Below are 57,102 nucleotides of genomic sequence, written 5' to 3' on the forward strand. Positions count from 1 at the left end.
GTCGTCGTCTCCCACGACCGGTGGTTCCTCGACCGGGTGGCGACCCACATCCTCGCCTACGAGGGCGACTCCAAGTGGTTCTGGTTCGAGGGCAACTTCGAGTCCTACGAGAAGAACAAGATCGAGCGGCTCGGACCGGACGCCGCGCGTCCGCACCGCGCCACCTACAAGAAGCTGACCCGGGGCTGATCGATCTTGCGGCACCTCTACCGCTGTCCGCTGCGCTGGTCGGACATGGACGCGTACGGTCATGTCAACAACGCGGTCTTCGTCCGCTACCTGGAAGAAGCCCGTATCGACTTCCTCTTCCGCCCGGAGAAGGACTTCCAGCAGGGGTCCGTGGTGGCGCGCCACGAGATCGACTACAAGCGCCAGCTCGTCCACCGGCACTCGCCCGTGGACATCGAGCTGTGGGTCACCGAGATCAGGGCGGCGTCCTTCACCATCACCTACGAGGTGAAGGACGGCGACCACGTCTACGTCACGGCGTCGACGGTCATCGTGCCGTTCGACTTCGAGGCACAGCGACCGCGCCGGATCACGGCTGAGGAACGCGAGTTCCTCAACGAGTACCGCGACGACGCCGAGGAGGCCGTCGCCGCATGACGGTGCTCCACCTCGCCGACGAGGGGGAGGCGGCGGACCTCGCGGCCTTCCTCTCCCGGCTGCTCCACTACGACCGTGGAGCCGCGGTGCGCCTCCAGGCGGCCGGGACGGCACTCGCCGTGTTCGGCCGGCCGCCCTCCTTCGAGGTGCTCGCGATCCGTGCCGTACGCCTCGCCAAGCCGTACGAGGACGGCCTCGACGTCACGCTGGACGCCACCGTGTCCGCGGGGCAGATGCTGGAGACGGTGGCGGAGAGCGCGGCCACGGCCGCGGTGCCGCCCGCCGTCACCGGGCCGCCGTGGGCCGGGGTCCTGCCGCCGCGCGGCGGCTGGCGGTCCGAGGCGGGTCTGCCGGCGCCCGACGCGCTGCGCTCACTGGTCGGCGCGGCCGTCGCCGAGTTCCGGGGCCGTACGGAGGAACTCGCCCCCGAGGGCCGTACCCGCGCCGCACTCGACCGGATCGGACGGGACATCTGGTCCCGCACGGTCGGCGACACGGGGCTTCCGGTACGGGCCGTGCACGCGGCCCAGTCCCTCGGGTTCCTGCGTCCCTCGGCCGGGGCGCGGGACCTGGCGCTGCTCTCGCTCGGCTCCTGGCTGCGCCTGCGCACGCCGTACGGCTCGGTCGCGGTACGGCGGGCGGGGCTCGGGCCCCTGGACGTCACCGTCCGCTGACCCCTGCCGCCTGACCCCGCCCCCTCACCTCAGATCCCTGACCTCAGATCCCTGACCGTCAGCCGGCCGCGTTCACCATGGACGCGGCGGCGTACGTCAGGTACTTCCACAACGTCTCCTCGTGCTCCTCGGAGAGCCCGAGCTCGTCGACCGCGTCCCGCATGTGCTTCAGCCAGGCGTCGTGCGCCGCCCGGTCGACCACGAACGGGGCGTGCCGCATCCGCAGCCGCGGGTGGCCGCGGTTCTCGCTGTACGTCGTGGGGCCGCCCCAGTACTGCATCAGGAACAGGGCGAGGCGTTCCTCCGCCGGGCCCAGGTCCTCCTCCGGGTACATGGGCTTGAGCAGGGGGTCCTCGGCCACGCCCTGGTAGAAACGGTGGACCAGTCGGCGGAAGGTCTCCTCCCCGCCGACCTGCTCGTAGAAGGTCTGCTCCTGAAGCGTGCCGCGCCGAATCTCTTTCACCTCCCCATGGTCTCAGACGGGGGGACCGAGGACGGAGGGCTTAGGACCGCGGACCCGCGGCTGCTCGCGCCCCCCGGCCGCTCGCCCCGGCCGCTCGCCTCCGCGTACGTTCCGCCGCACAGTGGAGGCATGGGTGGGCACACAGGCGGTCGCCTGGGTGGTCGCACGGGTGGGCCCGGGCTCGACCGCCGTCTCGACGACCTCGCCGCCTCGGCGCGGGCCGCGATGGTGCGCGCCGTCGACGCGAGCGGGGCCTTCGCCGCCGATCCGGGCTGGCGGGAAGCGTTCGGGACGGTCCCGCGCCACCTCTTCGTGCCGTACTACTACGCCGGTTCCGGCGCCGGAGGGTTCGAGCGGTGCTGGGGCGAGAGCCCCGACCCGCGCGTCCGCGAGCGCTGGGTGCGCGGCGTCTACGAGGACACCCCGCTGGCCACCCGGCTGCGCGACGGCGAGCTGCTCACCTCCAGCAGCCAGCCCTCGCTGATGGCGCTGATGCTGGCCGAGCTGCGGGTCGAGCCCGGCGACCGGGTGCTGGAGATCGGGGCGGGCACGGGCTACAACGCGGCGCTGCTGTCGTACCGGCTCGGCGACGACCACGTCACCACCGTCGACCTGGACCCGGAGATCACCGAGTCCGCGCGCCGCCATCTCGCCGCCGCCGGCTACCACCCGACCGTCGTCACCGGGGACGGCGCGCGCGGGGTGCCGGAGCGCGCCCCCTTCGACCGGATCGTGGCGACCTGCCGACTCGCGTCCGTGCCGCGCGCCTGGATCGCCCAGTGCCGGCCGGGTGCGCTGATCCTGACCCCGCTGGCCACCGGTCTGGTCGCGCTGACGGTACGGGACGCCGGGCACGCGGAGGGCCGCTTCCTGCACACCCCCGCCTACTTCGTGCCCCTGCGCGGCGCGAGCCGCCCCGCGCCCGAGCCGGCCGTGCCGAGGGGGGTGCCGCGCCGGGCCGGGGAGAGCGACCTGTTCCGTTTCCTGCTGTCGCTCACCCGGGGCAGCCTCGAACCTCAGGAGGCGTACGCCCTCTGGGAACGCGAGGGCATGCCGGACCGGCGGCGTTACGGCGTCACGGTCGGCGTACGGCGCGCCTGGGCCTGGCTGGACGATCCGGAGGGGCCGTACGCCTGGCCCCTGCCCGGCTCGGCGGGGGCACGGCTCGTCGAACCGTAGCCCCCGACGAGCGGGCCGTTCTCAGCCCCGGCGGACCGTGATCGTGGTCCAGGCGCCCACGTGCACCCGGTCGCCGTCCTGGAGCGGTACCGGGACGAACGGCTGGATCGGCTCCTCGCCGCCGTTGACCGTCGTACCGTTCGTCGAGTTCTGGTCGACGACCGCCCAGGTGCCGTCCGGCTGCTGGACCAGGACCGCGTGCTGGTGCGAGACGCCCGGGTCCTCCGGCGGCACCGACAGGTCTATGTCGGGGGTCTCGCCGGTGGAGTGCCGGCGGCGGCCGATGGTGACCTGGTTGCCGGTGAGCGTGCGCTGCTGCTCGGGCGAGTACGCGGGCAGGTTGAGCCCCGCGGCCTCCGGGCCGGAGCGGTGCATCATCGCCATGAAGTAGGCGCGGTCCGGGCCGATGGTCGCCGTCCAGGTCGCCGGCTGCTGCGGGTACGCCGGGCCGGGCGGGGGCGGTGCCTGGGTGGACCCGGGCTGCGGGTAGCCGTAGCCGCCGCCCCCCTGGCCGCCGGGGCCCTGGCCCTGGCCGGGAGGGGAGATCACCCAGTCGTCGTCGGCGCCGCCGAAACCCTGGCCGCCGGGCTGCGGCCGGCCGGTCTCCGGGGGGAATCCGGGCGGGGCCGTCCGGCCTCCCGGGCTCGGAGGCTGGAAGGCCTGCGGTATCCCCGGACCGCCGGGGCCACCCGGACCGCCCTGACCGGGCGGCGGCGGGGCACCGAACACGCCGGGGCCGCCACCGGGACCACCGGGACCACCCGGGCCCGAGGGGTCACGTCGGAAGGGATCCGCGTACGGACCCGAAGGCTCACGCCCGAAGGGGTCGGCGGAGGGCTGGCCACCGGGACCGGAGGGATCGCGCCCGAACGCGCCGGGCCCACCGGAGCCACCGGACGTGCCGCCGGGACCGGACGGTTCACGTCCGAACGCACCGGGGCCACCGGGGCCACCCGGTCCGCCCGGACCACCGGGCTCGTTCCCGAACGCTCCCGGCCCGGGGGACGTGACCCCGGGCTCACGCCCGAACGCCCCAGCACCACCGGGACCACCAGGACCACCGGGCTCACGCCCGAACGCAGCGGGCCCACCCGCATGACCCGGACCACCGGGCTCGCGTCCGAACGCCCCGCGACCGCCCGGGTCGTTCCCGAACGCGCCGGGACCACCGGTGACCCCGGGTTCACGCCCGTAGGGACCCGGACCGCCCGGCCCACCAGGCGCACCGGGACTCCCCGGGCCCGACGGCTCTCGCCCGAACGCGCCCGGGCCGCCGGCCGTCACCCCGGGACCCGAGGGCCGGGACGGCTCGCCGCCGAAGGGCGGGATCGGCTCCGCGGGCCGGTTCACCTGCGAGGGCCGTGAGCTCTGGTAGTCGAAGGAGTCGCTGCCGCCGAAGGACGGCGGCGGCCCCTGGAAACGCCCACCCGGACCACCAGGCCCACCCGGACCACCCGGGCCGCCGGCCGGCGGGCGCGGGGCGGCCGGGGTGTACGAGGTCGCCGTGTTGGTGAGGAAGTTCCACCGGCACTCCTCGCAGAACGGCGCACCGCCCTCACGGGGCGTCCGGCACTGCGGGCAGAGCTCCGCCTCGTGGCCGGGAGGGGCGGACGGATGCCGCCCGCCGCCGGGCTGGGTGTTCTGCGGGGGCGGGAAGCCGTAGCCGCCCGTGGGGGGCGGGGGCGGGGGCGGCGGGGGCGGGGGTACGGCACCGGCCATGCGGTGACCGCAGACCTCGCACCAGTCGTCGGAACCCGACTGGTGTCCGTTCGGGCAGGTCGGCATGTCGGCGCGTCCCCCTCTCTCCTTCGGTGACCTCTTCGGTGACCTCGTGGTCGTCTGACGTCACTTCTTTACACGAACAGTCTTGGTGGACCGGGTCTCGAGAGTCATCTCGTCTGCCTCCGCGACCTTCGCCTTCAGTCGCACAGTACCTGTCGTCGCGTCGACCACGTCCACCACCTTCGCAAGCAGTTTCGCAGTATCGGCGTTCCCCGAGACGCTCGCGAGCTGGACAGCACGGCCCAGTTTGGCGGTCGCTCCATCCATGTCACCCGATTTGCGCAGGTCCAGGCCCTGCTGGATGACCTGTGCCAGTTCGGCCTGACCCGTGTAGTGCGCGACCTGAGGGTTGATCGACGTCGAGGCCGCCATGTCGTCGGTCCACACGGCCCGTACGAGCCCCTGCGCACCCAGGTTCTGGACCGAACCTCCCCCACTCTCGGCTCCGCTCGAGCGGGAGGTGCCCCCAGGCTGCGGGACGACCAGCGAGACCCGTGCGGCCAGCATCTCCTGGCCCAGGTGGGCGGCCGGGACCTCGACGCACACGTGGTAGTCGCGGGACTCGTCGCCCCAGGAACCGGTGGGGTAGTCGCCGGCGCGCGGCCCCGCCTCGGTGCGGCGGTCGGTGAGCTGCTCGACGGTCGGCGCGACCTGCTTGACGAACTTGATCGTGGTGCCGACCGGGGTCCACAGGCGCAGCGCGACGTCCGCGACCTCCTTGCCCATCGCCGTCTCCATCATCTGGGTGAAGTCGGCGGCCAGCCCGGCCGGGTCGGCGACGATGTCCGCGGTGCCGAGCAGGGCGGAGGCGACCCCTGTGACTTCTTTCACTTCCCAGTCGGTGCCCACGCCGCGGGCGTCACAGGTGAACCGGCCCGCGCACTCGTCGAGGGCGGCTCTGAGGTCCTGCGGCGACTCGTGTTCGTTGCGGCCGTCGGTGAGCAGGATGCCGTGCCGGATGCCGGCCTCGGTCGAGGACAGCAGCCGGTCGGCCAGCCGCAGCCAGGTGCCGATCGCGGTGCCGCCGCCCGCGCTGAGCCGGCGCAGCGCCTGCTTGGCCTGCGCCCGGGTGGTGGCGTCGGCGACCGCGAGCCGCCCGCCGCCCGGGTACACCTCCTTGGCGATGTGCGTGCCGCCGATCACCGCGAACTGCACTCCGTCGCGCAGGGTGTCGACGGCGGCGGCGGTCGCGTCCCGCGCGTTGCGCATCTTCGCCGGCGGGTAGTCCATCGAGCCGGAGCAGTCCACCATGATCGCCACGGCGGCCGACGGGCCCTGGCCCGGCGCGTACAGATGCGGTGCGGTGACCGCGGTGCCGACGGTGCCGCCGCCGGTGGCGGTCACCGTGACGATCGCGTTCACCTCACGGCCGCCCTCCGGCAGGTACTCGTTCTGGTAGACGTCCACCGAGAACTGCGGCACGTTCGATTTCGACAAATTGGCCATGGCTGATCGAATCCCCCTCGCAAGGTGCGGACCGGTCCCCTCCGGCCCGTGGGCGTGTCACCCGTGGATGTCCCCGTTTGCGCCCTCAGGCGTTTCCTGCCCCCTGAGGCGGTGCGGGGAACGGTACGACGGCCACTGTTACGTTGTCGTGGCCCCCGCCGTCCAGGGCGTGGCCGACGAGGACCTGGGCGCAGTGCAGTGGTCGTACGGCGGCGTCGGGGGTGACGACCTCGGCCATCTCCTCGGCCGCCTCCGCGTAGTTCCACAGGCCGTCGGTGCAGACCACCACCACACCGGGGCGGTCCGGCTTGAACGACGCGGTGTGCGGCTCCAGTTCGTAGGCGTCGGCGCCGAGCCAGCCGGTGATCGCGTGGGCGCGTTCGTCGGCGTACGCCTCCGCCTCGCTCATCAGGCCCGCGGCGACCATCTGGGCGGCCCAGGAGTCGTCCTCGGTGAGCCGGGCCGGGGGAGTGGCGCGATCGGCCGGCACCCAGTAGGCGCGGCTGTCGCCGACCCAGCCCACGACCAGCAGCCCCTGGGTGACGACCGTGCCGACCAGGGTGCAGGCGGGGGAGTTCTGGTGCGGGGTGTGCTCGCGGGCGGTGGCGGGCTCGCCGGCCAGCGCGTTGACCGCGTGCGAGGCGGCGACGATCGCCTCGTGCATCGCGGCCTGCGGATGGGCGCCCTGCGGCAGGGCTTCCAGCAGCGCGTCGCCGGCCGCGCGGGCCGCGGCCATCGAGGCGTCGTCGGGGCGGGTCGCCGAGGAGACGCCGTCGCAGACGATCGCGACGAGCGCCGGGGAGCCGTCGGGCAGGGTGGCGTGGCCGAGACTGAAGGAGTCCTCGTTGCGGTGGTGGCGCAGCCCGCGGTCGCTGACGGCGGCCACCGGGCCCGACTCCAGTTCCATGTGGTCGCGTTCACGCGGCTGGGCGTGCCCGCAGTTCTCGCAGTAGCCGTCGTCGTCGACCCGCCCGGCCCGGCAGGCCACGCACACCTTGACGGCGCCCGCCTCGGCGGCGACCCGCGGGTCCGGCGCCTGCAACGGGTACTCCTCGGGCTCGGCGGGCCGGTCGAACCGCACTCCGCCGGTGGGCGGCGCCGCGGGCGTGGCCCACGCCGCGAGGGCCTCGGGGGCGGCCGGTGCCGCCGGAGCCGCGGGGGCGGTCGGTGCCGCCGGAGCCGCGGGGGCGGTCGTGCCGGTCATCGCGAGGGTCGGGTGGTCGTCCGGGCGACGCGGCGCGACCGACAGGTCGAACCCGCACGCGCCGCAGTAACGGTCACCGGCGTCGAGCGGCTCCGCGCAGCTCGGACACGTCGGCAGGGCGGCCTGCCGGGGCATCTGGGACATCAACTACACCCACGTCCGGGGGCGGTAACGATTGGCACGTTCCACCAGGTCGATCCTCTCCTCGCCGCGTGTCGCCAGCCGGGCCAGCGTGCGGTACGAGCGCTCCAGGCCGAAGCGCAGCCCCCGCTCGTCCAGTGGGGCGCCGAGCAGCGACCGCCGGGCGTCCGGGCCGGAGCCCCGGCCCCCGGAGAGTATCCAGTCCAGCGCACAGCCGAGGACTTCCGCGGACAACTGCTCGCGGCGCGTGGGGTCCAGGCCGTATGCGTCGAGCGCCTCGACCTGCGCCGCCGCCGCGGTGAGATCCTCCTGGAAGGGTACGTCGGCGGCGACCGCCGTCCGCTGCCTGAGCCGGGCCCGCACCGCGGCGACCCGGGCCGCCGTGTAGTGGATGGACGACTCCGGCACCGACTCCAGCGTCCGTACGGCGGCCCGCCGGTCCCCGGCCGCGAGCTGCACGCGCGCGAGGCCGAACGCCGCGCTCACATAGCTCGGGTCGGTGGCCCACACCAGCCGGTAGTACTCGGCCGCGTTGTCCAACTGGCCCAGCACCTCGGCGCACAGACCGAGCGCCAGCTTCGGCGCGGGCTCCCCGGGGAAGGCGTCGTAGATCGCGTCGAAGGCGAGGGCCGCGCCCTCGTGGTCGCCGGTGGCCAGCGCGGCCACGCCCCGGTACCAGACCACCCGCCAGTCGTCGGGCCGTTCGCCCTCCAGTCGGGACAGGGACTGGAGCGCCGTCTGGTGGTCGCCGTTCTCCAGCCAGGCCCGGACCTGCCGCAGCCGGGTCTCCACGGACGGCGCGGGAGCGGCCGTGAGGGCCGTGATCAGCTCGCCCGGCGCGGAGGCCGAAAGGCCCGCCAGGAAACCCGCGTTGGGGTCGGCCGGGTCCACGTGCGGCACGGGGAGCGCGAGCCCGGCGGCGGGCGCGGGGACGGTCCGCACCAGGCCCGGGGCGAGGGCGGCGGGCGCGCCGGCCGTCGCGGCGGCCGTCGGCGTGGAACTCCCGCCGGTGCGCGGGGAGGTGACGACCCGTGCCCCCAGCCGGGACACCTCCCCGTCCAGCTTCGGGAACAGCTCGCTGTCCGTGACCTTCACCTCGGGCGCGAACAGCGTCGACAGGGCCGGCCGGGCCGTGCCGCTCTGCACCGAGACGACCTCCCGCAGCACCCCCGTGAGCTGCTCGGCCATCTCCTGCGCCGAGGCGAACCGGCGGGCCGGGTCGGGATCGGTGGCGCGCACGAGCAGCCGGTAGAAGGACTCGTACCGGCGGAAGACCTCGATGGTGTCCGGGTCGGGCAGCGAGTCGGCGAAGACCGTCGTGTAGCCCTGGAAGTCGAAGGTCAGGACGGCCAGCGTGCGGCCCACGGTGTAGAGGTCGCTGGCCACCGACGGGCCGACGTCCGCCACCTCGGGTGCCTGGTAGCCGACCGTGCCGTAGATGGCCGACTCCTCGTCGTCCATCCTGCGCACCGCGCCCATGTCGATCAGCTTCAGCTGGTCCTCGGTCTGGATCGCGTTGTCGACCTTGAAGTCGCAGTACAGCAGGTTGCGGCTGTGCAGGTGCCCGAGCGCCTCCAGGGCCTCGATGCCGTACGCGCACGCCTGCTCCACCGGCAGCGGGTCCCGCTTGCCGTCGGCGGTGCGGCGGGTGTTGGCGATCTCCTTGAGGGACTTGCCGCCGACGTACTCCATGACGATGTAGCCGTCGAGCGAGCCGGTGCGCTGGTCGAGGTGCTCGACGAAGTTGTAGATGCGCACGATGTTGGCGTGCTCGATCTCGGCGAGGAAGCGCCGCTCGGAGATCGCGGCGGCCATCGCGTCCTGGTCGCCGGTGTCCAGCAGGCCCTTCAGCACCACCCAGCGGTCCGCGACCGCCCGGTCCACCGCGAGGTAGATCCAGCCCAGCCCGCCGTGCGCCAGACAGCCCGCGACCTCGTACTGGCCGTGCACGACGTCCCCGCCGCGCAGCTTCGGGACGAACGAGTAGGGGTTGCCGCACTTGGTGCAGAAGCCCTCCGTGCGCCCCGGCAGGTCACCGCGCGAACGGCCCACCGGCGCCCCGCAGTCGGAGCGCGAGCAGAACCGCTTGCGCTCGGGCACCTCCGGGTCCTCCAGCACCATCGCCCGCGGGTCGGGGCGCGGCACCTGCGGCACCGTCACCAGACCGGCCCCGAGCCGCGCCCGCCCGGAGGAGCCGGCCGTCGCGCCGGAGCTGCGCACCGACACCGAGCGCCCCGTCGCCTTGCCCGACAGGGAGCGCGAGAGCCGTCCCGACACCGAGCGGCGCGACTTCGCCGACTGCGACGACGTACGCGCGCTGCGGGCGCTGCGGGAACTGGCCGGGGTGCTGGAGCTGCCGCGGCCACCGCCGGGCGAGCCGTCCAGGCCCCCCGCCGAGACGACCGGGGCGAGCCCGCACGTGTCGCAGTACAGCTCGCCGCCGCCCACGTCCTCGTACGACCCCTCGCAGCCCGGCCGCTGACATGCCTGCCCCGCCTGACTCATGGCTACCGCTCCCCCCTGTGGTCCTCAGGCCCGCCCTGCTCCGGTACGCGCGGGGCGGCCAGCAGTTCGGCGGCCGCCCGCTGGTAGCGCAGGACGGCCTGTTCGGCGACGCGCAGATCGCAGGGCGCGCTCCACAGCATGCGGCGCGCCGCGTCGTAGCGCTCGATGAGGAACGGGTCCTCGGCGAGGCCGTGCCGCGCCACCTTCGCCTTGTACGCGTCGAGCCGGCCGCGCAGCTCCGCGCGCACCGCCAGCGGCGCGGTGACCGCGGTGAGCGACTCGCGGGCCCGCAGCAGTTCGTCCTCCGCCTTCTGCTCCAGCGACTCCAGCAGCGGGGACAGCCGGTGCCACTGCGCGTGCCGCCGGTACTCGGCGGCCGTCGCCAGCTGCTCCTGGAGCACGGTCGGCGGGCCGCTGACCACCGGCACCTCCGTCGCCGCGATCTTGGCGAGGACCTCCCCGCGCGCGGTGCGGGCCTCGGCGAGCGTGCGGTCGGCCCGGCTGAGCACGTCCCGCAGTCTGACCAGCCGCTGCTCGGCGTCCTGGCGGACCGTCAGCACCGCGTCGATCTCCCGCCGCACCTCCTCCAGGGCGCGCGCCTCACGGTCGTACACCGTGGTGTCCGGACGGCCGCCACCGGGCGCCGAACTGCCCTGCGTCGGCACCCAGTACGCCAGCGGGTCCGACACCACCTCCTCGCGCAGCCGCGTCAGCGTGGCCGTGATGCGCTCCAGGTCGTCGCCCGCCGGATGCTCGCCCGGCCGCACGCCCACCGAGTGCGCGAGCTGCCGGGTGCGCTGGAGCTCCGCGGCCAGTAAATCGATCCGCGCGGGCAGCGCCGACCACACCGCGTCGGCGGCGACGACCATGTCCAGCGACGAGGCGTACAGCTCGTTCATCGTGTCGACGAGGGCGGCCAGGGAGAAGCTCTGGCTGAGCTTGCCGGTGCCGACCAGCGCCGGCGCGTTCACCGTGGCCGTGGCCGAGCCGGCGACCGTCACGGACTCGCCGCGCAGCAGCTCCGTCAGCTCCACCAGGTCCTCGCGGCTGGACCAGCGGCGGCGCGAGCGGATCTCCCGCGCCGCTCGCAACGCGTCGGTGTACGCGTCGAAGTACGCCCACAGCAGGGTGATCTGGGCCTCGGCGGCGCCCCAGCGCCGCTCGGTGACCCCGGTCAGCCGGGCGCCCTCCAGGAGCCGTCGGCCCGCATGGTCCTGCAGGGCGAGGAGCGAGGTCTCGATCGCCTCGTGCTCCGCGCCGAGCCGCGCCAGCGCACGGTCGACCTCGTCCCGGTCCATCACCGGCCCGGGGGCTCCCGTGACGCCCATCGATCACCTCTTTCGCCGCCGTGCGGGTCGTTGACCCGCTGTGTCGCCTGCCTGTCGGTCCGTCAGCCCTTGCGCAGATACACGGGAGGCGGCGGCTCCGACAGCGTCGCGTCACGGTCCAGTGTCGCCGACAACCACTTCGCGTACGACGCCTGCCAGCCGTTCGCCCGGTACTCCACGAGGATCTGGTTGACGCGGCTGACCAGGTCGTTCGCCTTCAGGTTCATCGCCACGCCGTAGTACTCGGTCGTGAACGGGGCCCCCTTGAGCTGCACCGTCGGGTCCTGGGCGGCCTGGCTCGCCGCGAGCGCGCCGTCGGTGACGACCGCGTCGACCTCGCCGAGTTGCAGCCGCACGAGGCAGTCCAGCTGGCTGGGGACGACCGTGTCGAGATTCACGCTCTTGGGTATGCGGCCCGCCGCCCTGTCCGCCCCGAGACGGAGGAACGCGGTCGAACCGGACGCCGTGCAGACCCTCTTCCCGGCCAGGGTGGCGTCGTACCCCTTGATCGGCGAGGACTTGGGCGCGAGGACCTGCTGGCCGGTCTTGAAGTAGGGCGCGGAGAACGCGACCTGCTTGATGCGGTCGCAGTTGATCGTCATGGTGCGGACGACCATGTCGACCTGCTTGTCCTGGAGGGCAGGGATGCGCTGGTTGGTCGGGATGGCCTTGAACTGGACCGCGTTCGGGTCGCCGAGGATGTCCTGGGCGATCCGGTGCACCAGGTCGATGTCGAAGCCCTCCAGCTCGGTGCCCGCGTTGTTCGGGTCGCGGTAGCCCCAGCGGTAGCTGTTCTGGTCGACGCCGACGATCAGCTTGCGCTTCTCGCCCTTGCGGGCCTTGATCGCGTCGATGGTCGGCCCGTCCGCGCTCGACGGCGGCAGCGTCTGCTTCTCCGGGTCCGGGCACGTGGTGTCCGCCGCCGGGGTACCCGCGGCGATCCGCGGGCCCGCCAGGCCGGTCGAGCCGTCGCCCCGGTGGCCGGTGGCCAGCGGCAGCAGCAGCACACCGGTCAGCGCGAGGGCGCAGACGGACGCCATCGCCCCCACACCGCCCCAGCCCTGCAGACCGTCCCGCACACGTCGTGCACGCATCGTCGCGCCCCCTCTCACCGGTACTCCGACAGCCTGCGGCCGATGCCGAGGACCGCGCCCGCCGCACCCAGCACCGCGAGGACGGCCGCGCCGGCCGTCAGACCGGTCATCGCGTCCAGACCGTCCCCGGCCGCCAGCCGGAACTCCTTCTGCTCGTGCGCGAGCGCCTTCTCCAGGTTGTCGTCGACGCTGTCGAAGCACTCGGCGGTCGCGCCCTTGTCACCGATCACCAGGGCCAGCGCCTGCTCGTAGTTGCCGTAGTCGTCCTGCTCGCGGGCCGCGGAGTGGCGCGTCTTCCACACCTTCATGTTGCCCTGCGCCGAGGTGACCGGCTGCCGGCCCGCCCGGTCGTCGGCGAGCTTCGCCGCCTGCGCGAGGCGGGCGGTGAGGTCGTCGATGTCGGTGGTGAAGTCGTTGTCGTACTTGTCGACCGTCTTCACCTCGCCGTCGACCGTGATCTTCTCGGTCTCGGCACCGCGCGCCACCAGCGTGAGGTTCTCGTTGCCGCGCGCCTTCAGGGACGCGATCCGCGCCTCGTGCAGCACGTTCAGCGAGCGGACGCCGTGGTCGTAGGAGTCGTTCAGGCCCGCCCGGGCCACGGTGTGGCCGACGACGAGCCACAGCAGGACGACGGTGGCGGCCGCGGTGGCCGAGACCAGGCCGTGGTTCAGGACCCGGTTCGTACGGCGGTAGTTGCGGTGCTGCGCCCACGCCAGGGCGGCCAGCGCCAGGACGCCCAGCCCGATCGCCGCCCACGGGTAGGGGGTCGCGTCGGCGTAGTCGACCTCGAGGCGCCGGTTCTCCTTGGTGTAGAGCTTCCGGGCCTCCGGGAGCATCTCGTCCTGCATCTTCTGGTTGGCGTAGCGCAGATAGGCGCCGCCGACCGGGAAGCCCTGACGGTTGTACGTCCGGGCGCGCTCGACCAGGCCCTTGTACTCCGGGAGCAGGGTGTTGAGCCTGGTGATGGAGTCGGCGGCGGGGGAGTCGGGGTCGGAGCTGGCCGCCGCCCTCACCAACTCGGCCGCCGCCTTGTCGATGTCGTGCTCGTACTGCTCGCGGGAGGCGGCCGTTTCCTGGCCGCCCGCGAGGAAGCCGCTGGAGGCCGCCGTGTTGGCGTCGGCCAGGGAGCGGTAGATGTCGGCCGCGGCCGCGCTCAGCGGCTGGCTCTTGTGCAGCACGTCGTCGGCCGCGGCGGCGCGGTCGGCGGTCTGCCAGGCCGTGACGGCGCCGAAGGCGACCACGAGGAGGGCGAGGACGGCGCCGATGATCCGGAGCCGGCCGGGCTCCGTCGTCGCCGCGGCGCGGGCCTTGTCCACGCCCTCCGCGAACGCCGTGCGGCGTGTCGGTGGAGTGGCTGTTGCCGGTTCTGCCACGTCTGACCTCCCCCATGGTCATGCCTCGCCGCAAGTATCGCTGGCGGGGCTGACCTTGCACACCGGCCTTCACTCGATCTTGATCAGATCGCAGTCACCCCTGTCCATGAAAACGCGTTCGGCGGGTGTTCGGTTCCTTCGCGGGGGGTGTCATGTCTTCGGGGTGCGGATGCGTTCGGGCTGGTCGCGCAGTTCGCCGCGCTCCTGGGCGGGACGGGCTCGCCCGGTCTCGAAGTGCGAGCGCACCCTCTCCTGCGCCCGCGCCCCCGCGCTCAGCTCGTCCAGGCCCAGCAGCGCGGCCCCCAGCACCGGGCGGGCGCGTACCACCGTGGCCACCGCCTTCGGGGCCCGTGCCGTCAGGCGCTCGCGGATGCCGTCGTCCAACTGGCCGTGGCCCGCCGTCAGGACGCCTCCGCCCAGCAGGACCGGCGTCTCCTCCTCCAGGAGGTCCAGGCGGGTCAGGGCGACCGTCGCCATCGTGACGACCTCCTCCGCCAGGCGGTCGACGATCCCGCGGGCCACGGTGTCGCCGCGGGCCGCCGTCCCGAAGAGGACGGGGGTCAGTTCGTGGCGGCGCAGGTCCGGGATGCGCTCCAGGTGGAAGGCCTCGATGAGGGCGTACATGCCGGGGTGGCCGAAGTGGGCGGGCAGGGTGCGGGCCAGGGCGGTGGCGGGGCCCCTGCCGTCCTCCGCGCGGGCCGCGTGCCAGATCGCCTCCTCGGCCAGGCCCCAGCCGCCGCCCCAGTCCCCGGAGAGACGGCCCAGGGCCGGGAAGCGGGCGGTGCGGCCGTCGGGGCGCATGCCGACGCAGTTGATGCCGGCGCCGCAGACCACGGCCACGCCCCGGGGCTCGGGCACACCGGCCCGCAGGATGGCGAAGGTGTCGTTGCGGACGTCCACGGTGGAGCCCCACGCGCGCGCGTGCAGGGCCGCCGCCAGCTGCTCCTCCTCCACCGGCAGGTCGGCGTTGGCCAGGCAGGCGGAGACATGGGCCACCGAGGTGACGCCGGCCGAGGCGTACGCGCGCGTGACGGTCTCGGCGAGGGCGTCCACGGCCGCGGTGACCCCGACGGCGGGCGGCCGGAAGCCGGCGCCGCGGGCGGTGGCGAGGACCTCCCCGTCGGCGGCCACCACCGCCACGTCGGTCTTGCTGTTGCCCGCGTCGATGGCGAGGACGCTTGCGGTCAGGCCCACGCGAGGTGCTCCCGGTTGTGTGCGATCAGACGGTCGGTCAGCTCGTCGGCGTACGCGTGCTGGGCGATCAGGGGGTGGGCGAGGAGCGCCTTGGACACGCGGTCCCGGCCGCCGCGCAGGGCCGCGTCCAGGGCCAGGTCCTCGTACGCCGTCACGTTGGCCATCAGCCCCGCGTACAGCGGGTCCACGGGGGCCACGGGCAGCGGGGAGGGCCCCTTCCGGCCCACCGCCGCCTGCACCTCGATCACCGCGTCGTCGGGCAGGAAGGGCAGCGTGCCGTCGTTGCGCGTGTTGACCACCTGGTACGGGTTGCCGGCGCCGGTGAGCAGCGCGGCCGCCAGGTCCACCGCCGCCTCCGAGTAGTAGGCGCCGCCGCGCCGGGCGAGCAGCTCCGGCTTCTCGTCGAGCGCCGGGTCGCCGTACATCTCCAGCAGCTGCCGTTCCATGGCCGCCACCTCGGCCGCCCTGGACGGCTTCGTGCGCAGCTCTCGTACGACCTCGTCGTGGGCGTAGTAGTAGCGCAGGTAGTAGGACGGCACCACGCCCAGCAGGCGCAGCAGGGGCAGGGGCAGGCGCAGGTCGCCGGCGATCGTGTCGCCGTGGGCGGCCAGGAGCCCCGGCAGGACGTCCTCGCCCTCCGGGCCGCCCAGGCGTACGCCGGTCTCCCAGGTGAGGTGGTTGAGGCCGACGTGGTCCAGGTGGACGTCCGCCGGTGCGACGTCGAGCAGGGCGGCGAACCTGCGTTGCAGTCCGATCGCCACGTTGCACAGGCCGACCGCCTTGTGGCCCTCCTGCAGCAGGGCGCGGGTGACGATGCCGACCGGGTTGGTGAAGTCGACGATCCATGCGCCGGGGTTGGTCCGGCGGATCCGTTCGGCGATGTCGAGGACCACGGGGACCGTGCGCAGCGCCTTGGCCAGGCCGCCGGCGCCGGTGGTCTCCTGGCCGACGCAGCCGCACTCCAGGGGCCAGGTCTCGTCCTGTTCGCGGGCCGCCTGGCCGCCGACGCGCAGCTGGAGCAGGACGGCGTCGGCGCCGTCGACGGCCGCGTCCAGGTCGGAGGTGGTGACGATCCGGCCGGGGTGGCCCTGCCGGGCGAAGATCCGCCGGGCCAGTCCGCCGACCAGGTCCAGGCGGTCGGCGGCCGGGTCGACCAGGACCAGCTCCCGCAGCGGCAGCGTGTCGCGCAGCCGGGCGAAGCCGTCGATCAGCTCGGGGGTGTAGGTCGAACCGCCGCCTACCACGGTGAGTTTCATCCTTGTTAACCCTTCACTCCGGTGAGGGTGACGCCTTCGACGAACGCCTTCTGGGCGAAGAAGAACACGAGGATCACGGGGGCCATGACCAGCACGGTGGCCGCCATGGTGAGGTTCCAGTCGGTGTGGTGCGCGCCCTTGAAGGACTCCAGGCCGTAGGAGAGGGTCCAGGCGCCCGGGTTCTCCGAGGCGTAGATCTGCGGGCCGAAGTAGTCGTTCCAGGCGTTGAAGAACTGGAAGAGGGCGACGGCGGCGATCCCGGGCTTCGCCATCGGCAGGACGACCCGCAGCAGGGTGCGCAGCTCGCCGCAGCCGTCGACCTTCGCCGAGTCCAGGTATTCGTTCGGGATCGTCATCAGGAACTGGCGCAGCAGGAAGATGGAGAACGCGTCGCCGAACGCCAGCGGGATGATCATCGGCCACAGGGTGCCCGAGAGGTCGAGCTGCTTGGCCCAGAACAGGTACATCGGGATGACGACGACCTGCGGCGGCAGCATCATCATCGAGATCACCAGCATGAGCGCCAGATTGCGCCCCGGGAAGCGGAACTTGGCCAGCGCGTACGCCACCGGGATCGAGGAGACGACGGTGAGGACCGTTCCCAGGCCCGCGTAGACCAGGGTGTTCTTCCACCAGGTGAGGAAGCCGGGGGTGTCGAGGACCTTCCGGTAGTTGGCCCACTCCCAGGTGTGCGGGATCAGGTCGCGGCTGAGCGCCTGGGAGTCGCTCATCAGGGACGTCAGGAGGACGAACACGAAGGGGAGGGTGAAGAAGAGGGCCGCGGCCACGCCGAGGGAGTGGATCGCGATCCACTCCAGGAACGCCTTGCGGCGCGCGGTGCGCTCGGCGGGGGTAACGGGGGCCTTCAGCTCCACCGGCCGCTCCAGTACCTGGGTCATGTCAGTCACCTGCCTGGATGAGACCGCCCCGGCGCCGCATCAGCAGCGCGGTGAACGCCGTCGACAGGGCGAACAGGACCAGGGCGACGACACAGGCGGAGCCGTAGTCGAAGCGCTGGAAGCCGAGGTTGTAGACGAGCTGGGGGAGGGTCAGCGTGGAGTGCTCGGGGTAGCCGGGCTCGAACATGGTGCCCGCGCCCTGGATCACCCCCGAGGCGACCTTTCCGGCGACCAGGGGCTGGGTGTAGTACTGCATGGCTCCGATCACGCCGGTCACGACGGCGAACATGATGATCGGCGAGATGGTGGGCAGGGTGACGAACCGGAACCGCTGCCAGGCCGACGCGCCGTCCAGTTCGGCCGCCTCGTACTGCTCCTTCGGTACGTCGAGCAGCGCGGCCATGAAGATGACCATCAGGTCGCCGACGCCCCACAGGGCCAGCAGGGTGAGGGCCGGCTTGGACCAGTCCGGGTCGTTGAACCAGCCCGGGGCCGGGACGCCGATCTTCTCCAGGATCGAGTCGACCGGTCCCGTACCGGGGTTGAGGAGGAAGGCGAAGGCCATGGTGGCCGCCACCGGCGGGGCCAGGTAGGGCAGGTAGAAGAGGGTGCGGAAGACGCCCGTCCCCGTCTTGATCTTCGTGATCAGCACCCCGATGCCGAGTCCGAACAGGACCCGCAGGGTCACCGTGATCACGACCAGCCAGAGGGTGTTGCGCAGGGCGGGCCAGAAGAACGGGTAGGAGTCGAAGACGTAGGTCCAGTTCTTCGTGCCGCTCCAGGTCGGCGGCTTGAAGCCGTCGTAGTGCATGAACGAGAAGTAGACGGTCGAGATCATCGGGTACGCGAAGAAGACCGCGAAGCCGATCAGCCAGGGCGAGAGGAAGGCCAGGGTGCGCAGCGCCGACCTGCGACGCTTCACCCGCAAGGTGAGGGCGCTCATCGCTACTTCGCCTGCGCGATGTCCGTGTCGATCTGCGCGGCGGCCTTCTTCAGGCCCGCCGACAGGTCGGTGAGCCTGCCGCTCTCGTAGTCGTAGCCGAGCTGCTGGATGGTGGTCAGGTAGACGCCGCCGTTGACCGAGGCCGGGGAGGTGGTCGAGTTCGGGTTCGCGGCGATGTCCAGGAACGTCTTGAAGCGCGGGTCGTACGTCAGCGCGGGCGACTTCAGCGCGTCCAGCGTCGAGGGCACGTTGTGGATGGCGTTGGAGAAGCCCACCACCGCGTCGGTGTCGGTGCTGATGTACTTGACGAACTCCCAGGCCGCGTTCCGCTTGGTGCTGGTGGCGGCGATACCGGCGATGGTGCCGGTGATGTAGCCCTTGCCGTACTGGTCGGCCTGGTCGTCCGGGACGGGCAGCGGGGCCACGCCGATCTCGAAGTCCGGCTTGGTGGCGAGCGCCATGCCGAGACGCCACTCGCCGTCCAGCTGCATGGCCACCTGGCCGGTCTGGAAGGGGTGCTTGGGGCCCCACTCGTCACCGAGTCCGGAGCGGAACTTCTCCAGCTTCGTGAAGCCGCCGAGGTCGTCGACGAGCTTCTTCTGGAGCCGGAGGGCGTCGGCGACGGCCGGGTCGGTCGCGATCGTCGACGTGCCGGACTTGTCGAAGTAGGTCGGCGAGAACTGGCCCAGGTAGTGCTCGGTCGTGGTCTCCCAGCCGTGGTAGTCCGGCATGAAGCCGAGCTGCTGGTACGTGTCGCCCTGGGGGATCGTCAGCTTCTTGGCGTCGGCCGCGAACTCGGACCAGGTCTTCGGCGGGCTGCCGATGCCGGCCTTCCCGAACGCGGTCTTGTTGTAGTAGAGGCCGTAGGCGTCACCCAGCAGCGGCACCGCGCAGCGGTCGAGCTGGTACTGGGTGTACTCGTTCATCGCCTTCGGGAAGGTGGTGTTCGGGTCGATGCCCGCCTTTTTGAACAGAGGGTTGAGGTCGATCAAAGCGCCGGAGGAGCAGAACTTTCCGACGTTGTTGGTGGTGAACGACGAGATCACGTCGGGCGCCTTGCTGCCGCCCGCGCGCAGGGCCTGGTTGATCTTGTCGTCGGTCATGTTGCCGACGACGTTCACATGGATGGTGGGGTGCGCCTTCTCGAAGCCGGCGACCAGCGCCTTCACGGCCTTGACCTCGTTCGGCGCGCTCCAGGCGTGCCAGAAGGTGATGGTCTGCTCCTTGGACGCGTCGTCGCTCGCGCCGGAGGACGAGGCCTGGCCGGTACAGGCGGTGGTGCCGAGCAGCAGAGCCGTCGAGGCGGTCAGGGCGAAAGCCGCCTTTCGGGCGGCTGAGGGGATGCGTGCAGACATGACGGGACCTCCCGGGGGCAGGGCAGGGTGAGGTGATCTGCGAAGAGGGGTGAGAAAGAGGGTGTGCGGGGCGTCGTCGCTAGCGCGAGGTGTCGAAGACCTCGTCGCGGGTGGCCGCCAGCGCGCTCTCCAGCGCGCCGCGCAGCACGGGCCGTTCGGTGACGTCGCCCAGGACCAGCTGCGGCCGGGACGCGGCCAGTTCCTCCAGTTCGGCCTGGACGAGGGCGCGCAGCACCTCGCCGCCGGCGGTCAGGGAGGCGCCGCTGAGGACGACGAGTTCGGGGTCGAGGACGGAGACGAGCGAGGCGAGACCGGTCGCGAGCCGGGTGGCGTACGTCTGGAGCAGCAGCCGGTTCAGGACGGTGTCCTCGGCCGCGGCGCGGTGCAGGAGTGCGGCGGCGACCTCGGCGTAGGGGCCGTCGGGGATGCCGGTCATGCCGAGTTCGCGGGCGAGCCGGGGGATGGCCTGGGAGCCGGCCAGTTCCTGGTAGCCGCCGCTGTTGGCCTTGGTGACGTGCCGGACCAGGGGTGCTCCCGGAACCGGCAGGAAACCCACCTCTCCCGCGCCGCCGGTCCAGCCGCGGTGCAGCCGGCCGCCGAGGACGAGGGCGGCGCCCAGTCCGCCCTCGTTCCAGACGAGGACGAAGTCGTCGTGTCCGCGGGCCGCCCCGAGGCGTTGTTCGGCGACGGCGACGAGGTTGACGTCGTTCCCGTACTCGACCGGCATCGGCAGCGCTGCGGCGAGTTCGTCGAGCAGCGTCGGCGCGTGCCAGCCGGGCAGGTGGGAGGCGTAGCGCAGCCGGCCCGTGGTGGGGTCGAAGGCGCCGGGGGTGGCGACGACGAGCCGCCGTACGTCGTCCCGGGTCAGCGCCGCGGCCTTCACGGCGCCGTCGAGGGCCTCGGTGACCTGGCGTACGACGGTCCCGGCGGTCCTTCTGCCGGGAGTGGGCACCTCGTACGTGCCCACGGTCCGGCCGGTGACGTCGGCGACGGCGGCGAGGACGCGTTCGGGGGTGACGTCCAGGCCGGCGGCGTAGGCGGCGGCCGGGTTGACCTCGTAGAGCTGGGCGTTGGGGCCGGGTCGTCCCTCGGTGGTGCCGGTGGCGAGGACCAGGCCCGCCGCCTCCAGGCGGGCGAGCAGCTGGGAGGCGGTCGGCTTGGACAGGCCGGTGAGCTTGCCGATGCGGGTGCGGGACAGGGGGCCGTGCGCGAGGAGGAGATCGAGGGCGGCGCGGTCGTTCATGGCGCGCAGGACGCGCGGGGTGCCCGGCGTACCGGCGGTTCCTGCCATGGGGATCGACACCTGCCTTTCTGGACGCCCAGCTTTTCAGTGACGCGGGAGGCACGTCCACTTCCCGCCACTGTTAGGAAAGTTTCCTATCGATGGAAGGGAAGGTAAGCCCGGCACGAAGGGGGCGTCAAGGCAGGAAAGCGCAAACCGCCCCCGGGGCAACGCAGTCGTTACCCGGGGGCGGTGCGGTGGTGCGGGTGGTGCCGGTGCCGTGCCTACTTCACGTCGACGTAGTCGGCGGCGGCCGTCCTGGCCGCGGTGGTGGCCGTGCCGGCGAAGGCGAAGCGGTAGTAACCGTCCTTGCCCGCCTTCACGGTGGTGGACAGGGCGCCACCCGTGCCGGAGGTGATCGTCCTGACCGTGCTGTAGGAGCTCGCGCCCTTGGCCTTGAACTGGAGGGTCACCTTCTGGCCGCGGTAGCCGCTGTAGACGCCCTTCTTCCAGTCGGCGCGGGTCAGCTTGCCCTTGACGGTGAGGGTCCGGCCCTTCTCGACGGGCTCGGGGGTCGCGTCGACGGTGAGCTTCGCGGCGTGCTGGATCGTGGCGGTCGCGGAATTGGCCCACACGTCGTAGCCGAACTCCAGGCTGATGTGCCCGTCGGAGTCGTCGACGTCGGAGGCGCTGTGGCCGTAGAAGCCGGCGGTCTTCCAGGTGCCGGCGTCGGCGGCCTCGTAGAGGGTGTCCCACGGGTCGATGACCAGGGTCTCGGTGCAGGACGCGGTCACGGTGGTGGCGGTGGTCGCGGTCGTGGTGCAGGTCGGCGCGGTGTCCGGCTCGATCGAGCTGTCCTGCTCGGCCAGGGGGCCGCGGTACAGCATGACGCCCGCGAAGTTCTTCTTGTAGTCGAGGGTCAGGTCGGCCGGACGGGTCAGCGTGTACGTGACCGGCACCTTCACCTTCGCCGTGGTGCCCACGACGATCTTCTTGCCGTGGTTGACCTTGACACCGGCGAACGTCAGCGCCGGCGAGTCCGCCTGTGCGGCCGGTGCGGCCAGAACCCCCAGGGCCAGGGCACCGGTCAGGGCGGTGCCTATGGCGAGCTTCCTCATGTATCCCCACATTCGAGCGGACCCCTGGGCGTTGCGCTCCAGAACAAGGGCCCGGTGTCTGAGTGACGATATGGGGTGATGTGACGCGGTGGACAGGCGGGGCGCCTGTGAAGATCCTCAGACGTCGGCGGCGAGGAAGGGGGCCGTCTCCAGGGTCGGGTAGGGCGCCGGGAGGGGGAGCGGATCGCCGAGGTCGACCTTGGTGTCGGTGGCGTAGTAGGCCTCGGTGGGGTCGTCGGAGGGGAGGACCGGGTCGGTGTGGCAGTGGGCGGTATTGGTGTGGCGGTCGATGAGGACGTAGACCGGGATGCCGGCGGCGGCGTAGGTGCGGAGCTTGGGACCGGTGTCGGTCTCGTGGTTGGTGGAGGTGACTTCGCCGACGAGCGCGATCATGTCGATGGGGTACCAGCCCTTGTGGGCCTTGCGGTAGGACTCGTCGAGTTCGGTCGGCCTGCGGCGACGGACGTAGAAGTCCGGGATGAGCAGAGCCATCGTCCTGCCGTCCTTGTGGGCTGCGCGGTAGCCGTTGCCCATGCCCACCAGACGGAATCCGGCTGAGCGGAACTGGAAGCTCAGTTCGAACGCGCCGTCGTTGTGGTTGTCGTTCGGCGTCGGCGGCACGATGGCCATCCCCTCGACGTACTCGGGTCGAATCGGCATGGGGGCCGCCTCTTCGATCGCGCTCAACAGGTCGATGGGGTCCATGTGCGTCATGACCGTCTCCCTGATGGGGTCGGCGCTCATCCGTGGTTCTCCTCGTCGCGCTGTTGCCAGGCTAAGCCCGCGCCGGGTGCCCCGGCAGAACGATGGGGCACCCAGCGACCGGTCGGCGCCGCATGCCCCTGCCGTTCACTCGAACGAGCGTGCAGAAACCGTTCCCCCGCTTCCGCGCCCTCCTTCGCCCTCCTTCGCCCTACTTCGGAGAGGGCGTCACCGCCCGCTGCGGAGCGATCGGCGAGGCGGCCGCGACCTGCGGCGAGTCCGCGTTGGAGAAGACCGACGGGGCCGCGACGGCCGCCGTCGTGTCGACCGGGTCCTCCTCGGCGGGAGCCGTCGCGCCGCCGACGATCCGGATGTCCGCCGCGTCGAACGCACGCTTGACGCGCCAGCGCAGCTCGCGCTCCACCGACAGCGCCTTGCCCGGCATGGTCTTCGCCGAGACCCGGACGACCATCGAGTCCAGCAGCACGCTGTCCAGGCCCAGCACCTCGATCGGGCTCCACAGCAGCTCGTTCCAGGGCTCTTCCTTGCTCATCTTCTCGGCGACCTCGTCCAGCGTGGCCTTCACCCGGTCGAGGTCCTCCGACGTCTTCACGGTGACGTCGACACCGGCCGTCGCCCAGCCCTGGGAGAGGTTGCCGATCCGCTTGACCTCGCCGTTGCGGACGTACCAGATCTCGCCGTTGGCGCCGCGCAGCTTGGTCACCCGCAGACCGACCTCGATGACCTCGCCGGTGGCGACGCCCGCGTCGATCTGGTCGCCGACGCCGTACTGGTCCTCCAGGATCATGAAGACGCCGGAGAGGAAGTCCGTGACCAGGTTGCGGGCGCCGAAACCGATCGCCACACCCGCGACACCGGCCGAGGCCAGCAGCGGGGCGAGGTTGATCTCGAAGGCGGACAGCGCCATCAGCGCCGCCGTGCCGAGGATCAGGAAGCTCGCCACCGAGCGCAGCACGGACCCGATCGCCTGCGACCGCTGGCGCCGCCGCTCGGCGTTGACCAGCAGGCCCCCCAGCGTGGGGGAGCCCTCGGCGGCCGACTCGACCGTACGGTTCATCCGGTCGATGAGCTTGGTGATCGCCCGCAGCACGAACTTTCTCAGCACCGCCGCGATCACCAGGATCAGCAGCACGCGCAGACCGATGGCGAGCCAGGTCTGCCAGTTCTGCTCGACCCAGCTGGCCGCGTTCGTCGCGCTCTCCTGTGCGTCCTGGAGCGACGGCACCGTCACGGTCGGCGACTCCGAGGGGGTCGGCGAGGGCGAGGGGCCGGCGGCCAGTAGGACGGCGGGCAAGGACACGGCAGGTACCTCCAGGTGCAGCGGTCCGCCTCCGGTGCGATGGTCAGGTCGTCAAGGTCGTACAGGTCACGAAAGGATCACCGGACGGGCAGAACCACCACACTAACGGGGCATTGTGTGTGGGTCCGTCCGATGCGGCAAGGAGAGACAGTGCTCACCTGCGCTTGAACAGGCCATGATCCGGGGGATGTATCCGGGTGTGGTCGAAAACACTCCCAGCCCGTTACCGGGACATGGTGGCGCGTCCGCCAGGCCAGAGGAGAGACTGACTGCAGATCGTCCCGGCGCAAGCCACGCGCCGCCGACGCCCAAGGAGGCATCCGTGCCGCATGTCCTGGTCCTCAACGCGTCGTACGAGCCGCTCGGCGTCGTACCGCTCCGCCGCGCGCTCGTCCTCGTCCTGGAGAACAAGGCAGTCTCCCTCGAGGAATCCGGCGCCTTCCTGCACAGCGCGACCGTCACAGTCCCCGCACCCAGCGTGGTCCGGCTCAAGCGATTCGTCCGGGTTCCCTATCGGGGGCCCGTTCCTCTGACCCGTCGGGCGCTCTTCGCGCGGGACGGGGGCCGGTGCATGTACTGCGGTGGCGTCGCAACCAGCGTCGACCACGTCATCCCGCGCAGCCGCGGGGGCAAGCACGTGTGGGACAACGTCGTGGCGTCCTGCCGCCGCTGCAACCACGTCAAGGCCGACCGGCACCTCGTCGAGATCGGCTGGAGACTGCGCCACAAACCCGCCCCGCCCACCGGTCTCGCCTGGCGCATCATCGGCACGGGCCACAGGGACCCGCGCTGGCTGCCGTACTTGCAGCCGTACGGCGCGGACGACGCCCTGGCCCGGATCGACGGCATCTCCGCCTGACGGTCCGGGCTTCTTCATGCCCCGTGGCACCGGCGCCCGCCGGTTCAGCCACGGGGCCCTTCGGGGCGGGCGCCCCGTGTGACGTACAGGGCCGTGCCCAGCACGCACAGGCACCCGGCCGCGACCCACGCCGCCGTCACGTCCCCCGCCTGGGTCGGCCAGGCCCACACGGTGACCGCGCGTCCGCGCACCCCGTCCGACGCCAGGGACACCGCGCCGACGTAACCGCAGGCCGGCAGCCAGCTCAGCCGGGCACCCAGCAGGACGGCGGAGGCCGCGACGAGCCCGGTGCAGCCCAGCAGGTTGCGCAGGACGGCCGGTGCGTCCCCGGGCACCGCGACCGGCAGCAGGACCGCCGCCACCGCCGTCAGGCCGAGCAGCTGGGCCAGCCGGAGCGGCCACCAGGGGCGCACGGCCGTACGGTCCAGCTCGTCCGAGGCCGAGTGCAGACTCGCCCCGGTCACCGCCGCGGCCAGCAGCGGGGTCACCGTCACCAGCGGCAGCAGCCGGTCCGGAGCCCCGCCGGAGCCCGTGCCCGCCGCCGTCCCCAGGGTCAGGACGGCGGCCGCGGCGAGTACGGCGAGGGCGCGGGGGACGGCCCGCGACCGGGCGTACAGCAGGACCCCGCTCACAGCGCCGGCACCTTCCGCGCGTCGCAGTCGCCGGCCGTCGCGAAGTACGCCGACAGCCACGCCCGGCGCGCGCCGGCCCCCATCGAGGCCAGCCGCTCCCGGGCCGCCCTGCGGTCCGCGAGCCCGGCCCGCCGCTCCTCGTCGCCCCGCGCGGCCAGCCGGTCGACGTACCCCTCCGCGGGACTCGGCGCGAGGTAGTGCTGCACGGCGTCGTCCGCCAGGCTCATGCGCCGGTCGAGCGTCCCGCAGTCCCCCCGGTCCTGAAGCATCGCCACCGCCTCCCAGGCGTACTGCCCGGGATCGGTCAGCCGCCCCCGCACCAGCGACGAGCCGAGTGGGGTGAGCATCGGCAGCTGCACCTCGCCGACGCGCGGCTCACCGGGCCGGTCCACGAACCGGACCGGCAGGTTCCGTACCCCGTCCAGTCGGCCGGTGATCCCCGACAGGGCGGCTGTGACCTGCGGCAACAGTGCGCCGTAGCGGGCGTTGACGCACACCTGGGGCGTCGTCGAGGTGTCGCACACCTGCCGGTTCCCGACCGGGTTCGTCCGCCACAGCCCGTCCCCCGTCTGCACCAGCAGCCCGCCCGCCGCGACGGCCGCCGCGAGCGGCAGCAGGACGGTCCACCGGCGCCGCGCCGCGTAGGCCAGCACGGCCGCCGTGGCGAGACCGGCCACCCACACCGCCATCGCCCACGGCTGCCGTCCGACGGGGACCAGTCCCTCCGCCACGGGGAACGCCGGGCTCAGGAAGCGACCCGGGCCGGTGTCCGCCCGCCCCCACAGGCCCAGCGCCCCGTACCCCCCGAGTGCCAGCAGCGGGGCCGCGAACCGCGAGGGGACCAGCCGCCCCACGACCTGGCCGACCACGACGAGGGCAGCCAGCGCCACCACGTCCGTCGGCAACAGGTCCGCGTAGGGCCGGTCCCCGGTCGCGTACGGCCAGGTCGCGAGCAGCGCCCCCGCGGCCGCCAGCGTGTACCCGCCCGTCACCCACAGCGCCAGCGGCACCGCCGACGCCAGGAACCGGGCCAGCGGCCCCCGCACGGCCGTCCCCCACAGCTCCTCGGTCCGCCGCCGGCGCTCCCGCCCGCCCTGCCAGCAGCCCGCGGCCGCCCCGAGCGGCAGGACGATCAGCAGCACACTGTGCAGCTCGGAGCGGGTCTCCGCCCAGCCGCCCTGCCAGCGGTCCGCCACGACACCCAGCGCCACGGCCGGCAACAGGAAGGCCACGGCCCCGGCGAACGGCGCGAACCCCCGCGCCACCTCGGCCCGCAGCGGATGCGTCAGCACCGGCCGCGCCGCCGCCCTTTCCCGTACGAGGCTCATCCCGCCGCCTCCGCCCCGGCGCGGTGGGCCCGCAGGGCGGCCGTGTAGCCGCGCTCGATGACGCTGTCGCCCACCCCCGGCGCCTCACCGAGCGCGCTGAGCGACGCGGGGGTCCCCCGGTAGGCGACCCGCCCCGCGTCCAGCAGGGTGACCTCGGTGCAGGCGGCCGCCACGTCCTCCACCAGGTGGGTGGAGACGATCACGGTCGAGGTGGAGCCCAGCTCCCGCAGCAGCGCGCGGAACTCCACCCGCTGTTCCGGGTCGAGGCCCGCCGTCGGCTCGTCGAGCAGCAGCACGTCCGGGTCGTTGACCACGGCCTGCGCGATGCCGACCCGGCGGACCATGCCGCCGGACAGCGTCCGCACCTTGGCGTCGATGCGGTCCTCCAGACCGACCCGGCGCACCGCCCGCTCGACGGCGGCCGGGGTGCCGGCGGCGGGCATCTCCTTCAGCCAGGCCACGTACGCGACGAACTCGCGCACGGTGAAGCCCGGGTAGTGGCCGAACTCCTGCGGCAGATAGCCGAGCCGGGCGCGGACCGTGCCGCGCCGGGCGGGCTCGCCGACGTCCTCGCCGAGGATCTCCACCCGCCCGGCGTCCGGCCGCGCGACGGTGGCCAGCACCCGGATCAGGGAGGTCTTCCCGGCGCCGTTGGGGCCGAGCAGACCGTGCACCCCGACGCCGAGATCGAGGTCCACGCCGTCCAGGGCGACGGTCCTGCGGTGCCGGACACGCACTCCGGACACACGTATGGTGCTCACTTCATCTCCCGAGAGGGGGTTCGTGGTGGGGCTCGGGTTGGTGGGACGGCTCACCGTCGCTCCAAGCCGTCGAGGGCGCCGCGGCGGGCGGCCAGCACGGCGGCGCACAGCACGGCCGCGGCCGCCCACGCGCCCTGGGCCGGGGCGCCGTCCAGACAGCGCGAGAGCTGCTCGGCGAGCCGGCTGACCGCAGTGCCGCCGGGCGAGGTCAGGACCGGGGCGAGGACGGCGGCGAGCCAGCCGCCGCCGGTCACCGCCGTCGCCGTACGGCAGCCGACGTACCCGGACAGGGCGAGCGAGGCCAGGGTCAGCGCCAGGCCCGGCAGCAGCCAGGCCGCCGCGCCCGGGGCCCCGGAGGCGGGCAGCAGCAGCCCCGTCACGGTGAGCAGCGGCACGCTGACCCCGAGGACGGCGGCCGTCCGGGTCAGGGCCAGCCGCAGTCCGCCGGAGGGGGTGGCCGCCGCGATCTCGTGCAGCGGATCGGCGTACCGCCCGTAGGACACGGCGACCCCGGCCACGGGCACCACCGGTGCGAGGGCGAGCAGCAGCGGTCGTACGCCGTCGACGTCCGCGCCGTACGCCAGGCCGAGCGCCCCCAGCGCGACCAGCAGCACCGCGGGCAGCCAGCCCCCGCGCACGGCGGGCCCGGCGGCCCACACGGCCCGCGCGAGCAACGACGACCACTGGCGGGCCCGCGGGGCGGGCGGCGCGGGAAGGGGCGCGCGGACGTCTCCCGGTACGGGGTCCTCCAGTACGGCCTTCCGGACCTCCGCCAGGACCAGCGCGGGCACAGGCAGCCGCCGTACCGCCGCCGCGACGCGCGCCGCGCACCCCCCGCACCGCTCCACATGGCTCTCCAGGGACCAGGCGTCGGCCTCCGCGAGGGTGCCGTCGGCGTACCGGGCGGCCACGTCGTCCGACACGTGCCGGACATCGGTGCGCCTGCCGAGGCGATCGGTGCTCATACCAGGCCTCCCGAGGCCGGAGCGGGGCTCAATCGGGCGAGTGCCGCGCGCAGTTCGGCGCGGGCACGTTGGGCGCGGGTCTTGACCGTGCCCTCGGGGATGCCGAGCAGCCGGGCCGCCTCCCGGGTGGTGAGCCCGTCGACGACCGTCGCGCGCAGCACCTCCCGCAGTTCGGGCGAGATCCGCTCCAGGGCGGTGCCCACGTCGCCGAACTCCAGCCCGGCCAGCACCCGTTCCTCGGCCGAGGGCGTCTCGGCGGAGGGGGTGGCGGTGTCCAGGGGAGCCGTCTCGATCCGGCCGGCCCGCTCCTGCGCCCGCCGGGTGTCGACGAGCCGCCGGGCGGCGATGGTCCACAGCCAGCCGCCCGCCTCCCCGCCCCGGTGCCCGGCCGCCGACCGCCACACGGTCAGGAAGGTGTCCTGCAGCACCTCCCGCGCCACCTCGGCATCCGCGCACCGGCGCACGAGCCGGGCGTACACCCACCCGGCGTGCCGGTCGTACAGCGTGGCCAGCGCCCTCGCGTCCCCGTCCGCCACGGCCCGCAGCAGCGCCGCGTCCGTATCGCTCTCCCCGTGGCCCCTCATGGGGCGGAACAGTCTCACACCCCCTCTATCGACGACGGTCCGGCGACCGGTTCACGGGCAGGGCTCGGCGAGGGCCGGGGCGACCGTGTCCCGGTGCGGGGATCGCGAGTTGGACGGGACGTGAACGAGAACAGCCGGACCAGCCGGCAGCGGCGCTGCGCGGTGTGCGACCTCATCGTCGGAATGGGGTGCCCGGGCTGCGGCACGGGCACGGCGAGGGCGCTGAGCCGGGGCGCGCCCGCCGCCGCGGGCCGCGAGGCGTGGCGCCGCTTCCCGCCCGGCGCCCTCCTGATCTCCCGGACCGGGTACGCGCACCTCCCCGGCTGCACCCATCTGATCGAGGACCTGGTGAAAGCGCCCGAGTGGGGGTGGATCCCCGAGCCGGCGGCCGGCCTGTGGGACCGGGCGAGCGCGGCGCATCCGGTGCCGGCGACGGAGGGCAACACCCGGCTCAGCGCGGTACGGCGGTGCACGGAGTGCCAGTCCTGGCTGACCGACCGCGTCTGACGCGGTCCGGACGTCTGTCCTGGCGTCCGCTGGGTAGGCCTGCGGTGACCGACGCCCCACCCCGACGCCCCACCCCACGAGGAGCCCACCGTGACCGCGCCCGCCCCCTCCAAACGCCCGGCGGAAGCCTCCGCCGCCCCGCTCGACGAACCCCGCCAGGGCGCCTTCAGCGCCGAAGGCGCGTGCGCGCAGGCCCCGCTGACCAGTGAGCCCCCGCTGCCCGACGCCGAGCCCCTCACCAGCGAGCCGCCGCTCGCCGCCGTGGACACCGACACCACGAGGCCCTAGATGACCGCACCCCTCGGCGAGGAACTAGCCCGGCTCGCCGCGCTGCACGGTGTCGCCACCTCCTACCGGCCCGCCCCCGACCGCACGGTCACCGCCTCGCCCACCGCCGTCACCCGCGCGCTCGCCGCGCTCGGCGTCGACGCGGACACCCCGCGGGCCGTACGGGACGCGCTCGACGCACGGGAGCGCGAGCTGGCCGCGCGCCTGCTGCCGCCGACGGTCGTCAGCTGGAGCGACGGCCCGTGCGCCGCGCTCACCGCCCTCCCCGGCGGCACCCGGCTGCGCGTCGAGACCGAGCAGGGGGAGGTCCGCGACACCGCCGACGGGCTGCCGCACGGGGTGCACCGGCTGACGGCCACCGCGCCCGACGGCCGCACCGCCCGCGTCCACCTGGTCGTGGCCCCGCCCCGGCTGCCCACGCCGCCGCGCCGCTCGTACGGAGTCCTCGTCCAGCTGTACTCCCTGCTGTCCCGCCGCTCCTGGGGCATGGGCGACCTCGGGGACCTCGGGGAGCTGGCCGACTGGGCGGGGCGGGTCCTCGGCGCCGGGTTCGTGCAGGTCAACCCGTTGCACGCGGCCGTACCGGGGGCGCCGACCGATCCGTCGCCGTACCGGCCGTCCTCGCGCCGCTTCCCCGACCCCGTGCATCTGCGCGTCGAGGAGATCCCCGAGTACGCGTACGTCGAGGACCGCGCGGCGGCGGAGCGCGGGGCGCGGCTGCGGGAGGCGGTGCTGGAGAAGGGGGAGCTGATCGACCGGGACGCCGTGTGGGAGGCGAAGCGGGAGGCGCTGGAGCGGGTCGCCGCGGTGCCGCTCGGGCCCGGCCGGCGGGCGGCCTACCGCGACTTCGTCGCCGGCCAGGGGCAGGCCCTGGAGGACCACGCCACCTGGTGCGCCCTTGCCGAGGTGCACGGGCCGCGGTGGAGCGACTGGCCCGAGGAGCTCAGGGACCCCCGCTCGGCGGGGACGGCCCGCGCCCGGCGCGAGCTGGCGGACCGGGTCGGCTTCCACTCCCGGCTCGCCTGGCTCACCGACACCCAGCTCACCGCCGCCCAGCGCACCGCGCGCGAGGCCGGGATGGCGATCGGGATCGTGCACGACCTCGCGGTCGGGGTGCACCCGTCCGGCGCGGACGCCTGGGCGCAGCAGGAGTACCTCGCCGCCGGGATGTCCGTCGGCGCCCCGCCGGACGCCTTCAACGCGCGCGGCCAGGACTGGGGCCTGCCGCCGTGGCGCCCCGACCGGCTCGCCGAGTCCGGCTACGCGCCCTACCGCCGTCTCCTACGCGGCCTCTTCCGCTACGCCGGCGCCCTGCGCATCGACCATGTCATGGGGCTGTTCCGGCTCTGGTGGGTCCCGCAGGGGCAGGCGCCGACCGAGGGCACCTACGTCCGCTACGACGCCGAGGCCATGCTCGCCGTCCTGGTGCTGGAGGCCGCACGGGCCGGCGCGCCGGTGATCGGCGAGGACCTGGGCACCGTCGAGCCGGGCGTCCGGGAGGCGCTGCGCGCCCGCGGGGTGCTCGGGACGTCCGTGCTGTGGTTCGAGCGGGACTGGGACGGCGACGGGCGCCCGCTGCCGCCGGAGCGCTGGCGCGCCGACTGCCTCGCCACCGCCACCACCCACGACCTGCCGTCCACCGCCGCCCGGCTCACCGGGGAGCACGTCGAACTGCGCGACCGGCTGGGCCTGCTCACCCGGCCCGTCGAGGAGGAACGCGCGGAGGCCGCCGCCGACACGGAGGAGTGGCTGGCCCTGCTCACCCGCCTCGGGCTGCTGGCCGGGGGCGCGGTGCTGCCCGGGGGCGCGGGCGGCGGGGACCGCTCCGCCGAGGAGGCCGAGGTGCAGGCCCTCCACCGCTTCCTGCTGCGCACCCCCGCCCGCATGATCGGCGTCTGGCTGCCGGACGGCGTGGGCGACCGCCGCCCGCAGAACCTGCCGGGCACCTGGGACCAGTATCCGAACTGGCGGCTGCCGATCGCCGACGGCCGGGGCCGCCCGATGCCCCTGGAGGAGCTGGCCGCGGCACCCCGGCTGCAGCGGCTCTTCGACGTCCTCCGGGAGGCGGCGCGGGAGTGATGGGCTCCCCTACGGCACCCCGGGCGCGCGGCCCCGCGAGGCGTTCGCTACTTTTGCTCTGTGGACAAGAAGAACGCCCTGCGCGCCGGCGCCCTGGCTGCCGGTACGACGCTGATGATGCTGCTCATGTCGTCCCCCGCCCTCGCGCTGACCCGCGACGACGGCGACGACCCCGGCACCGGCCTGAACGTCGGCGAGACGCTGGGCCTCTATGTCGTGCTCCCGCTCGTGATCTTCGCTGCCATCACCGGCCTGGTCATGGTGCTCGACAAGTCCAACCCCGACCACCGCGTCTTCAAGCCGGGCAAGGCCAAGGCCAAGGCCTGACCCTCCGCTTCTCGGCACCGCATCCCACCTGAGGCCGCCGCCCCCACCGCCCGCGCATCCCACGCGACCGGGCACGGGGGCGGGGCCTTTTCGCGTGCCGTGCCTTGTGTCCTTGTGCCCTGGTGCCAGGTTGCAGCGGGGAGCTTGCGGGAATCTTGCCTGGCAGGTGGCGGGGTGGTTGGGTGGCGCCCGGCGGGGAACGCGCGAGGGGGATCGCGCGGTGGGCTCGGCGCGGGCAGGGGGACGGCATGACGGGATTTCGGCTGCTGGGGCCCGTGGAATTATGGGTGTCGGGCCGGCCGGTGGACCTGGGCCCCGCCAAACGGCGCACCCTCCTCGCGGCGCTGCTCGTGGACGCGGGCCGCTGGGTGTCCGCCGAGACACTGATCGACCGGGTCTGGGGCGAGGAGCCGCCCGCCCAGGTCCGCGCCACGCTCTACGCCCATGTCGCCCGGATCCGCGGGGCGCTCGCGGAGGCGCTTCCGTACCTCGGTGACGGTGAGACGGGGAACGCCCCCGCGCGGCCGCCCCTGGTGCGCGGCTCGGGGGGCTACCGGCTCGACGTCCCGCGCGACCTGGTCGACGCCCACCGGTTCCGCGACCTGGTCACCACGGCCCGCCTGAGCGGCGCTTCCGCCGCCGCGCGCGTGGCGGTGCTGCGGGAGGCGATGGGGCTGTGGCGCGGCGAGCCGCTCGCCGGACTGCCCGGCGACTGGGCGGCCCGCACCCGGGAGAGCTGGACGCAGCAGCGCATCCACGCCGTCCTGGACTGGGCGGACGCCGAACTCCGCGTCGGCGGACACCCCGTGGTGGTCGACGTGCTGTCCGCCCTGGTCGCCGAACACCCGCTGGTCGAGCCGCTCGCCGTGGCACTGATGCGCGCGCTGCACGCGGCCGGGCGTGCCCCGGAGGCGCTCGCCTGCTACATCGCCCTGGGCAAGCGCCTGGCCGAGGAACTCGGCACCGCCCCGGGAGCCGAGGCACGCCATGCCCACCGGACGATCCTCGGCGGGAAGGCCGCCGGACCGGGGACCCGCCGCCCGCCGCCCGCCACCGCCACGGCTCCCGCCGTCGCCACCGGGCGGCCCAGCAGCGTCCCCGCGCAACTCCCCATGGAGGCCGCGGGGTTCACCGGGCGGGAGGAGGAACTGGCCCGGCTCGACAAGCTCCTGGTCGGGGCATCGGACCGGCCGTCCGCCGTGGTGGTCTCGGCGGTGTCCGGGACGGCGGGCGTGGGAAAGACGGCGCTGGCGGTGCACTGGGCGCACCGGATCCGGGACCGCTTCCCGGACGGCCAGCTCTATGTGAACCTGCGCGGCTACGACCCCGAACGGCCCGTGACCGCCGCCGACGCGCTGGTCCGGTTCCTCACCGCGCTCGGGGTCCCGGGCCAGGACGTCCCGCCGGAGCCGGACGACCGGGCGGCGCGCTATCGCAGCGAGATCGCCGACCGGCGGATGCTGATCGTCCTGGACAACGCCGCCACCGTCGAACAGGTCCGCCCCCTGCTGCCCGGCGCCGGCACCTGCGCCGTCCTGGTGACCAGCAGGGACAGCCTGGCCGGACTGGTCGCCCGCGAGGGCGCCCACCGCCTCGACCTCGATCTGCTGCCCGCCGACGCCGCCCGCGCCCTGCTGCGCCGGCTCGTCGGCCCCCGCGCCGAGGCCGAGCCCGACGCCGTCGACGCGCTCGCCGCACAGTGCGCCCGGCTGCCGCTGGCGCTGCGGGTCGCCGCGGAACTCGCCGTCGCCCGCCCCGCCACCCCGCTGGCCGACCTCGTCGGCGAACTCACCGACCAGCAGCGACGCCTGGACCTGCTCGACGCGGACGGCGACCCCCGGGCCGCCGTCACCGCGGTGTTCTCCTGGTCGCTGCGGCAGTTGCCGACGGACGCGGCACGCGCCTTCCGGCTGCTCGGCCTGCACCCCGGCCCCGATCTCGACGTCCACGCCGCCGCCGCGCTGACCGGCTGCGACCCGGCGGACGCCCGCCGGATGCTCGACGTCCTCGCCCGCGCCCATCTGGTGCAGCGCGTGGACGGCACCCGCTACGGCATGCACGACCTGCTGCGCGCCTACGCCACCCGGCTCGCCACGGCCGAGGACGCCCCGCAGGCCCGCGAGGCGGCCCTCGACCGGCTGTTCGACCACTATCTCGCCACCGCGGCCGCCGCCATGACCTGCCTCCACCCGGCCGAGGCCCATCTGCGGCCTCCCGCCCCCGAGGCCGCCACCCCCGACCTGTCCGATCCCGACGCCGCGCGCGCCTGGCTGAACGCCGAGCGGGCGTGTCTGACGGCGATGTCCGCCCACACCGCCACCCACGGCCGGCCCAGCCACGCCATCCGGCTCTCCCTCACCCTGTACCGGCACCTCATCACCGGCCGGCACACCGACGGCCTCACCATCCACGGGCACGCCCGGGACGCCGCCCGGCTGCTCGGGGACCCGGCGAGCGAGGCCCGCGCGCTGCTGGGCATCGGCACCGCGCACTGGCAACTGGCCCGGCACGAACCGGCGCGGCGGTACCTCCAGGAGGCGCTGACGCTGTTCCGGCAGGCCGACGACCCGCCCGGCGAGGCCCGCGCCCTCGTCAACCTCGGTCTCGTCGACGAGCGGCTGGGCCGCTTCCGGTCGGCCGTCGGCCTCCTCGAACAGGCCCTGGTGCTGTACCGGAACGCCGGGGACCGCTCGGGCGAGGCGGTCGTGCTGAAGGACCTCGCCACCGTCGAGGGCCAGCTGGGCCGCTACGGAGAGGCCGCCGACCGGCTCCAGCAGGCGTTGGCCCTGCTCCGCGCGGTCGGCAACCGGTACCTGGAGGCCCACGCGCTCAACGACCTCGGCACGGTCGAGGCGCGGCTCGGCCGGCTCGACTCGGCGGCCCGCCACCAGGAACAGGCCCTGGTCCTGCTCCGGGAGGTCGGCGACCGGTACGGCGAAGCCGGGGCGCTGCACAGCCTCGGCGTCGTCCACACCCGGCTCGACCGGCCCGCGGAGGCCGCCGAGTGCCACCGGCAGGCGCTCGCCCTCTACCTCCAGAACGGCGACCGGGACGGCGAGGCCAGGGCGCTCAACGGCCTCGGCGAGGCCGCCCGGGCCGCGGGCCGCCCTCTCGACGCCGTCCCCCACCACACCGACGCCCTCGCCATCGCGGAGGACATCGGCAACCCCGGCCAGCAGGCCCGCGCCCACAGCGGTCTGGGCGACGCGCACCGGGCACTCGGCGACACCCCGCTCGCCGTCACCTGCTACGAACGGGCCCTGACCCTCTACACCGACCTGGGCATGCCCGAGTCGGCCACCCTGCGCACGACCCTGGCCGCCCTCACCGGCACGGAGTCATAGAGAAGTGGCGCCCGGTACGGCACCGGGCGCCCCATCGACGTACGAACGACCGCCGTACGAACGATCGCTGTGCGAACGGACTACTGCGCGTCCGCCGCCTGGGCCTTCAGCGCGCGCTCCACGCCCGCGCGGGCCTCGGAGACGAGGCGGCGCAGGGCCGCGTTCGGCTCGGCGGCGGCCAGCCAGGCGTCCGTGCGGGCCAGGGTCTCCTCGGAGATCTGGATCGCCGGGTAGAGACCGATCGCGATCTGCTGGGCGATCTCGTGCGAACGGGACTCCCAGATGCCCTTGACCACCTCGAAGTACTTCTCGGTGTACGGGGCGAGCAGCTCGCGCTGGTCGGTCTGGACGAACCCGCCGATGACGGCCTCCTGGACCGCGTTGGGCAGCTTGTCCGACTCCACGACCTGCGCCCAGGCCTCCGACTTGGCCTCCGGCGTCGGACGGGCGGCCCGGGCGGTCGCCGCGTGGCGCTCACCGGCGGCGGTCTTGTCCCGCTCGTACTCGCCGGCGATCTCCGCCTCGTCGAACCGGCCCACGGCCGCGAGACGCTCCACGAACGCCCACCGCAGCTCGGTGTCGACGGCCAGGCCCTCGATCGTCTGCGAGCCGTCCAGCAGGGCCTCGAGCAGGTCCAGCTGCTCCGGCGTACGGGCGGTGGCGGCGAAGGCGCGGGCCCAGGCCAGCTGGTGGTCGCTGCCTGCGGCGGACGTCCGCAGGTGGGCCAGGGTGGCGTCGGTCCAGCGGGTGAGGAGGGCCTCACGGGTGGCCGGGGCGCCGTACAGGTCGATGGCGAGCTTGACCTGACGGTGCAGCGACTGCACCACGCCGATGTCGGACTCCTTGCCGATGCCGGACAGCACCAGGGACAGGTAGTCGCGGGTGGGCAGTTCGGCGTCCCGGGTCATGTCCCAGGCCGAGGCCCAGCACAGGGCGCGCGGCAGGGAGGACTCGAAGTCGCCGAGGTGCTCGGTGACGAAGGCGAGGGACTGCTCGTCGAGCCGGACCTTGGCGTAGGACAGGTCGTCGTCGTTGAGCAGGACGACCGCCGGACGGCGCGTGCCGACCAGCTGCGGTACGGCGGTCAGCTCGCCGTCGACGTCCAGCTCGATGCGCTCGCCGCGCACCAGCTTGCCGCTGTCGTCGTCGAGGTCGTACAGGCCGACGGCGATGCGGTGGGGGCGCAGGGTCGGCTCGCCCTTGGCGCCCGCGGGGAGGGCCGGGGCCTCCTGCCGGATCGCGAACGAGGTGATGACACCGTCCGCGTCCGTCTCGATCTCGGGGCGCAGGACGTTGATGCCGGCCGTCTCCAGCCATGCCTTCGACCAGGCCTTCAGATCGCGGCCGGAGGTCTCCTCCAGCGCGCCGAGCAGGTCGGACAGGCGCGTGTTGCCGAAGGCGTGCGCCTTGAAGTACGCCTGGACGCCCTGGAAGAACTCGTCCATGCCGACGTAGGCGACGAGCTGCTTCAGCACGGACGCGCCCTTGGCGTACGTGATGCCGTCGAAGTTGACCAGGACGTCGTCGAGGTCGCGGATCTCGGCCATGATCGGGTGGGTGGACGGCAGCTGGTCCTGCCGGTAGGCCCACGTCTTCATGGAGTTGGCGAAGGTGGTCCACGAGTGCGGCCAGCGCGACTCGGGGTGGTACGCCTGGCAGGCGATGGAGGTGTAGGTGGCGAACGACTCGTTCAGCCACAGGTCGTTCCACCACTCCATGGTGACCAGGTCGCCGAACCACATGTGGGCCAGCTCGTGCAGGATGGTCTCGGCGCGCAGCTCGTACGCCGCGTCGGTCACCTTGGACCGGAAGACGTACTGGTCGCGGATGGTGACCGCGCCCGCGTTCTCCATCGCGCCCGCGTTGAACTCCGGCACGAACAACTGGTCGTACTTCTTGAACGGGTACGCGTAGTCGAACTTCTCCTGGAACCAGTCGAAGCCCTGCCGCGTCACCTCGAAGATCGCGTCCGAGTCGAGGAACTCGGCGAGGGAGGGCCGGCAGTAGATGCCGAGCGGCACGGACTGCCCGTCCTTCTCGTACACGCTGTGCACGGAGTGGTACGGCCCCACGATCAGCGCGGTGATGTAGCTGGAGATCCGGGGCGTCGGCTCGAAGGCCCAGACGTCGTCCTTGGGCTCGGGCGTCGGGGAGTTGGAGATGACGGTCCAGCCCGTCGGCGCCTTCACCGTGAACCGGAAGGTCGCCTTCAGGTCCGGCTGCTCGAAGGAGGCGAACACCCGGCGGGCGTCCGGCACCTCGAACTGCGTGTACAGGTAGGCCTGCTCGTCGACCGGGTCGACGAACCGGTGCAGGCCCTCGCCGGTGTTGGTGTACGCACAGTCGGCGACGACCCGCAGGACGTTGCGGCCCTCCAGCAGGCCCGGCAGCGCGATCCGGGAGTCCTGGAAGACCTCCGCCGCGTCCAGCGGATCGCCGTTGAGCGTGACCTCGTGGACGGCCGGGGCGACCAGGTCGATGAAGGACTCCGCACCGCCTTCGGCGACGTCGAAGCGCACCGTGGTCACGGACCGGTAGGTGCCGCCCTCCTGAGCGCCGGAGAGATCCAGATCGATCTCGTACGAGTCAACGGTGAGCAGCTTCGCCCGCTGCTGCGCCTCTTCGCGAGTCAGGTTTGTGCCAGGCACGCGGTCATCTCCTCGTTATGGGTGGGTTGCGCCATCCTTCCACGGGTCGGGTGCCCGGGGCGACGACGTTAGGGGTGGTCCGGCGGGCGCGTTGGAGGGGCGACCGGTGCTTTCCACTCCCCCCACCCCCTCTGTCTCGGCAACGGTCTACGCGCCCCGGCGGTCCGTGCCCCGGCCCCCGGCTCCGGTGGAGCCGCCCGTGGTTCCGGTGCCGCGGTTGCCCGTGCGGCGGCCGGAGCCGCGGCCCGGCTTGGTGGAGCCGTTGGCGCCGGCCGTGCCGGAGGTGGTGCGGCGGGTGGTGCCGCGGCCGCCCGTTCCGTTCGTGCCCGGGGCGGCGCCGGATCCGCGCGCGGCCTTGCCGGTCGCCGGGGCGGCCGCGGGGCGGCGGGTGGTGCCGCCGCCGTTCGCCTCGGCCGTGGTGCGGCGGGCGGTGGTGCGGCCGTTCGCCTCGGCCGTCGTGCGGCGGGTGGTGCCGTCGTCGTTCGGCTCGCGCCTGGTCCGGCGGGGGGTGGTGCGGCCGTTCGGGTCCGGCGAGGTCGATCGGCGCGTGGAACCGCCGGTGGCCGTCGTGGTGTCCGGCGTGGGCGTGCCCCGTGTGCCCCTGCGGCGCCTCGTTGCGCTTGTGCTTGCGGTGCGGCGGCGGGGTGTGGGCGGTTCGGCCGGGGCGGGGAGTTCGATGGTGACCGCGACGCCGGACGGTTCGCGGGCGCCCGTGAGGGCGGCCAGCTCCGTGTCGCCGGAGGTGATGCGGGCCGTCCGGGGGCGGATGCCCGCGTCCGACAGCAGCCGGGTCATGTCCCGCTTCTGCTCCGGCAGGACCAGGGTGACCACGCTGCCGGAGCCGCCGGCCCGGGCGGTGCGGCCGCCCCGGTGCAGGTAGTCCTTGTGGTCGGTCGGCGGATCGACGTTAACGACGAGGTCGAGGTCGTCGATGTGTATGCCCCGGGCCGCGACGTTGGTCGCCACCAGCGCGGTGACCTGGCCGTTCTTGAACTGCTCCAGCGTGCGGTTGCGCTGCGGCTGGGAGCGGCCCCCGTGCAGGGCGGCCGCGCGCACGCCGACGGACAGGAGCCGCTTGGCGAGCCGGTCGGCGGACCGCTTGGTGTCGAGGAAGAGGATGACCCGGCCGTCACGCGCCGCGATCCGCGTGGTCACGGCCTTCTTGTCGGTCTCGTCCTGGAGGTGCAGGACGTGGTGCTCCATCGTGGTCACCGCCCCGGCGGACGGATCCACGGAGTGCACCACGGGATCGGTCAGGAACTGCTGGACCAGGCGGTCGATGTTGGCGTCCAGGGTGGCCGAGAACAGCATCCGCTGGCCGTCCGGCCGCACCTGCCGGATCAGCTTGGTGATCTGCGGCAGGAAGCCCATGTCGGTCATCTGGTCGGCCTCGTCCAGGACCGTGATCCGCACCTGGTCGAGGACGCAGTCCCCGCGCTCCACGAGATCGTTGAGCCGGCCGGGGCTCGCCACGACCACCTCGGTGCCGCGCCGGAGCGCGTCGGCCTGCTTGGTGATCGACAGCCCGCCGACCACGGTGGCCACCCGCAGGTTCACCGCCGTCGCGTACGGCGTCAGCGCGTCCGTCACCTGGAGGGCGAGTTCCCGCGTGGGCACCAGCACCAGGGCGAGCGGCGCCTTCGGCTCCGCCCGCAGTCCGGCCGTACGGGCCAGCAGCGCCAGCCCGAACGCGAGGGTCTTGCCCGAGCCGGTGCGTCCCCGCCCCAGCAGGTCACGGCCGGCGAGCGAGTTGGGCAGGGTGGCGGCCTGGATCGGGAAGGGCGCGGTCATGCCCTGCGCGGTGAGCGTCTTCAGCAGCCCCGAGGGCATGTCCAGGGCCGCGAAGTCCTCGACGGCGGGAAGAGCCGGCGTCGTGTTCTCCGGCAGCCGGAATTCCCTCGGCGACGATGTGGACGGTGGGGGTGACGAGGGACGCCGGTTCGTTTTCCGGGGTCTGCGGGACATGCGGGGGTCTGCCTTCCTGGAAACAGCACAAACCGGGGTCTGCACCATGACGGTGCGGACCCCGGTGAGCGGAATACGCGTCCGGCGATCAGGCGGGGACGATGTTCTCCGCCTGCGGGCCCTTCTGGCCCTGCGTGACGTCGAAGGAGACCCGCTGGCCCTCCTGCAGCTCACGGAAGCCCTGGGTCGCGATGTTCGAGTAGTGGGCGAAGACGTCGGGGCCGCCGCCGTCCTGGGCGATGAAGCCGAAGCCCTTTTCGGAGTTGAACCACTTCACGGTGCCCTGCGCCATTGTTTTCTCCTTCAGTAGGCGTTCTATAAGCAGAGGCCCCATCCGGAGATGCCGGTAAAACAAATAATGCGCCTGGAGGAAAAACATTCCCAGCAGGCGCACATAGGTTCATGGGTACCACAACTGCAACACCACGACCGTAGCACAGCTCGGGGTTCGACGTCCGGATTCCGCCGGTGACCCGCCCGGCGCGGCGCCAGAGTGGGACGCATGACCGAAACCGCGAGCACCACAGGCCGCACCCACCTCCCCCGCCCCATTGCGCCGGACGTCGTCGACGCACTGCGCACCCGCGACGACGCCGGCCGGCGGACCGTGGCCTTCGTCGACCGGGAGGGCGGCGCGCCCCTGCGCTGCTGTCTGCGCCGCAGCGAGCCGGGGGAGACGATCGCGCTGGTGTCGTACGCGCCGTTGCGCCGCTGGGCGGCGCTGCACAGGGCCGAGCCGGGCGCCTACGACGAGCAGGGGCCCGTCTTCGTCCACGGCCGGGACTGCCCGGGGCCGGCCGGCGGCGGGCTGCCGTTCCCGGGGGAGCACCGCACCGTGCGCCGGTACTCCGCCGCCGGGCACATCCTCGGCGGGGAACTGGTCGCCGACGGTGACATCGGTCGCGCCTGCCGCGACGCGTTCGACGACCCCGACGTGGCGCTCGTCCACGTCAGGGCCGTCGAGTACGGCTGTTTCCTCTACGAGGTCCGCAGGGACGCCGTGGGCGCGCCCTAGCCCTTCAGCTCGGCCGCCACCAGCTCCGCGATCTGCACCGCGTTCAGCGCGGCGCCCTTGCGGAGGTTGTCGTTGGAGACGAAGAAGGCGAGGCCGTGGTCCACCGTCTCGTCGGCGCGGATGCGGCCGACGTACGACGGGTCCTTGCCGGCCGCCTCGAGGGGCGTCGGGATGTCGGTGAGGACGACGCCCTCGGCCGAGGCGAGCAACTCGGTGGCGCGCTCCACGGACAGGGGCCGCGCGAAGCGGGCGTTGACCTGGAGGGAGTGGCCGGAGAAGACCGGGACGCGGACGCAGGTGCCGGCGACCTTGAGGTCGGGGATCTCCAGGATCTTGCGGGACTCGTTGCGGAGCTTCTGCTCCTCGTCGGTCTCGTTCAGGCCGTCGTCGACGATCGAGCCGGCGAGCGGGACGACGTTGAAGGCGATCGGGCGCCGGTAGACCTGCGGGTCGGGGTAGGCCACCGCCCCGCCGTCGTGCGTGAGCCTGTCCGCCTCGGCGACGACCTTCTGCGCCTGGCCGTGCAGTTCCGCCACGCCCGCGACACCCGAGCCGGACACCGCCTGGTAGGTGGCGACGACCAGCGCCTGAAGGCCGGCCTCCTGGTGCAGCGGCTTCAGGACCGGCATCGCGGCCATCGTCGTGCAGTTCGGGTTGGCGATGATGCCCTTGGGACGGTCGGCGATCGCGTGCGGGTTCACCTCGGAGACGACCAGGGGGACCTCCGGGTCCCTGCGCCACGCGGAGGAGTTGTCGATCACGACCGCGCCCTGCGCGGCGACCTTCTCCGCCAGCGCCTTCGACGTCGCGCCGCCGGCCGAGAACAGGACGATGTCCAGGCCGCTGTAGTCGGCGGTCGCCGCGTCCTCCACGGTGACGCCGTCCAGCTCGGTGCCCGCCGAGCGGGCCGAGGCGAACAGCCGCAGCTGCGTGACGGGGAAGTTCCGCTCCTTGAGGATCCTGCGCATGACCGTGCCGACCTGACCGGTGGCTCCGACGATTCCGACCCTCACGGCGACTCCCTAACGTTCACTCTTGACCGGGGCTTTTCCATCATGCGGCCGACCCCGGTCCACCTGTCCAATTCTTTGCGCCGCATGCCCGAGGACTGGGACGCCCCGACCTGATCAACGGTTTCGGAACTTCCGTCGCACCCCTGTTGATCTGCAGGAATTCGCCCTACGGTCACGTCGTGCCGCAAGCCGTACGGCCCGGCGCCCGGATGTGACGTACGCCTCCGAACGTTCGCGCGCCCTGCGGCGTCGTAGGAGAAACGCGGCGAGGGGAGGGGTGTCCGTGCTGCGCAGAATCGCCCGTCGCGTCCAGGGGGACGACCGAGGTGATCCTCTGGACGTGACGCAGGAACGCCGGGTGCGGGCGGTGCTCGCGCTGGGCGGGGTGCCGCAGGCGGACCTGCCGGACGGGGTACAGCAGGTCCGCCTGCGGCTTCTGGAGCGGGCCGCCAAGGGGCAGGAGGCGCCGCGTGACGTCTCCGCGTGGGCGGCGGTCGTCGCCTCCAACTTCGCCATGGACTGGCACCGCGCCCGGCGCCGTCAGGAGCGCCTCGGCGAGCGGCTGGCCTCGTTGCGCCAGCACGCACACCCTTCGGGCGAGGACACCAGCGTGCTCTCCCTCGCCGTCGCCCAGGGCCTGGACGATCTGCCCGACGCCCAGCGCCAGGTCGTCGTCCTGCGGTTCTTCGCCGATCTGCCGGTCGCCTCGATCGCCCGGGAGCTCGGCGTCCCCGAGGGGACGGTCAAGAGCCGCCTGCACACGGCGGTCCGGGCTCTGCGCGCCCGCCTGCACGAGGACGAGGTGGTGTGACATGCCCGGACAGCGGCACGAGAACCCCGACGGGCCCGAGGGACTCGACGGCATGGACGGCATGGACGGCATGGACGGCATGGACGCCCTCATGGCCGCGATCACCGGAGATCCCCTCCCCGAGGAGGCCCGCGCCGATGCCGCCCTGCTGGCCGCGCACCGCTCGGCGACGGCGGACGTGGCGCTGCTGAGGGAGCAGCTCGCTCTCCTCGCGGAGGCGCTCACGGAGCCCGTCGAGGGGCCCGCCCCGCCGGTCGTACGGCCGCTGCGGCGGCCCCGGTCCCGGCTGCGCCCCCTCGCCCTGCGGGCCGTGGGCGCCGTCGCCGCCGGTGCCCTGGTGTTCGGGGCGGGGTGGGTGGTCGTGCAGGCGGGTCCGGCCGGCGTCGGGTCGAGCTCCGACAGCGGGGCGAAGGCCGCCTCGGGTGCGGAGGACGCGGGCAGTCCCCTGGGCGACTCCGCCTACCTGGCCTGTGCGCGGCTGGTCGTCGAGGGCGATGTGACGGCCGTACGGGCGGTGCCGGGGACGGACGAGGAGCGGATCACCCTGCGCGTGACCCGCTCGTACAAGCCGGAGAAGGCGCCGGGGGAGGTGCGGTTCGTGCTGGCGAGGGACATGGATCCGCTGGTGGCCGAGGGCGACCATGTGCTGGTCGCCCTGGCGCAGGGGTCGTCCTCCCCGGACGTCTGGGCGGTCGGCGAGGCGGACATCGCCGCCGAGCGCACACCGCTGCGGCGCGCCCTGCCGCAGGCGGCGGGAACGGCCTGCGAATGACGAAGGGGCGGGTGTCCCCCCGGACACCCGCCCCTCCCTCCTTCTGTACGGGTGTTACGGGGTGACCTTCTCGATCGCCACGTTGCCCGAGCCCGTGACGGTGCCCCGGGCGTTCACCAGCTGGACCTGGCCGAAGAAGGCCCGGCCCTCCGGTGCGGCGGCCGCGGCGGTCACCTTCGCGGAGACCTGCGCCGAGGCGCCCGTGGCCAGCTTCACCGGCGCGGAGCCGTCGACGGAGATCGTGCCGAGCGAGGCGGCGTAGAAGACGTCGAAGTAGTCGTACGCCGTCTTCCCGGCCGGGACCGCGTAGCCCGACACCACGATGGTGTAGGTGCCGGCGGCGGGCGAGGCGAGGGAGACCGCCTCCTCCGAGTCGCCGTCGGCGGAGATCCCGACCTGCTTGCCGTTCGCGTCGAGGACCACCAGGTCGAGGTCGGCGGAGGGGTCGGAGACCTTGCCGATCCGCACGTCGAGGGACTTGGCGCCCGCGGGGACGTCGACCGTGGTGGTCTGCTCCTCGCCCTGCGCGATGGTCGGACGGGTCGTCTTCGAGGAGCCGAGCGGGCCGTCCACCAGGTGGCCGTCGACGGCCGCGTAACCGTTCGTCACCGTCCAGGAGGCGGTGGCCGGCTGGCCGACCTTCGCCTCGGGCACGGTCACGGTCGCCGGGTCGAACGCGGCGCCGTAGACGGTGGCGTCCAGCGTGTACGGGTTGTCGAGCAGCGGCGAGGTGCGGCGCGACTCGACCTCGATCTCCCAGACGCCCGGCAGCGGGTCGGCGTAGGAGCGGACGTCCGGCTTGCAGCCGTTGCCGTCGAGGTAGTTGTTGTAGCAGAAGGGCGTGCCGCTGTCCTCGACGGCGACACCGTAGGGGTGGATCGAGATGAACCGGGTCTGGCTCTTGTCCTTCAGCCCGCCGATCGCGACCTCGAGCGTCTTGGCGCCCTCGGGCACGGTCAGGAAGTAGTGCTGCGAGCTGTTGCGCTGCACGGTGTTCGCGGCGTGGAAGGCGTACGTCACCGGGGTGGAGACGATGACCGTGTTGAGGATCTGCTTGTCGACGCCCTTGGTGTGCGGGTCGTCGACCTCGAGGATCACGCTCTTGATCCCGGCGGACCGGGGGGGCGGCCTCGATCTTCACGGTGACCGGCTTGTTCAGCTCCAGCTTCACGGTGTTCGGGCCGAGGATGCGGAAGGCGCCGTCCGCGTTGTTCTTCAGGCGCAGCTTGTGCCGGACCGCCTCGTCGGCACCCGTGGTGCGGGTGACGACGACGTCGTAGGTCTTCTTCTGGCCGGCCTTCAGGCCGCCCTCGCGGTCGTAGATGCCGGTGCCGAACCCGGGGGTCTTCAGCGCCTGGTCGAGCGCGGTGTCGACCGGGGCCTTGACCGTGTACTCGTGGGCGGTGGCGCCCTTCCTGATGTCCTTCCAGGCGTCGACGATGTCGATGAGGCCCGCGCCCTCCTCGTAGGCCTGCACATCCTTGATGTGGTGGGCCGTGGAGGTCAGTGCCGTGCGCAGGTCCGCCGGGCTGAGGGCGATGCCCTTCTGCTTGGCGGCGGAGATCAGCAGCGCCGAGGCGCCCGCGGCCTGGGGGGAGGCCATCGAGGTGCCCTGGAGCATGGAGTAGCCGGCGGGCAGGGTGTAGCCGGACTCGGCGACCGGGCTGCCGGGCAGCCAGGTCTGGGTGGTGTTGACGGCGGCGCCGGGCGCGACGAGCGTCGGCGTGAAGCCGCCGTCCTCACGCGGGCCGCGCGAGGAGAACGGCAGCAGCGCGTACTTCTTGGTCACCTGGGAGCCGTAGTTGGAGGCCCAGGTCTCCTTGGAGATGGCCGCGCCGACGGAGATCACCTTGTCGGCCAGACCGGGGTCGCCGATCGTGTTGGCGCCCGGGCCCTCGTTGCCCGCGGCGATCACGAGCTGGACGCCGTAGGTGTCGATGAGGCGGGTGTACAGCTCGGCGCGCGCGTTGTTGCCGTCGTTGAGGCCCGGCAGACCGCCGATCGACATGTTGACGATGTCGACGCCGCGGTTGACGACCAGGTCGATCATGCCCTCGGTGAGCGCGACGTTGGTGCAGCCGCCGGTCCAGTTGCAGGCCCGGGAGGAGACGATCTTCGCGCCGGGCGCGGCACCGTTCATCCTCCCGCCGAACAGGCTGTTCGCGGCGGTGATGCCGGCGACGTGGGTGCCGTGCTCGGACTCGATGATGCCGATGTTGACGTAGTCGGCCTTGGCCCCGGCGGCGTTGTAGACGACGTCCTTGCGGGTCTCGACGACGAACGGGATGCGCTCGGCGACGTCGGTCGCCGGGTTGTCGGTCCCGAAGTAGCCGATCTGGTAGCCGGCCTTGTACGGCTTCATCGGCGCGTCGTCGGTGAAGTCGAGGTTGTCGTTGGCGTCGACGCGGACGGTCCCGGTGGCGGCGTCGTAGAGCACGCCGAAGGCGTCGGTGGTGTCGCCGTCGCGGTTGACGTCGCCCTTCTCGTCGCCGCCGGCGGTGATGGACTCGTAGAAGTAGTTGAACTTGTACGAGCCGGCCGGGGCCTTGAAGGTCTCGGGCACACCGGTGGTGGCCGGGGTCGCGGAGAACTGCGGGCCGCTGACCGAGGTGAGCATCCGGCGCCAGGTGCCGTCGTTGTCGGAGACCGGGTCGGTGGCCGTCACCCAGTCGACGATCTTGCGTTCGCCGGTGGTGGTCTTCTGCAGCGCGGGGTGCGCGAGGTCCACGCCGGAGTCGAGGATGCCGATGGTGACACCGCGGCCGTCCGCCTTCGGGTTCTTCTTCACGAAGTCGACGGCGCCCGTCTCGAAGGACGGGTTGTACGGGTTCTCGGCGCGGGTCTTGCTGCCCGGCGCGGCGTAGGTGTTCGTCTTCGACGAGGACCCGGCGCCCTTGGCGGTGTCCGCGCTCGGCGTCGGGTCGTCCAGCGCGATGTCCTGGCGCAGGTCGATGGCGTGCACGGAGGACAGCTTCGCGGCGGCGGCGATCGCGGCGTCCGCCTTCGCGGTGGGGACGGTGGCGCGGACGTAGCCGACCTTGTCGAAGGTCCGGCCGACGATGCCGCCGTTCACCGCGTCCAGCTGCTCGGCGACCTGCTCGGTCTTCCCCGGCGCGGTGGCGACCATCATCGTGACGGTCTTGTCGCCCTCGGCCTTGGCCTCGGCGAGCAGTCCGGCGTCGTCGGAGCCGAGCTTGTCGTGGGCGGACTTCACGCCCGGGTCGGCCGCGGCGGCGGGGCCCGCGTCGGCGGCGAACGCCAGGGGTATCGGTCCGGCCGCGGACAGCGCGGCCACCAGGCCGACGGCCGCGGCGATGCGAGCCGCGCGTCTGGGGCCGGATATCGGTTCGCGCTGGGGGGTGAAAGTCATCGGCATCCCTTGTTGGTAAAGGAACGGTCGACCGGGCTGGTCATACCTGATCGAGAACGTCCGGGACATGGCACCGGACGAGCCGAAAGCTTTACGCAACAGACGGCCGTTTGGGGAGTGTTGACCGAAACGATATGGATCTATGGGGAAAACCCTCTACGGGAACCCTGTGCGGCGAATATTCGCTCCCTGTGCGGGACCTTCGCCGCTAACGTGCCCATATGCGCAAGAAGTTGAGGGTGGCGGCCTACGCCGTGGTCGTTCGCGACGGTCGGCTCCTGCTCGCCCGCTCACCGGCCGACGGTGGCGGCCACGAGTGGGTGCTGCCGGGCGGCGGCATGGACCACGGCGAGGACCCGCTGGACACCGTCGTACGGGAACTCGACGAGGAGACCGGCTACCGCGTCGAGGTGACGGGCCTGCTCGGCCTGGACTCCTCCCGGCATGTCTTCGGCAGCTGGGCCGGTCTCCAGGGCCCCGTCGACCACCAAGGGCTGCGGATCGTCTACGAGGCCCGCGTCGTCGGCGGCGAACTGCGCGACGAGGTCGACGGCTCCACCGACATGGCGGCCTGGCACGACCTGGACGCGGTGCCCGGCCTGCGCCGGGTCCGGCTGATCGACATCGCGCTGAAGCTGTGGCGAGAACGGCCCGTGGACGGACGGGTGTTCGTCCCGGCGGATCCCCCGGTTACCCCGTGAGATGAACACGGAGTGACCGGTTCCCGGCCGTCGCCGGGCGGTTTCCCGGCGGCGCGAGGAGCGGTGGCGGGCGCTCCCGGACGCCCGTGATCCACGTACGGTGATCGGCGCTTCACGTTGCGGAGGTGTTCACGCGCAGGCCATACCCGGTGTCGAGCATCCGATACGAGCGGGACGTTCGCGGCTGCGAGCGCCCCGCGTCCACTGTCGACGCGTTCGCACTCGGGGAGACCGCGCCATGTCGCGCTCACACTCTGTCACGTCCTCCGCGCTGGGGGTCGACCGTCGTACCGTCCTCGCCGCCTCCGCGGCCGTCTCCGTCTCCGCGGGCGTCGGTTACGCCCTGCGGCCCACCGACAGCCAGGCCGCATCCGTGCCGCCGCAGGCACCGGCCCCGGCCGCCGGACCCGCGGCGGCCTCCGCGAGCCCCTCCGCCGCTCCCGTCGCCGCCCCCCTCGCGCCCTACACCAAGGGCACCACCCTCGCCTCCGTCGCCGCCCCGCGCGCCGGCTCCGGCTACCGTCGCCTCGGCAGCGCCGCGGGCTGGAAGCGTGTCGTCCGTGACGGCCTCGCCGCCGCCAGGTCCGGGCGCGCGGGCCGCCGTACGAAGCTCGCCGCGTTCGTCCAGCTCACCGATCTGCACCTGATCGACAGCCAGCACCCGCTGCGCCTCGAGTACCTGCGCGCCGCGAGCGAGATCGCCTGGCGGCCGCAGGAGGCGCTCACCGTGCAGGGCGCGGTCTCGCTGATCGAACGCGTCAACTCGCTGCGGGCTGCCCCCGTCACCGGCGCCCCGCTGGACTTCGTCGTCACCACCGGCGACAACACCGACAACAACGCCCACACCGAGCTGGACTGGTACCTCACCGTGATGAGCGGCGGCCGGATCAGCCCCAACTCCGGTGACCCGCGCCGCTACGAGGGCGTCCAGAACAGCGGCATCCCCCTGTACTGGCAGCCCGACGCCGGCTCGCGCGACGCCTACAAGCAGCGCGGCTTCCCCCACCTCGACGGTTTCCTCGCCGCCGCGATCCGCGAGGTCAACAGCCCCGGCCTGACCCTGCCCTGGTACTCCACCGTCGGCAACCACGACGCGATGCCGCTCGGCTGCTACGCGCACGGCGACTCCTGGCTCGCCGAGTACGCGGTCGGCGGCCGCAAGCTGATGGAACTGACCACCGCCGAGGCGAGCCGGCTCCAGCGGAGCATCAGCCAGGACCAGGACCCCCGGGGCGCGGTCATCCGCGACCTGCTGCAGTCCAAGACCCGCGCCATGCGCACCGTCACCCCCGACGAGCGCCGCGCCCCCTACACCCCCGCCGAGCACATCAGGGCCCACCTGGACCCGGCGTACCGGGGCGCCGGCCCCGTCGGCCACGGCTACACGGCCGGCAACCTGGCCGCCGGCACCCAGTACTACACCTTCCCCGTCGCCGAGAACGTCATCGGCGTCAGCCTCGACACCACCGACCCCGGCGGCCACTACAACGGCTCGATCGGCACCGCCCAGCTGAAGTGGCTGGACGCGACCCTGCGCGCCCACAAGGACACGTACGCGATCGTCTTCAGCCACCACACCAGCCAGAGCATGTCCAACACCCGCCCCGACCCGGCCCGCCCCGGCGAGCGCCGGCACACGGGCGCCGAACTGACCGCGCTCCTCGGCCGCCACCGCAATGTCGTCGCCTGGGTGAACGGCCACATCCACCGCAACGACATCACGCCCCACCAGGGTTCCGCGGGCGCCTTCTGGGAGATCTCCACGGCCTCCCACGTGGAGTTCCCGCAGCTCGCGCGAGTCATCGAGCTGGTCGACAACAAGGACGGCACCCTCTCGATCCACACCACCCTGATCGAGTCCGCCGCCCCCCACCGCACCGACTTCACCGACCTCTCCCAGACCGGGCTCGCCGCCCTCTACCGCGAGCTGTCGGCGAACGCCCGCTTCGACGGGGCCCGGCTCGGCGGCGAGGCGAAGGACCGGAACACGGAACTGGTGCTGAAGAAAGTCTGAAGATCAGGCGTGGAAAGCACGCGAAACCGGCGGCGACGCTTCCGTCATCCAGGCTGCGCACACATGTGACGTCCCGTTCACGCGAACGAAACGTCCGTACCGCCTCATATCGGCTACCCGGCACTTCCCGGGGGTGGCTGGTAATCGGTGTGAGGCGGGTGAGGGTGTGTTTACGGGACGCGGACTTCGGGTGCTGTCGGTCTACGAGGGGTTCTTCTCCGGAGGAGCCCGGATTGTGCACAGCGATGTGGTGCTGGGACTGCGGGAGGGCGGCCAGCACCACCGGGTGCTGAGCATCCACGGCGAGGTGCACCGCGAGGCCACCCGCCAGCGGATGGAGGACGACGCCTGCTACCGGGCGCTCACCGGCGCCGACGTGGGCGTCACCTCCCTCGGCCGGACGTTCGGGATCGGGGGCACGGATCCGGCCGCCTTCAGCGGTCCGGAACTCGCCGACACCGCCCGGGCGACGGCCGACGCCGACGTGATCCTCTCCCTCAAGGAGCAGCCGCTCGCCCTGCTGCGCCAGGCGGGCCTGCCGCGCCGCCCGGTCGTGGTCTGTCTGCACCGCTCCGACCCGGAGAACCAGGGCCGCGCCCTGCACGACCTCAAGGCCGGGATCGCCGACGGCACGGTGGCGGCGGCCGTGTGCTGCGCCGAGTCGACCCGGGCGGCGTACGAGGCGGCCGGCGTCCCGGCCGCGCTGCTCCACGTCATCCCCAACGGGGTCGACCTGATCCGCTTCCGCCCGGACCCGGCCCGCCGGCTGGCCCTGCGCACCGCGCTGGACGTCCCCGCCGAGGCCCCGGTGGTCGTCTTCGCCGCCCGCTACGACGGCATGAAGAACGTGCCCCTGTTCCTGGCGGCGGCGAGCGCCTGGCTGGACGCCGTCCCCGAGGGGCACGTCCTGATGTGCGGGGCCGGCATGTCGGCCGCCAACCCGGGCCTCGCGGCCGACATCGCGGAGGCCTTCGAGGGGCGGGACGGGGGCCGGGACCGGCTGCGCCTGCTCGGCGTACGGCACGACATGGAGACGGTGTACGCCGGCGCCGACGTGGTGGCCCTCACCTCCTCCTGGGGCGAGGCGGCCCCGCTGTGCCTGATCGAGGGCATGATGTGCGGCGCGGTCCCGGTCGCGACGGACGTGGGCGACAGCGCGGCGATCGTCGCGGGCCACGGCCTGGTCACCCCGCCGGACCCGGAGGCGATCGCGGCGGCCTGGTCGGAGGCGGTGGCGAACCGGGAGGCGTACGCCCCCGCCCTCGCCGCGAGCCGGGAACGCTTCAGCCGCACCCGCATGATCGCCTCGTACGCGGCCCTCATCGACCGGGTGTACGACACGAGGAGGGGCCACCCGTCGCCGGTGGCCCCTCCGCTCCCCTCCTGACGTGCCGTGCCGCCCCGGTCCTCCCTACCGGGGCAGCACCACGACCTGCGCCGCCGGTTCGCGGTCCCCCGCCGCCATCAGCGCCGTACGGACCACCGCCGCCTGCTGCTCCATGGCGTCCCGCAGCTTCTTCGGGGTGATGTACACGACCGTGATGCCGAGCCGCTCCAGGTGTTCCCGCTTGCGGGCGTACTCCGACCAGAGCGCGTCGTCGTCCTGGCGCGGGGCGCGCGTGTCCAGTTCCACCGCCACCGCCTGCTCCGGCCAGTAGGCGTCGAGTCCGCCGAGGTGCGGGCCGCCGGGCAGGCGCAGGTCCACGTTCCAGACCGGGTCGGGGAGGCCGTACTCGACGACCATCCGGTAGAGGCGGTCCTCGGCGATCGCCCGGCCCTCGGCCAGCAGGGAGTCCACCGCGTCCACCACATGGGGCCGCCCCAGCAGCTTGGCGTCGTTCAACTCCCGCACGAGGGCGGCCGGTTCGCAGTGGCCGCCGCGCACCGCCTCCGAGAGCAGGCGCCGGACCGCGCCCGCGTCCGTCAGCTCCGCCACCGCGTCGGCCAGCGCCCGCGGGACGGGCGCCACCGGAACGCCCGTCGCCTGCTCGGGGACCGGCAGGCTCGGGGTGCGCACGACGTGGGCGCAGCCCGTCGAGCGCAGCCGGCGAAGTCGCGGGACCAGGACGTCGATCCGCTCCAGGGAGGACAGGGCGGGGGCCGAGGTGAAGCCGTACAGGGTGAGCGCCGCGAGGCCGGTGATCATCGCCTCCCGGTACGTCGGGCGGTGCGGGCCGTCGGCGTCCGGCTGGGCCGGCACCCCGGCCGGCTCGGGCTGCTCGCGGGCCGCGTACAGCAGGACCGCGTGCAGCCGCTCCTCGCTGGTCGGCGGGCCCTGGTGCAGCAAGAACACGCCGGGGAGGAGCTGCTGCCAGGGGCCGCCGGGGCGGCACTGCTCGGTGGCCTCGGCGCCGGAGACGCCGTGCGAGCGGAGCTGGGCGGCCGTCAGGACCCGGTGGCGGCCGTCGGGGGAGAGGTGGCGCAGCGGGCGGGGGGCGGCCGGGGGGAGCGGCGTGTTGTGGTTCATGCAACGGGGATTCCGCGCCCGATCCGCCCCCTAACCGCTGTTACACGCCTGTCGACAAACCAGGACAAGACAGTGCTAAAGGACGGGTGTTCGGATGCCGAGTGGGCATCGAAAACCCCTGGTCCCGTCGGGTGGCCCCAGGGAGTGTGAGCAGGTGGTGGTTGAGGGGGGCGCGGATCTCGGCACTCGGCCGTTCTTCGGCACAACGCAGCGCGCGGCACGAAACGCCGGCGTGGTGGCCGCTCCACGGCCTCGGCGGCCCGGTCGACCGTGAGCCCGGCGCCCATGCTCTCCAATCCGCCGAGTGCGTGTTCGGTCCGGGCGGAGACCGGCGCGGCGGCTTCCTCGTCGCGGCCGGCGGACCCGCGACGTCGACCAGCGTGGCGAGGGATGTCTCGCCCATGTGCGGAAGCAGCAGGGTGAACGCCAGGTTCGCTGCCACGTGGGTGCGGCGTCCTCCTTGTCCGAGTGCGCGATCACCAGCACCCCGTCGAGATCGGCGGTCACCGTCCCGCCCGCATCAGGCGCTTCGCGGTCGGCCAACCGCCAGACATGTCGGCGGACTTCGGCCCGCGCGGCACGGATGGCCCGCAGGGCCTTGTCTCCGGAGGCTGCGAGGGTGTCGATGAGGCGGGAGACCGTCGGGTCGGAGGCCACCGGCCCGACCACGGCGGACTCGGCCCGCAGCATGCCGACATCGGCCAGGCAGTTCCCGACCAACGCGACCGCCAGGGCCACATCCAGCTGGATCTTCCCCGGATCGTGCACCGCCCGAGCCTTCCGCCACGGTGTCAGCGCCGCTGATATCGCGGTGTCGAGGCCGGCCTTGCGGATGACCCGATACGCTTCGTCACGTTGCAGGTCAGGAGCACTCTTCGGGTTTCCGATCACCCACCGGACACATGATGGGGCGTGAACTCTGCCGCCCCCGAGCGTCACACCAGCAAGGGAAAATTCCCGCGATGACAGACGAACACGAACCTGACGGCGATCTCTACGTCCTGTGGCACGCGCGCCATCTCGCGGTGGAGCAGGACGAACGGGTCATCCATCTCGATGCGGACGGCACCATCCACCTGAACGAGGAGGAATGGAGGATCATCGGCATCTATCCGGACCAGGCGGTCGCGGAGAGACAGCGGGAGATCGCCAGGAAGCTTCCAGGGTTCCGGGACGAACCTGATTGTTTCGAGATCGCACCCGTGATCGTGGACGAGGATGTGTGGACCCAGGGGTTCGTCACGGTGTACCCCGAAGGGCTTGGGCGAGAGTGATGGACCAAACGCTCTACCTCCTGGTGCACAGGCATCACTTCGCGGACGAGCCGGGTGCTCCCACCACCGTCGACTTCATGGAAGACGGCGAACCGCTCTTCTGGGACGACAGCGAGGACAGCTTCACGTTCCTCGGCCTCTACTCGAGCCGGCAAGGGGCTGAACAACGCATCGAGCAGGCGCGCACCCTACCCGGATTCAGGGACCATCCCAACGGCTTCCACGTGCACGAGTACATCGTGGGTCAAACCCACTGGGCCGAAGGATTCCTCGTCGGCGAACACACCAACGGCTGAGCAGGCATCACGGACGCGCACGTCCTACCCGGCAGGCTCTGTCACCTGGAAAGTGCTCTTTCCCCCGCAGCCGACAGGACCCTCAGCACGTCCCATCATTGCAGGGTCAAGAGCACTTTCCATGGTCTGATCGTCCCCGGACAGGCTGCTTCGTGAAAGCGCGAGGCTAGTGGCGTTCTTCGGCCCTGGCGTCACAGGCCTGCCCGCGCAGGCCGCGGGCCAGGTCGTCCCACGCCTCCAGGACCAGCCGGCGCAGCGCCGGGGGCGCCGCGTCGTGGGCGGCGAGCCAGACGTCCGTCTCCACCAGGGTCTGCGGGGAGTCCTGGAGATAGGGGTACAGCCCCTTGACGACGGTCATCGCGATCTGGATGGACCGCTCGGACCACACCCGGTCGATCGCCGCGAAGTACTTCTGCGCGTACGGCGCGAGCAGCTCCCGCTGGGACGGCTGCGCGAAGCCCGCGATGGTCGCCTCCACCAGGGCGTTGGAGAGCTCCTCGGACTCCACCACCTGCGCCCACGCCTGCGCCTTGACCGCCGCCGAGGGACGCGCGGCCAGGCAGCGGACCTGGTGGCGCCGGCCCGACGCGGTGTCGTCCCGGGCGAGCTCCGCCTCCAGCGTCTTCTCGTCGGCGTACCCGTGCGCGACCAGCGGCTCCAGGAACGTCCACCGCAGCTCCTGGTCGACGCCCAGCCCCTCGATCACCGAGGTGCCGTCCAGCAGACCCTGGAGCAGCTCGAAACCGCCCTGGTCCTCGGCCGTCTGGGCGAAGAACCGGGCCCACGCGAGCTGGTGCTCGCTGCCCGGCTCGGCCGCGTACAGCTCGCGCTCGGCGCCCTCGGCGAGCAGTCGCGCCCCGGTCGCCCGCAGCGGCGGCGCCACGTAGTGCACCAGCGCCGACTCCGCCCAGGCGTGCAGCATCTGGAGCACCCCGATGTCCGACTCACGCCCGGCGAACCGCAGCACCAGGGCGATGAAGTCCCGCGCGGGCAGCATCGCGTCCCGGGTGAGGTTCCACAGCGCCGACCAGCACAGGGCGCGGGCCAGCGGATCGGCGATGTCGCCGAGGTGCGTGTGCAGCGTCTCCAGCGAGGTCTCGTCGAAGCGGATCTTGCAGTACGTGAGGTCGTCGTCGTTGACCAGCACCAGCTCCGGGGCGGCCTCGCCGGCCAGCTCCGTGACGACCGTGCGCGGCCCGTCGACGTCCGTCTCGACCCGCGCGTACCGCACCAGCGCGCCGCCCTCCTCGAGGCGGTACAGGCCGATCGCCACCCGGTGCGGCCGCAGCTCGGGATGCGACTCCGGGGCCTCCTGCACCACCGCCAGCTCCGCGATCCGGCCCTCGGCGTCCAGCAGCACCTGGGGGGTCAGCGAGTTCACCCCGGCCGTCTGGAGCCAGGACCGCGCCCACGCCCCCATGTCCCGGCCGCTGGTCTCCGCCAGCACCGACAGCAGGTCGCCGAGGCGGGTGTTGCCGTACGCGTGCCGCTTGAAGTAGCGGCGGGCGCCCTCCAGGAACGCGTCCCGCCCGACGTACGCCACCAGCTGCTTGAGGACGGACGCGCCCTTGGCGTAGGTGATGCCGTCGAAGTTGAGCTTGGCGTCCTGCAGGTCGCGGATGTCGGCGGTGACCGGGTGGGTGGAGGGCAGCTGGTCGGCGCGGTACGCCCAGGCCTTGCGGCGGTTGGCGAAGGTGATCCAGCCCTCGGTGAAGCGGGTGGCCTCGACCATCGAGAAGGAGCCCATGAAGTCCGCGAAGGACTCCTTCAGCCACAGGTCGTCCCACCACTCCATGGTGACCAGGTCGCCGAACCACATGTGCGCCATCTCGTGCAGGATGACGTTCGCCCGGTTCTCGTACGACAGGCGGGTCACCTTGCCCCGGAAGATGTACTCCTCCCGGAAGGTCACCAGCCCCGGGTTCTCCATCGCCCCCAGGTTGTACTCCGGCACGAACGCCTGGTCGTACTTGCCGAAGGGGTACGGGTAGTCGAAGTGCTCGTGGAAGAAGTCCAGCCCCTGCTTGGTGATCAGGAAGACGTCCTCGGCCTCGAAGTAGGGCGCGAGCCCCTTGCGGCACATCGCGCCGAGCGGGATCTCCAGGGTCGTGCCGTCGGCCAGCTCACGGCGGTAGAGGTCCGTGACGTAGTGGTACGGACCCGCCACCACACAGGTGATGTACGTCGAGATCGGCTTCGTCTCCGCGAACCGCCACACCCCGTCGGCGCGCTCGCCCGCGCCGTTGCTCCACACCGTCCACTCCTCCGCCGCCCGCACCTCGAAACGGAACGGCGCCTTGAGGTCGGGCTGCTCGAAGTTCGCGAACACCCGGCGCGCGTCGGCCGGCTCGTACTGCGTGTAGAGGTAGACCTCGCCGTCCTCGGGGTCGACGAACCGGTGCAGGCCCTCGCCGGTGCGGGAGTACGCGCACTGCGCGTCCACGACCAGCTCGTTCTCGGCGGCCAGGTCCTCCAGCAGGATCCGGGAGCCGTCGAACACCTCGCCCGGGTCCAGATCGCGGCCGTTGAGGGAGACCGACGTCACACTCGGCGCGATCAGATCGGCGAAGCTCGCGGCGCCGGGCTCGTTGCAGCGGAAGCGGATCGTGGTGACCGAGCGGAAGGTGCGCGGCTCGTCGGCCCCCCCGCCGACGGCCGAACGCACGTCGAGGGACACGTCGTACCCGTCGACGGACAGCAGGGCGGCCCGCTCCTGGGCCTCGTCGCGGGACAGGTTCTCACCGGGCACGGGCGGTACTCCCTCGTTGGTGGCCGGACGGCACAAGGACACGAGTGATCCTGCCATGCGCCCCTGACCGGCAGCGGGGAATGTGTGCCGCACGCGACGGTGTTGACGTGGGGAAGGCCCTTTCTCTCAGGTTCCCCGTTCCTTTGCCGATCTTCCGAGGAGACACATGTCCGAGAAGACCCCCGTCGACTTCTGGTTCGACCCGCTGTGCCCCTGGGCGTGGATGACCTCCCGCTGGGTCCTGGAAGTCGAGAAGGTCCGTGACATCGAGGTGCGCTGGCACATCATGAGCCTCGCCGTCCTCAACGAGAACAAGCTGGACGAGCTGCCCGAGGAGTACCGCGAGATGCTCGCGGTCAAGGCCTGGCAGCCGGTGCGCGTGGTCACCGCCGCCTGGCAGCTGCACGGCGCCGACGTCCTCGGCCCGCTCTACACCGCGCTCGGCACCCGTATCCACAACAACGGCGAGGGCCCGACGGTCGAGGCCATAGCCGGCGCGCTGGCGGACGTGGGCCTGCCCGCCTCCCT

47 protein-coding genes and 2 pseudogenes (2 of these 49 cut by a window edge) are annotated in these 57,102 nt (G+C 72.9%); 19 read left to right on the top strand and 30 right to left on the bottom strand.

The genetic code is table 11. The annotated features are described in order from the left end of the window. The 3 genes in view from ettA to AQJ58_RS01755 are tightly spaced (at most 6 nt apart) and all read left to right on the top strand, a layout consistent with a single transcriptional unit that may run on beyond the window. On the top strand, window positions 1-189 hold the 3' portion of the coding sequence (gene ettA, locus AQJ58_RS01745) for an energy-dependent translational throttle protein EttA (RefSeq protein WP_067244117.1). 1,476 nt of this gene lie to the left of the window's left edge; the window shows 189 of its 1,665 coding nt (coding positions 1,477-1,665); its start codon lies off the left edge, out of view; the stop codon is at window positions 187-189. A 6-nt stretch (window positions 190-195) separates the two neighbouring features. Next, window positions 196-606: an acyl-CoA thioesterase gene (locus AQJ58_RS01750; protein ID WP_067244119.1), complete on the top strand. Its 411-nt coding sequence runs from the start codon at window positions 196-198 to the stop codon at window positions 604-606. Then, on the top strand, window positions 603-1,280 hold the full coding sequence (locus AQJ58_RS01755) for a DUF8185 domain-containing protein (RefSeq protein WP_067244121.1): 678 nt from the start codon (window positions 603-605) through the stop codon (window positions 1,278-1,280). The genes AQJ58_RS01750 and AQJ58_RS01755 overlap by 4 nt, the downstream gene beginning before the upstream one ends. A 58-nt stretch (window positions 1,281-1,338) precedes the next feature. Here the strand turns inward: AQJ58_RS01755 and AQJ58_RS01760 are convergent, their stop codons facing one another. After that, window positions 1,339-1,743: a globin gene (locus AQJ58_RS01760; protein WP_067244123.1), complete on the bottom strand. Its 405-nt coding sequence runs from the start codon at window positions 1,741-1,743 to the stop codon at window positions 1,339-1,341. A 225-nt stretch (window positions 1,744-1,968) separates the two neighbouring features. Here AQJ58_RS01760 and AQJ58_RS01765 point away from each other — a divergent pair, with 225 nt between their 5' ends. Beyond that, window positions 1,969-2,922, top strand: a complete 954-nt coding sequence (locus tag AQJ58_RS01765) for a methyltransferase domain-containing protein (RefSeq protein WP_067244125.1) — start codon at window positions 1,969-1,971, stop codon at window positions 2,920-2,922. Between the two features lie 21 nt (window positions 2,923-2,943). Here AQJ58_RS01765 and AQJ58_RS01770 read toward each other — a convergent pair whose 3' ends face one another. The 16 genes from AQJ58_RS01770 to AQJ58_RS01845 form a co-directional block, all read right to left on the bottom strand. Then, window positions 2,944-4,707 carry an FHA domain-containing protein gene (locus AQJ58_RS01770; protein ID WP_067244127.1) on the bottom strand — a complete coding sequence of 588 codons (1,764 nt, stop codon included), beginning with the start codon at window positions 4,705-4,707 and terminating at the stop codon, window positions 2,944-2,946. A gap of 60 nt (window positions 4,708-4,767) precedes the next feature. Continuing rightward, complete coding sequence (locus AQJ58_RS01775) at window positions 4,768-6,150, bottom strand: vWA domain-containing protein (protein ID WP_067244129.1); 1,383 nt, start codon at window positions 6,148-6,150, stop codon at window positions 4,768-4,770. Between the two features lie 85 nt (window positions 6,151-6,235). Continuing rightward, complete coding sequence (locus AQJ58_RS01780; protein ID WP_199844510.1) at window positions 6,236-7,501, bottom strand: PP2C family protein-serine/threonine phosphatase; 1,266 nt, start codon at window positions 7,499-7,501, stop codon at window positions 6,236-6,238. Continuing rightward, window positions 7,502-10,000 (bottom strand): serine/threonine-protein kinase, encoded by a 2,499-nt coding sequence (locus AQJ58_RS01785; RefSeq protein WP_067244132.1) that lies wholly within the window; start codon window positions 9,998-10,000, stop codon window positions 7,502-7,504. It abuts the gene before it with no gap. A gap of 2 nt (window positions 10,001-10,002) precedes the next feature. Continuing rightward, entirely contained in the window at window positions 10,003-11,328 is a 1,326-nt protein-coding gene (locus AQJ58_RS01790) for a hypothetical protein (RefSeq protein WP_067244134.1), read from the bottom strand. Window positions 11,329-11,390: 62 nt separating this feature from the next. Beyond that, the gene (locus tag AQJ58_RS01795; RefSeq protein WP_067244136.1) at window positions 11,391-12,422 is read right to left on the bottom strand and encodes a glutamate ABC transporter substrate-binding protein; all 1,032 of its coding nucleotides are present in this window, start codon (window positions 12,420-12,422) and stop codon (window positions 11,391-11,393) included. Between the two features lie 14 nt (window positions 12,423-12,436). Beyond that, entirely contained in the window at window positions 12,437-13,795 is a 1,359-nt protein-coding gene (locus AQJ58_RS42245; RefSeq protein WP_067244137.1) for a hypothetical protein, read from the bottom strand. A gap of 150 nt (window positions 13,796-13,945) precedes the next feature. Further along, on the bottom strand, window positions 13,946-14,989 hold the full coding sequence (locus AQJ58_RS01805; RefSeq protein ID WP_079078638.1) for an N-acetylglucosamine kinase: 1,044 nt from the start codon (window positions 14,987-14,989) through the stop codon (window positions 13,946-13,948). Continuing rightward, the gene (locus AQJ58_RS01810) at window positions 14,980-16,245 is read right to left on the bottom strand and encodes a 6-phospho-beta-glucosidase (protein ID WP_067244139.1); all 1,266 of its coding nucleotides are present in this window, start codon (window positions 16,243-16,245) and stop codon (window positions 14,980-14,982) included. Before AQJ58_RS01810 ends, AQJ58_RS01805 begins: the two co-directional genes overlap by 10 nt. Before the next feature lie 5 nt (window positions 16,246-16,250). Then, window positions 16,251-17,144 (bottom strand): carbohydrate ABC transporter permease, encoded by an 894-nt coding sequence (locus tag AQJ58_RS01815; RefSeq protein WP_067244141.1) that lies wholly within the window; start codon window positions 17,142-17,144, stop codon window positions 16,251-16,253. Window position 17,145: 1 nt separating this feature from the next. After that, window positions 17,146-18,087: a carbohydrate ABC transporter permease gene (locus AQJ58_RS01820; protein WP_067244142.1), complete on the bottom strand. Its 942-nt coding sequence runs from the start codon at window positions 18,085-18,087 to the stop codon at window positions 17,146-17,148. 2 nt (window positions 18,088-18,089) lie between these two features. Further along, a complete protein-coding gene (locus AQJ58_RS01825; protein WP_079078640.1) occupies window positions 18,090-19,442 on the bottom strand; it encodes an ABC transporter substrate-binding protein in 1,353 nt (450 codons plus the stop codon). A gap of 79 nt (window positions 19,443-19,521) precedes the next feature. After that, window positions 19,522-20,733 carry an ROK family transcriptional regulator gene (locus AQJ58_RS01830; protein ID WP_067244144.1) on the bottom strand — a complete coding sequence of 404 codons (1,212 nt, stop codon included), beginning with the start codon at window positions 20,731-20,733 and terminating at the stop codon, window positions 19,522-19,524. A gap of 215 nt (window positions 20,734-20,948) precedes the next feature. Continuing rightward, window positions 20,949-21,782: a hypothetical protein gene (locus tag AQJ58_RS01835; RefSeq protein ID WP_067244146.1), complete on the bottom strand. Its 834-nt coding sequence runs from the start codon at window positions 21,780-21,782 to the stop codon at window positions 20,949-20,951. 117 nt (window positions 21,783-21,899) lie between these two features. Next, window positions 21,900-22,526, bottom strand: a complete 627-nt coding sequence (locus AQJ58_RS01840) for a Uma2 family endonuclease (RefSeq protein ID WP_067244148.1) — start codon at window positions 22,524-22,526, stop codon at window positions 21,900-21,902. A gap of 169 nt (window positions 22,527-22,695) precedes the next feature. After that, complete coding sequence (locus AQJ58_RS01845) at window positions 22,696-23,805, bottom strand: mechanosensitive ion channel family protein (RefSeq protein WP_067244150.1); 1,110 nt, start codon at window positions 23,803-23,805, stop codon at window positions 22,696-22,698. 322 nt (window positions 23,806-24,127) lie between these two features. Here AQJ58_RS01845 and AQJ58_RS01850 point away from each other — a divergent pair, with 322 nt between their 5' ends. Continuing rightward, the gene (locus AQJ58_RS01850) at window positions 24,128-24,664 is read left to right on the top strand and encodes an HNH endonuclease (protein ID WP_067244152.1); all 537 of its coding nucleotides are present in this window, start codon (window positions 24,128-24,130) and stop codon (window positions 24,662-24,664) included. A gap of 44 nt (window positions 24,665-24,708) precedes the next feature. Here AQJ58_RS01850 and AQJ58_RS01855 read toward each other — a convergent pair whose 3' ends face one another. Genes AQJ58_RS01855 through AQJ58_RS01875 form a run of 5 tightly spaced genes read right to left on the bottom strand, consistent with a single transcriptional unit; the run spans window position 24,709 to window position 28,934 of the window. Further along, window positions 24,709-25,296, bottom strand: coding sequence for a hypothetical protein (locus AQJ58_RS01855; protein ID WP_067244154.1), 588 nt, complete (start codon window positions 25,294-25,296; stop codon window positions 24,709-24,711). Continuing rightward, window positions 25,293-26,624, bottom strand: coding sequence for a hypothetical protein (locus AQJ58_RS01860; RefSeq protein WP_067244156.1), 1,332 nt, complete (start codon window positions 26,622-26,624; stop codon window positions 25,293-25,295). The genes AQJ58_RS01855 and AQJ58_RS01860 overlap by 4 nt, the downstream gene beginning before the upstream one ends. Then, a complete protein-coding gene (locus tag AQJ58_RS01865) occupies window positions 26,621-27,385 on the bottom strand; it encodes an ABC transporter ATP-binding protein (protein ID WP_234359930.1) in 765 nt (254 codons plus the stop codon). Before AQJ58_RS01865 ends, AQJ58_RS01860 begins: the two co-directional genes overlap by 4 nt. Before the next feature lie 50 nt (window positions 27,386-27,435). After that, window positions 27,436-28,350, bottom strand: coding sequence for a zf-HC2 domain-containing protein (locus AQJ58_RS01870; RefSeq protein ID WP_067244158.1), 915 nt, complete (start codon window positions 28,348-28,350; stop codon window positions 27,436-27,438). Then, window positions 28,347-28,934, bottom strand: a complete 588-nt coding sequence (locus tag AQJ58_RS01875; RefSeq protein WP_067244160.1) for an RNA polymerase sigma factor — start codon at window positions 28,932-28,934, stop codon at window positions 28,347-28,349. Before AQJ58_RS01875 ends, AQJ58_RS01870 begins: the two co-directional genes overlap by 4 nt. 120 nt (window positions 28,935-29,054) lie before the next feature. On the opposite strand from AQJ58_RS01875, the gene AQJ58_RS01880 reads away from it, so the two are divergent. The 5 genes from AQJ58_RS01880 (at window position 29,055) to AQJ58_RS01900 (ending at window position 35,479) form a co-directional block, all read left to right on the top strand. Then, window positions 29,055-29,441 (top strand): hypothetical protein, encoded by a 387-nt coding sequence (locus tag AQJ58_RS01880; RefSeq protein ID WP_079078641.1) that lies wholly within the window; start codon window positions 29,055-29,057, stop codon window positions 29,439-29,441. A gap of 90 nt (window positions 29,442-29,531) precedes the next feature. Beyond that, on the top strand, window positions 29,532-29,729 hold the full coding sequence (locus tag AQJ58_RS01885; RefSeq protein WP_067244161.1) for a hypothetical protein: 198 nt from the start codon (window positions 29,532-29,534) through the stop codon (window positions 29,727-29,729). Then, on the top strand, window positions 29,730-31,808 hold the full coding sequence (malQ, locus tag AQJ58_RS01890; RefSeq protein ID WP_067244163.1) for a 4-alpha-glucanotransferase: 2,079 nt from the start codon (window positions 29,730-29,732) through the stop codon (window positions 31,806-31,808). 60 nt (window positions 31,809-31,868) lie between these two features. Further along, window positions 31,869-32,135: a hypothetical protein gene (locus AQJ58_RS01895; protein WP_067244165.1), complete on the top strand. Its 267-nt coding sequence runs from the start codon at window positions 31,869-31,871 to the stop codon at window positions 32,133-32,135. A 248-nt stretch (window positions 32,136-32,383) separates the two neighbouring features. Next, window positions 32,384-35,479, top strand: a complete 3,096-nt coding sequence (locus AQJ58_RS01900) for an AfsR/SARP family transcriptional regulator (RefSeq protein WP_067244167.1) — start codon at window positions 32,384-32,386, stop codon at window positions 35,477-35,479. 80 nt (window positions 35,480-35,559) lie between these two features. On the opposite strand, the gene pepN (AQJ58_RS01905) is transcribed toward AQJ58_RS01900, so the two are convergent. The 3 genes from pepN (AQJ58_RS01905) to AQJ58_RS01915 form a co-directional block, all read right to left on the bottom strand. Then, entirely contained in the window at window positions 35,560-38,127 is a 2,568-nt protein-coding gene (gene pepN / locus AQJ58_RS01905) for an aminopeptidase N (protein WP_067244168.1), read from the bottom strand. Between the two features lie 147 nt (window positions 38,128-38,274). Then, complete coding sequence (locus AQJ58_RS01910) at window positions 38,275-40,092, bottom strand: DEAD/DEAH box helicase (RefSeq protein ID WP_067244170.1); 1,818 nt, start codon at window positions 40,090-40,092, stop codon at window positions 38,275-38,277. Window positions 40,093-40,180: 88 nt separating this feature from the next. Next, complete coding sequence (locus tag AQJ58_RS01915; protein ID WP_020943502.1) at window positions 40,181-40,384, bottom strand: cold-shock protein; 204 nt, start codon at window positions 40,382-40,384, stop codon at window positions 40,181-40,183. 210 nt (window positions 40,385-40,594) lie between these two features. Between AQJ58_RS01915 and AQJ58_RS01920 the strand changes: the two genes are divergently transcribed. Further along, window positions 40,595-41,107, top strand: a complete 513-nt coding sequence (locus AQJ58_RS01920) for a DUF1203 domain-containing protein (RefSeq protein WP_067244172.1) — start codon at window positions 40,595-40,597, stop codon at window positions 41,105-41,107. On the opposite strand, the gene AQJ58_RS01925 is transcribed toward AQJ58_RS01920, so the two are convergent. Next, window positions 41,104-42,120 carry an aspartate-semialdehyde dehydrogenase gene (locus tag AQJ58_RS01925; RefSeq protein WP_067244174.1) on the bottom strand — a complete coding sequence of 339 codons (1,017 nt, stop codon included), beginning with the start codon at window positions 42,118-42,120 and terminating at the stop codon, window positions 41,104-41,106. The two genes, AQJ58_RS01920 and AQJ58_RS01925, sit on opposite strands and share 4 nt — an antisense overlap. A 277-nt stretch (window positions 42,121-42,397) precedes the next feature. On the opposite strand from AQJ58_RS01925, the gene AQJ58_RS01930 reads away from it, so the two are divergent. Next, window positions 42,398-42,931, top strand: coding sequence for a sigma-70 family RNA polymerase sigma factor (locus AQJ58_RS01930; protein ID WP_107121935.1), 534 nt, complete (start codon window positions 42,398-42,400; stop codon window positions 42,929-42,931). A gap of 1 nt (window position 42,932) precedes the next feature. Continuing rightward, entirely contained in the window at window positions 42,933-43,703 is a 771-nt protein-coding gene (locus tag AQJ58_RS01935; RefSeq protein ID WP_234359931.1) for a hypothetical protein, read from the top strand. Window positions 43,704-43,757: 54 nt separating this feature from the next. Here AQJ58_RS01935 and AQJ58_RS01940 read toward each other — a convergent pair. After that, window positions 43,758-47,073, bottom strand: a pseudogene (locus tag AQJ58_RS01940) (S8 family serine peptidase). A gap of 221 nt (window positions 47,074-47,294) precedes the next feature. On the opposite strand from AQJ58_RS01940, the gene AQJ58_RS01945 reads away from it, so the two are divergent. The 3 genes from AQJ58_RS01945 (at window position 47,295) to AQJ58_RS01955 (ending at window position 51,175) form a co-directional block, all read left to right on the top strand. Continuing rightward, the gene (locus AQJ58_RS01945; RefSeq protein ID WP_107121936.1) at window positions 47,295-47,774 is read left to right on the top strand and encodes an NUDIX hydrolase; all 480 of its coding nucleotides are present in this window, start codon (window positions 47,295-47,297) and stop codon (window positions 47,772-47,774) included. A 238-nt stretch (window positions 47,775-48,012) separates the two neighbouring features. Further along, on the top strand, window positions 48,013-49,788 hold the full coding sequence (locus AQJ58_RS01950; protein ID WP_067244176.1) for a TIGR03767 family metallophosphoesterase: 1,776 nt from the start codon (window positions 48,013-48,015) through the stop codon (window positions 49,786-49,788). A 190-nt stretch (window positions 49,789-49,978) separates the two neighbouring features. Then, complete coding sequence (locus AQJ58_RS01955) at window positions 49,979-51,175, top strand: glycosyltransferase family 4 protein (protein ID WP_067244178.1); 1,197 nt, start codon at window positions 49,979-49,981, stop codon at window positions 51,173-51,175. A gap of 24 nt (window positions 51,176-51,199) precedes the next feature. On the opposite strand, the gene AQJ58_RS01960 is transcribed toward AQJ58_RS01955, so the two are convergent. Next, window positions 51,200-52,255, bottom strand: a complete 1,056-nt coding sequence (locus AQJ58_RS01960) for a hypothetical protein (RefSeq protein WP_067244180.1) — start codon at window positions 52,253-52,255, stop codon at window positions 51,200-51,202. Window positions 52,256-52,681: 426 nt separating this feature from the next. Then, window positions 52,682-53,086 (bottom strand): annotated as a pseudogene (locus AQJ58_RS40315) (transposase); the annotation flags it as partial. 131 nt (window positions 53,087-53,217) lie between these two features. Between AQJ58_RS40315 and AQJ58_RS01965 the strand changes: the two are divergent. Next, window positions 53,218-53,529 (top strand): hypothetical protein, encoded by a 312-nt coding sequence (locus AQJ58_RS01965; protein ID WP_067244182.1) that lies wholly within the window; start codon window positions 53,218-53,220, stop codon window positions 53,527-53,529. Further along, a complete protein-coding gene (locus AQJ58_RS01970; protein WP_079078644.1) occupies window positions 53,529-53,825 on the top strand; it encodes a hypothetical protein in 297 nt (98 codons plus the stop codon). The genes AQJ58_RS01965 and AQJ58_RS01970 overlap by 1 nt, the downstream gene beginning before the upstream one ends. A 166-nt stretch (window positions 53,826-53,991) precedes the next feature. On the opposite strand, the gene pepN (AQJ58_RS01975) is transcribed toward AQJ58_RS01970, so the two are convergent. Then, on the bottom strand, window positions 53,992-56,574 hold the full coding sequence (gene pepN, locus AQJ58_RS01975; RefSeq protein ID WP_067244183.1) for an aminopeptidase N: 2,583 nt from the start codon (window positions 56,572-56,574) through the stop codon (window positions 53,992-53,994). Window positions 56,575-56,740: 166 nt separating this feature from the next. Between pepN (AQJ58_RS01975) and AQJ58_RS01980 the strand changes: the two genes are divergently transcribed. Then, a protein-coding gene (locus tag AQJ58_RS01980; protein ID WP_067244185.1) for a mycothiol-dependent nitroreductase Rv2466c family protein crosses the window boundary here: on the top strand, window positions 56,741-57,102 show its 5' portion. The gene runs 283 nt beyond the window's last position; only the first 362 of its 645 coding nucleotides appear in the window; its start codon is at window positions 56,741-56,743; the stop codon falls past the right edge of the window.

This window comes from Streptomyces sp. DSM 15324, from assembly GCF_001514285.1.
Taxonomy (GTDB): Bacteria; Actinomycetota; Actinomycetes; order Streptomycetales; family Streptomycetaceae; genus Streptomyces.

Bases quoted from the DNA above. Each gene is read 5' to 3' on its own strand.
- AQJ58_RS01755 (WP_067244121.1), top strand. From the start codon at position 603: ATGACGGTGCTCCACCTCGCCGACGAGGGGGAGGCGGCGGACCTCGCG.
- AQJ58_RS01765 (WP_067244125.1), top strand. From the start codon at position 1,969: ATGGTGCGCGCCGTCGACGCGAGCGGGGCCTTCGCCGCCGATCCGGGC.
- AQJ58_RS01770 (WP_067244127.1), bottom strand. From the start codon at position 4,707: ATGCCGACCTGCCCGAACGGACACCAGTCGGGTTCCGACGACTGGTGC.
- AQJ58_RS01775 (WP_067244129.1), bottom strand. From the start codon at position 6,150: ATGGCCAATTTGTCGAAATCGAACGTGCCGCAGTTCTCGGTGGACGTC.
- AQJ58_RS01785 (WP_067244132.1), bottom strand. From the start codon at position 10,000: ATGAGTCAGGCGGGGCAGGCATGTCAGCGGCCGGGCTGCGAGGGGTCG.
- AQJ58_RS01790 (WP_067244134.1), bottom strand. From the start codon at position 11,328: ATGGGCGTCACGGGAGCCCCCGGGCCGGTGATGGACCGGGACGAGGTC.
- AQJ58_RS01795 (WP_067244136.1), bottom strand. From the start codon at position 12,422: ATGCGTGCACGACGTGTGCGGGACGGTCTGCAGGGCTGGGGCGGTGTG.
- AQJ58_RS01810 (WP_067244139.1), bottom strand. From the start codon at position 16,245: ATGAAACTCACCGTGGTAGGCGGCGGTTCGACCTACACCCCCGAGCTG.
- AQJ58_RS01815 (WP_067244141.1), bottom strand. From the start codon at position 17,144: ATGACCCAGGTACTGGAGCGGCCGGTGGAGCTGAAGGCCCCCGTTACC.
- AQJ58_RS01820 (WP_067244142.1), bottom strand. From the start codon at position 18,087: ATGAGCGCCCTCACCTTGCGGGTGAAGCGTCGCAGGTCGGCGCTGCGC.
- AQJ58_RS01825 (WP_079078640.1), bottom strand. From the start codon at position 19,442: ATGTCTGCACGCATCCCCTCAGCCGCCCGAAAGGCGGCTTTCGCCCTG.
- AQJ58_RS01830 (WP_067244144.1), bottom strand. From the start codon at position 20,733: ATGGCAGGAACCGCCGGTACGCCGGGCACCCCGCGCGTCCTGCGCGCC.
- AQJ58_RS01835 (WP_067244146.1), bottom strand. From the start codon at position 21,782: ATGAGGAAGCTCGCCATAGGCACCGCCCTGACCGGTGCCCTGGCCCTG.
- AQJ58_RS01840 (WP_067244148.1), bottom strand. From the start codon at position 22,526: ATGAGCGCCGACCCCATCAGGGAGACGGTCATGACGCACATGGACCCC.
- AQJ58_RS01860 (WP_067244156.1), bottom strand. From the start codon at position 26,624: ATGAGCCTCGTACGGGAAAGGGCGGCGGCGCGGCCGGTGCTGACGCAT.
- AQJ58_RS01870 (WP_067244158.1), bottom strand. From the start codon at position 28,350: ATGAGCACCGATCGCCTCGGCAGGCGCACCGATGTCCGGCACGTGTCG.
- AQJ58_RS01875 (WP_067244160.1), bottom strand. From the start codon at position 28,934: ATGAGGGGCCACGGGGAGAGCGATACGGACGCGGCGCTGCTGCGGGCC.
- malQ (WP_067244163.1), top strand. From the start codon at position 29,730: ATGACCGCACCCCTCGGCGAGGAACTAGCCCGGCTCGCCGCGCTGCAC.
- AQJ58_RS01900 (WP_067244167.1), top strand. From the start codon at position 32,384: ATGACGGGATTTCGGCTGCTGGGGCCCGTGGAATTATGGGTGTCGGGC.
- AQJ58_RS01910 (WP_067244170.1), bottom strand. From the start codon at position 40,092: ATGTCCCGCAGACCCCGGAAAACGAACCGGCGTCCCTCGTCACCCCCA.
- AQJ58_RS01915 (WP_020943502.1), bottom strand. From the start codon at position 40,384: ATGGCGCAGGGCACCGTGAAGTGGTTCAACTCCGAAAAGGGCTTCGGC.
- AQJ58_RS01920 (WP_067244172.1), top strand. From the start codon at position 40,595: ATGACCGAAACCGCGAGCACCACAGGCCGCACCCACCTCCCCCGCCCC.
- AQJ58_RS01935 (WP_234359931.1), top strand. From the start codon at position 42,933: ATGCCCGGACAGCGGCACGAGAACCCCGACGGGCCCGAGGGACTCGAC.
- AQJ58_RS01945 (WP_107121936.1), top strand. From the start codon at position 47,295: ATGCGCAAGAAGTTGAGGGTGGCGGCCTACGCCGTGGTCGTTCGCGAC.
- AQJ58_RS01950 (WP_067244176.1), top strand. From the start codon at position 48,013: ATGTCGCGCTCACACTCTGTCACGTCCTCCGCGCTGGGGGTCGACCGT.
- AQJ58_RS01960 (WP_067244180.1), bottom strand. From the start codon at position 52,255: ATGAACCACAACACGCCGCTCCCCCCGGCCGCCCCCCGCCCGCTGCGC.
- AQJ58_RS01965 (WP_067244182.1), top strand. From the start codon at position 53,218: ATGACAGACGAACACGAACCTGACGGCGATCTCTACGTCCTGTGGCAC.
- AQJ58_RS01970 (WP_079078644.1), top strand. From the start codon at position 53,529: ATGGACCAAACGCTCTACCTCCTGGTGCACAGGCATCACTTCGCGGAC.